A 47500-nucleotide genomic window follows, 5' to 3' on the forward strand; every position below is an offset into this window, starting at 1 on the left:
AGCCGTAAGGCGAAGTATAGGGGGTGACACCTGCCCGGTGCTGGAAGGTTAAGGAGAGGGGTTAGCGTAAGCGAAGCTCTGAACTGAAGCCCCAGTAAACGGCGGCCGTAACTATAACGGTCCTAAGGTAGCGAAATTCCTTGTCGGGTAAGTTCCGACCCGCACGAAAGGTGTAACGATTTGGGCACTGTCTCAACCAGAGACTCGGTGAAATTATAGTACCTGTGAAGATGCAGGTTACCCGCGACAGGACGGAAAGACCCCGTGGAGCTTTACTGTAGCCTGATATTGAATTTTGGTACAGTTTGTACAGGATAGGCGGGAGCCATTGAAACCGGAGCGCTAGCTTCGGTGGAGGCGCTGGTGGGATACCGCCCTGACTGTATTGAAATTCTAACCTACGGGTCTTATCGACCCGGGAGACAGTGTCAGGTGGGCAGTTTGACTGGGGCGGTCGCCTCCTAAAGTGTAACGGAGGCGCCCAAAGGTTCCCTCAGAATGGTTGGAAATCATTCGTAGAGTGCAAAGGCATAAGGGAGCTTGACTGCGAGACCTACAAGTCGAGCAGGGACGAAAGTCGGGCTTAGTGATCCGGTGGTTCCGCATGGAAGGGCCATCGCTCAACGGATAAAAGCTACCCCGGGGATAACAGGCTTATCTCCCCCAAGAGTCCACATCGACGGGGAGGTTTGGCACCTCGATGTCGGCTCATCGCATCCTGGGGCTGTAGTCGGTCCCAAGGGTTGGGCTGTTCGCCCATTAAAGCGGTACGCGAGCTGGGTTCAGAACGTCGTGAGACAGTTCGGTCCCTATCCGTCGTGGGCGTAGGAAATTTGAGAGGAGCTGTCCTTAGTACGAGAGGACCGGGATGGACGCACCGCTGGTGTACCAGTTGTTCTGCCAAGGGCATAGCTGGGTAGCTATGTGCGGAAGGGATAAGTGCTGAAAGCATCTAAGCATGAAGCCCCCCTCAAGATGAGATTTCCCATAGCGTAAGCTAGTAAGATCCCTGAAAGATGATCAGGTTGATAGGTTCGAGGTGGAAGCATGGTGACATGTGGAGCTGACGAATACTAATAGATCGAGGACTTAACCATATAATATGTAGCAAATGTTATCTAGTTTTGAAGGAATATGCCTTCATAGTTTGGTGATGATGGCAGAGAGGTCACACCCGTTCCCATACCGAACACGGAAGTTAAGCTCTCTAGCGCCGATGGTAGTTGGGACCTTGTCCCTGTGAGAGTAGGACGTCGCCAAGCAACTAAAAACACAAGTCATTTGACTTGTGTTTTTTTGTATTGTTAAAAAGAATGGGAAAGAAGTAATGGAAATACAAACACGTTGCCCAAGAGTTAATCATATTATATAAAAGATGGGTGTATATTTTTCTGTAAATTGTTAAGGATTAGAAGTATAAAATAGGTTCACTTAAATAGGGAGGGAAGATTATGAAATTACAAAGTGAAGTTTGTATTGTTTGTGAGACAAAAAGAAAAGAAGGTATATATGTTTATAATAATTTAATATGCCATGAATGTGAAAAGGATATGGTGAATACAGAGACAGATGATCCGAAATATATATATTATTTAAAGCAGCTTCGAAAATTAGAAGTATCATATTTTTAAATAGGCATATGCCTATTATTTTTTTTGTTCTGTATAATAGATAGAGAATGAATAATAAGGAAGAGATGTAGATGAATCAAAATCGTATGCCTTTATATGAGGCGTTAATAGAGTTTAAAGAAAGAGGGCCGTTATCCTTTCATGTTCCTGGTCATAAGAATGGTTTAAACTTCCCTCAGGAGGTAATAAGAGAGTTTAAAGGTATTCTATCTATTGATGTAACTGAATTAGCAGGACTAGATGATTTGCATAGTCCGTTTGAATGTATAGATGAGGCACAACAATTATTGGCTGAAGTTTATAATACAAAGAGAAGTTATTTTTTAATTAATGGTTCAACAGTCGGGAACTTAGCAATGATTTTGTCTTGTTGCGGGGAACATGATATTGTTCTTGTACAAAGAAATTGTCATAAATCAATTATTAATGGTTTAAAACTTGCGGGAGCAAATCCCATTTTTTTAGATCCATGGATTGATGAAGCTTATAACGTACCAGTGGGAGTTCGTAATGAAATTATTAAGAACGCAATTGGAAAGTATCCAAATGCGAAAGCACTTATTTTAACGCATCCTAATTATTATGGTATGGGGATGGATTTAGAGGCAAGCATCGCTTTTGCACATGCACATAAAATCCCTGTTTTGGTAGATGAGGCACATGGGGCACATCTATGTTTGGGAGAACCATTTCCGAAGTCAGCATTAACATATGGTGCAGATATTGTAGTTCATTCTGCACATAAAACATTACCCGCAATGACAATGGGTTCCTATTTACATATAAATAGTCATTTAGTAGACGAAGATAAGGTTACTACTTATTTAAGTATGCTACAATCTAGTAGTCCATCGTATCCAATTATGGCTTCCTTGGATATAGCACGCTTTACAATGGCGCGTATAAAAGAAGAAGGTCACAGTGAAATTGTTGAGTTTTTACGAAGATTTAAGGAACAATTACGTTCTATTCCCCAAATCGCCATTTTAGAATATCCGTTGCAAGATGAGTTAAAGGTCACCGTACAAACTCGTTGTCAGTTATCAGGGTACGAATTACAGTCTGTATTTGAAAAGGTCGGTATATATACAGAGATGGCTGATCCGTACAATGTCCTATTTATTTTACCCTTACAAGTAAATGAGGGATATATGAAGGTTATAGAGATGATCCGAGTAGCATTGCAACATTATGAGGTGAAAGACAAGAGGGAATCTATTCGTTATACTTATAATGGTGAATTCTCTCTTTTACCGTATACGTATAAACAACTAGACGGATATGAAACAAAGATAGTATCTATAGAAGAGGCTGTTGGAATGATTGCGGCGGAAATGGTGATTCCGTATCCACCTGGAATTCCATTAATTATGTATGGAGAGAGAATTACTTCAGAGCATAAAGAGCAAATTATGTATTTAGAAAGAGCAGGAGCTCGTTTTCAAGGTAATACGAAATATATGAAAGTGTATGATATAGAAAGTAGGTTTTAGGATGAAGGGATTATTTGTAACAATTGAGGGCCCAGAAGGTTCAGGTAAAACAACGTTAATTAAAAGCTTATTGCCATATTTTGAACAAAAAGCACAGAAGGTAATGGCGACAAGGGAACCAGGCGGTATTGCAATTTCTGAGGACATTAGGACGATTTTACATAAACAAGAATATACGATGATGGAAGCACGTACAGAAGCGCTTCTTTATGCTGCTGCGCGCAGACAACATTTAGTAGAAAAAGTTATGCCAGCACTTAATGAGAACTACCTCGTGTTATGTGATCGTTTTATAGATAGCTCTTTAGCATACCAAGGCTATGCAAGAGGATTGGGTATGGATAAGGTATTTGAAATAAATCGTTTCGCAACAGAGGACTGTATGCCTAGTTTAACAATTTATCTAGACATTGAGCCTGAGGTTGGTTTGGCTCGGATTGAAAAAGATGCAGGACGTGAAGTAAATCGACTAGATATGGAAGATATCTCTTTCCATAAAAGTGTGCGCGAAGGGTATTTACAAGTTGTAGAACGTTTCTCGGATCGTATTGTATTGGTAAATGCTGATCAACCGATGGAAAAACTTATAGAAGAAGTTGTTCAGATTATAGAAGATAAATTGTTATAATAGAAGGAAAGAATGAAATAAGTGAGGTATGCATTATGACGAAGACGTGGGAGCAGCTTTCTGCTATACAACCCATCGGTGTAAAAATGTTGATGAATAGCATTGCAAAAGAGCGTATATCCCACGCTTACTTGTTAGAGGGAGGGAAAGGGACAGGAAAGTTTGCGACAGCAATTCAAATGGCAAAGAGTTTCCTCTGTTCTGAGCGGAATGGAGTAGAGCCCTGCCATGTATGTACAAACTGTAAGCGAATTGATTCAGGTAACCACCCTAACTTACATATTGTAAAACCAGACGGATTATCTATTAAGAAGCAGCAAATTCATGATTTACAAGAAGAGTTTTCCAAAACAGGATTAGAGGCAAATAAAAAAATATATATTATTGAGCACGCAGATCGTATGACAGCAAATGCGGCAAATACACTTTTGAAATTTTTAGAAGAACCAAGTAGTGATACAACTGCTATTTTACTTACTGAACAAAGTCATCAAATTTTAAATACGATTTTATCTCGCTGCCAAGTTGTTACGTTTAGACCGTTACCTACGGAATCTTTAATTAGAAGATTACAGGATGAAGGGATTACAGCATCTTTATCGACACTTGCTGCTCAACTTACAAATAGTTTTGATGAAGCTTTAGCTTTATGTAGTGATGAATGGTTTGCACAAGCACGAGCTTTAGTGATAAAATTATGTGAAGCGCTCGAAAAAGATAAAACCTCTATTTTTTTTGTACAAGAAAAATGGGGAAAACACTTTGGAGAGAAAGAACAATTACAGCAAGGTTTAGATATGTTACTCCTTATTTATAAGGATTTATTATATGTTCAACTTGGAGAAGAAGATCGTCTTGTTTTTCATGAGCAGAAAGAGATGTTTGAATCGTTTTCCTATGCTCAGAAGCGCATTGTATCAGCTCTCTTTAATATATTAGAGGCAAAAAATAGAATCAACGCTAATGTAAATGCGCAGCTTGTGTTCGAACAGTTAGTGTTGCGGTTGCAGGAGGGATGACCGTTTTGTATGATGTAGTAGGTGTTCGCTTTAAGAAGGCCGGAAAGGTATATTACTTTGATCCAAACCAGTTCGATATCTCTGAAAATGAGTTTGTCATTGTAGAAACGGTAAGAGGTATTGAATACGGAAAAGTAGTTATTACCAAAAAACAAGTTGATGAAAACGACGTTGTATTACCGCTAAAAAAGGTTATTCGTATTGCAAATGAAAATGATCGTACCATTGTTGAAGAGAACAAACATGCTGCCAAAGAAGCATATCAAGTCTGTCAACAAAAGGTAGTAGAGCATAATCTTGATATGAAACTTGTAGATGTAGAGTATACATTCGATCGTAATAAGATTATTTTCTATTTTACTGCGGATGGTCGGATCGATTTCCGCGAACTAGTGAAGGACTTAGCCGCAATTTTTAGAACAAGAATTGAACTAAGACAAATTGGTGTTCGTGATGAAGCGAAGATGCTAGGTGGTATTGGTCCATGTGGTCGTATGCTTTGTTGTTCTACTTTTTTAGGGGATTTTGAACCTGTATCCATTAAAATGGCAAAGGATCAAAATTTATCATTAAATCCTGCAAAAATCTCTGGTTTATGTGGTCGCTTAATGTGTTGCTTAAAATATGAGAATGATGAATATGAGGCAGCAAAGGAACAACTTCCTGATTTAGATCAACGTATACAAACCCCGCATGGTACTGGCCGTGTTATCGGATTAAATATTTTAGAAAGATTAATTCAAGTGGAACTAGTAGACAAGGAACGGATAGTAGAATATACGTTAGATGAGTTAGTGAATAAAGGGGTCGTTTCGAGTCAAACCACAGATTAATGAGGTGGGTGCTTGTGGAGAAAAAAGATATTTTTGAATCGGTTTCTAGTATGGAAGAGCAAATTGGACATTTATATAAACAGTTGGGAGAGTTAAAACAGCATCTTGCAGAGTTGTTGGAAGAAAACCAGCATATAAAAATGGAAAATAACAATTTGCGACACCGTTTTGAAGAAGTGCAGAATAAAGAAAAACAAAAAACTCAAAAACGTAAAGAAGTGAAGCCGAAAACAGATATTGGTGAAGGCTATGACAATTTAGCGAGACTATATCAAGAAGGTTTTCATATTTGCAATCTACATTATGGAAGTGTACGTAAAGAGGGAGATTGTTTGTTCTGTCTTTCATTCTTAAATAAAAAGTGAAATTACCTTTCCAATTATAATTGGAAAGGTAATTTTTTATACATGAAATAGGGTAGGTTAAGGGTAAGAAAAGGAGCAGTATATGAATTTATATGAAGATGAACGTTTAGATTACTTATTAGCACAAGACATGAAGATTATACAAAGCCCATCAGTATTTAATTTTTCTTTAGATGCCGTTTTACTTGCAGATTTTGCATGGGTACCAATTCAAAAGGGGAATTTACTTGATTTGTGTACAGGTAACGCTGTTGTTCCCCTTCTATTAAGTACAAGAACAAAAGGAAATATTACTGGTGTGGAAATTCAAGAACGCTTATATGATATGGGAGTAAGAAGTGTTCAATACAATGGGTTGGAAGAAAGAATTCACCTCATACATGGAGATTTGAAAGATATGCCAGAGAAACTTGGACGTCATCAATATGATGTTGTTACATGTAATCCACCATATTTTCAAACACCTCAAACTTCAGAGAAAAATATGAATGAACATTTAGCGATAGCTCGTCATGAAATTATGTGTACATTAGAAGATGTTGTATCTGCAAGTAGTCAGTTAGTAAAACAAGGTGGGAAAGTAGCGTTTGTACATCGTCCAGGGCGATTACTAGACATTGTCACATTAATGCGTAAATATAAAATTGAACCAAAGCGTGTGCAATTTGTTTATCCTAAGGTTGGAAAAGAAGCAAATACATTGTTAATTGAAGGAATTAAGGATGGAAATGCAGATTTGAAAATTTTACCACCTCTCGTTGTATATGAGAACAATAACGAATATACAAAGGAGCTACGTTCAATTTTATATGGAGAAGAATAAGCACTTTTTTTATGTGGTAGAGTGCTCTGATGGAAGTTATTATGCTGGATATACAAACCATATAGAAAAGAGAATTCAGACTCATAATAGCGGCAAAGGGGCTAAGTATACACGCGTCAGGCTTCCTGTCGTTTTAAAATATGTAGAGACCCACGATGATAAGCGTACAGCTATGCAAGCGGAGTATTACTTTAAGCAATTAACGAGAAAACAAAAAGAGGCATATATGCAAAAAGGAGAACGCTATGTGGCAACAAAAAAGCTTTCAACAAAATGAAAAGGGAGTTTTATATTTAGTACCAACTCCTATTGGAAATCTAGAAGATATGACATTTCGTGCAATCCGAATTTTAAAAGAAGTTGATTTAATTGCTGCTGAAGATACGAGACAAACGAAAAAACTTTGTAATTATTTTGAAATTGAAACACCTGTCACGAGTTATCATGAGCACAATAAAGAAGTAAGTGGGAAGAAACTATTAGAGAAATTAGAGGATGGAAAGAATGTAGCACTTGTTAGTGACGCTGGTATGCCGTGTATTTCTGATCCAGGTTACGATATTGTCGTTGAGGCAGTAGCTGAGCAATATCATGTAATTCCGCTTCCTGGAGCAAATGCAGCCCTTACAGCATTAATTGCATCCGGTCTTGAAACAAAGCAGTTTTATTTCTATGGTTTCTTGCAGAGAAACAAAAAGGAACGGAAGATGGAGTTAGAAAAGCTTCGTTATGTACAAATTACAATGATGTTTTATGAAGCACCTCATCGTTTAGATGATACTTTAATTTCGATGCAGGAAGTGTTGGGAAATAGAGAGATTGTATTATGTCGAGAGTTAACGAAAAAATTTGAGGAATTTATTCGAGGAACAATCGAAGAAGCAATTGAGTGGACGAAGCAAAATGAAGTACGTGGTGAGTTTTGTATTTTAGTAGCTGGTTCAACAGAAGAACCTGCTCCAGAAGAACAATGGTGGGAATCTCTTTCGGTATATGATCATATTGAATATTATATAAATGAAAAAAGTATGAATTCAAAAGAAGCGATTAAAACAGTCGCTAAAGATCGAGATTTGTCGAAAAGAGATGTATATCAAATCTATCATGTCGATAAAAAATAAGCTTCTCATAATTGAGAAGCTTATTTTGCTGTTTCGATATAATCTTGAAGTTCGTTTAAGATTTGCTCAGCGCCTTCTTTGCTTAAGATGATTTTACCTTCAGCTAAAGAAAGGTTACCGTCAGATACTTCACCAGTTACTTGGCAAGTCATGTTTGGTTTATATTTCTTTAAGATGATTTTTTCGTCATCAACATAGATTTCAAGAGCGTCCTTTTCTGCAATACCTAAAGTACGGCGTAATTCGATTGGAATTACTACACGACCTAATTCATCAACTTTACGAACAATACCAGTAGATTTCATAATTTTTTTCCTCCTAAATAAATAGTTTATAAGTTTCGAGTCTATTTTTAGATTCGTCATTTTTCGACAAAATACCCTATGGACATATGATACCAATCATTTACATTTCCGTCAATTCTTAAATTCTATATTTTTTAAAAAGATTTATAGATTTCTTATTTCTTATATATAATAGATTGAGAGGAAATTCCACAATTATTTGCATTATTTTCTGAAAAAATAATAAATTAAAAGTGGATATTGTATATTTTTTTGAAATATGAGCAATAGATGATAAAGATATTGAGCATTAAGATCTAAATTGAAAATTAGGTTGGCGTAAAGAAGATAAGTTAGATTTGGGCTGCTCGTAAAAGCCCAATTAACGTAGGCTAATAATTAGTGGGGAGGAACAAAAACCCTACTGATTAAAGTTTCACTTTATATATGAGTTTTTGATATACTGTTTATAAATACATATGAGGTTATTCGGGAGGTCCAAAACAATGACAGAGGAAAATAAGTCCTTTTATATTACTACCCCAATTTATTATCCAAGTGGAAAATTACACATTGGACATGCTTATACGACAGTAGCAGGAGATGCGATGGCACGATATAAGCGTATGCAAGGTTATAATGTGCATTATTTAACAGGAACTGATGAACATGGACAGAAGATCCAAAAGAAAGCAGAAGAGTTAAATATTACGCCACAGGCATATGTTGATAACATTGTTGCAGGAATTAAAGAGCTTTGGGAGAAGATGGATATTTCTTATGATGATTTTATTCGTACAACTGAAGATCGTCATAAAGATGTTGTCGAAAAAATCTTTAAACAATTAGTAGATCAAGGTGACATTTATCTTGATGAATATGAAGGTTGGTATTCTGTACAAGATGAGACGTTCTATACAGAGCATCAATTAGTAGAGCCAATTATGGAAGGCGACAAAGTAGTTGGAGGAAAAAGCCCAGATAGTGGTCATGATGTAGAACTTGTTCGTGAAGAATCTTATTTCTTTAGAATGGGTAAATATGTCGACAGACTATTAAAGTTCTATGAAGATAATCCACATTTCATTCAGCCGGAGTCTCGTAAAAATGAAATGATTAATAATTTTATTAAACCGGGATTAGAAGATTTAGCAGTTTCTCGTACTTCATTTGACTGGGGAGTTCGTGTTCCTGGTAACCCAAAACACGTTATTTACGTATGGGTTGACGCATTATCTAACTATATTACGGCGTTAGGTTATGGAACAGCAAATGAAGAGAAATATAAAAAATTCTGGCCTGCAGATGTGCATTTAGTTGGGAAAGAAATTGTTCGTTTCCATACAATTTATTGGCCGATAATTTTAATGGCATTAGATTTACCTCTTCCGAAGAAAGTCTTTGCTCATGGCTGGATTTTAATGAAGGATGGAAAGATGAGTAAGTCAAAAGGAAACGTAGTAGATCCAGTTACATTAATCGATCGTTACGGATTAGATGCATTACGTTATTACCTACTTCGTGAAGTTCCATTTGGATCTGATGGCGTATTTACACCAGAAGGATTTGTGGAGCGTATTAATTTCGACTTAGCAAATGACTTAGGTAATTTATTAAATCGTACAGTAGCTATGATTGATAAGTACTTTAACGGAGAAATCCCTGCATTTAAAGCAAATGTGACGGAATTTGATGAAACGTTAGTAGCGTTTGCACAAGATACTTTGAAAAAAGTAGAAGAAGCAATGGAGAATATGGAGTTCTCTGTAGCGTTAGGATCTATTTGGCAACTAGTTAGTCGTACGAATAAATATATTGATGAAACACAACCATGGGTATTAGCAAAAGATGAGAATGATCGTGAAAAGTTAGCCTCTGTAATGGCTCATTTAGCAGAAGTACTTCGTCAAACAGGTATTATGCTTATGCCATTCTTAACAGTAGCACCAAGCAAGATGTTTGCTCAGCTTGGCCTTACTGATGAAGCTCATAAATCTTGGGAAAGTCTATCTACAATTGGCTGCATTCCAGCTGGAACAAAAGTAGAAAAAGGAAACCCAATTTTCCCTCGTTTAGAAATGGAAGTGGAAGTAGAGTACATTAAAGAACAAATGAAAAGCTCTGCTCCTAAAGTAGAAGAGAAAAAAGAAGAAGAACCGAAGGCAGAAGAAATTACAATTGATGATTTCTTTAAAGTAGAATTACGCGTAGCTGAAGTACTATCTGCTGAACCTGTGAAAAAAGCAGACAAGCTGTTAAAAATTCAACTAGACTTAGGTACAGAAAAGCGTCAAGTTGTTTCTGGAATTGCAAAATTCTATTCGCCGGAAGACTTAAAAGGTAAAAAGGTTATTTGTGTAACAAACTTAAAACCTGTAAAATTACGCGGTGAATTATCGCAAGGTATGATTTTAGCGGGTGAAGAGAATGGCGTATTGTCATTAGCATCAATTGATCAAAATCTACCAAATGGTACAAAAATCAAGTAATTAAGACAAGAAAAGAGATGTTTCACGTGTAACATGTGTGAAGCGTCTTTTTTCTTTTTACACTCTCTATTTTTGCATTAAGATTGTAGTATTGTTATCGTTAAGTTATTAAAGAACTTATTTTTGTAGAATAAACTTGATTTCAATATAAAAGGAGTTATGTATTATGTTGTTTGATACACATTCACATTTGAATGCAGAGCAATTCGAAGGAGATTTGCAAGAGGTTATTGCCCGAATGAAAGAAGCGGGAGTTACTTATACAGTTGTTGTTGGTTTTGATGAAGTAACGATAAAAAAGGCGATGGAATTAGCTGAAGCCTATGATTTTATTTACGCTGCGGTTGGGTGGCACCCAGTTGATGCAATCGACATGACAGAAGAACATTTAGCTTGGTTAGAAGAACTTGCTTCTCATCCTAAAGTCGTTGCACTTGGAGAAATGGGCTTAGATTATCACTGGGATAAGTCTCCAAAAGAAATACAGAAAGAAGTATTCCGTAAACAAATTGCATTAGCGAAAAAAGTAAAATTGCCGATTATTATACATAACCGCGATGCAACTCAAGATATTGTTGATATTCTAGAAGAAGAGAATGCAGCTGAAGTAGGAGGCATTATGCATTGCTTTAGCGGCAGCGTAGAGGTAGCAGAGCGATGTGTTGATATGAACTTTTTAATTTCGTTAGGTGGACCAGTTACATTTAAAAACGCTAAGAAGCCGAAAGAGGTTGCTACGGAGATTCCATTAGAGAAATTGTTAATAGAGACGGATTGTCCGTATTTAACACCGCATCCATTTCGAGGGAAACGAAATGAACCGAGTTATGTAAAACTCGTGGCAGAAGAAATTGCGAATTTAAAAGGAATTTCTTATGAGGAAGTAGCAGAAATGACAACTAAAAATGCAAAAGTTTTATTTGGTGTTGAATAAAAAAGAATGGGGAAACCTGTTCTTTTTTATTTTGAGAAAAACTAGTAGAAGTGATGAAGAAAATAAATGTGAATGATGAAGTGTTACAATAAGGACAGAGAACAAAGATTTTTCTATTCTATTTTTTAAAATATAAGAATGGGGAAAATAATAATGGAAAAGTCGTCATTTTTTTGTTTTACTAAGTAGAGACGAAATGAGTGTGGAGGCAAGCATGAAAATAAAAGAGATTATCGTTGTAGAAGGTAAAGATGATACAGTTGCGATTAAGCGTGCTGTTGATGCGGATACAATTGAAACGAACGGTTCAGCAATCGGTGATCATGTTATTGAGCAAGTTAAATTAGCGCAGCAAAAAAGGGGCGTTATTATTTTCACAGATCCGGATTATCCTGGAGAGCGTATTCGAAAAATTATTTCTGACAAGGTTCCTGGCTGTAAGCATGCCTTTTTACCGAAGGAAGAAGCGCTTGCTAAAAGGAAAAAGGGTGTTGGGATCGAACACGCTTCTAATGAGTCGATTCGCCGCGCTCTAGAGAATATACATGAAGAAATGGAAGCTTACACAAGTGAAATTAGTTGGAGTGATTTAGTCGATGCAGGCTTAGTGGGCGGAGAAATGGCAAAGAGCCGCAGAGAAAGAATGGGTAAGCTATTAAAGATTGGTTATACAAATGCAAAACAGTTACATAAACGATTACAGATGTTTCAAGTTTCAAAGGAATCATTTGCAGAAGCTTATAAGCAAGTAATACAGGAGGAAAAAAAATGAAGGATATCGCAACGCCAAATCGTACAAAAGACATTGTTGAAAAGTATGGATTTTCATTCAAAAAAAGTTTAGGACAAAACTTTTTAATTGATACAAATGTATTAAATCGTATTGTCGATCATGCAGAAATTGGTTCAGAAAGTGGTGCAATTGAAATTGGACCAGGTATTGGTGCATTAACAGAGCAATTAGCAAAGCGTGCTAAAAAAGTAGTGGCTTTTGAAATTGATCAAAGACTATTACCAATTTTAGATGAGACGTTAGCGCCATATGGTAACGTTACAGTTATTAATAAAGACGTACTAAAAGCAGATGTACATGAAGTATTTAATGAGCAATTTGAAGAAGGGCAAGATGTAATGGTAGTAGCTAACTTACCATACTATATTACAACGCCAATTTTATTTAAATTGCTTGAAGAAAAGTTACCAGTTCGTGGATTTGTTGTTATGATGCAAAAAGAAGTTGGAGATCGTTTAGCTGCTAAACCTGGAACGAAAGAGTATGGTTCTTTATCGATTGCTATTCAGTATTATACAGAAGTTGAAACAGTTATGACTGTACCGCGTACAGTGTTTGTACCACAGCCAAATGTTGATTCTGCAATTATTCGCCTTCTAAAGCGTCCGAAACCGGTTGTAGAGGTGACAGATGAAACATTCTTCTTTGAAGTAGTACGAGCAAGTTTCGCACAGCGCCGTAAAACTTTGATGAATAATTTATCAAATAATTTAAATGGTTTCCCGAAAGATAAGGAATTATTGGATCGAATTTTAACAGAAGTAGGAATTGATCCAAAGCGAAGAGGCGAAACGCTATCTATTGAAGAGTTTGCAACATTAAGTAATGCATTAGTTCTTCATAAATTATCATAAGAATATGAAAGGGACAGTTCAAGTTGAACTGTCCCTTTTGTCACCTTTCTCTCTTTAAATTCATACTTTAAAAACAGGTAAGATGGCCTAATGAGTTTGGAGGTAGGAGAATGGTTTTACATGTTGGAGAATTAGTGGAACGATATTCTCATAAGAGGGATATTCTTTTTCGTATTATAGAAATAAAAGGCGAGATAGCTATATTGTTTGGAGAGGAAATTAGACTGGTGGCGGATGCGCCACTTGAAGATTTAATTAGTATAGATCAAAGAGAACATAAAAAAAGGGTGAAGCGTGAGAAAGAAACAATGGAGCGCACGTATCGTTTGTTTCAACAAGATTATGTACTGATGAAACAAAGGCATGAACATACTTCAACTGGTGGATACACAAGTGAGGTGAATTATTTTCAAATGCCGGGACGTGTATTGCATATAGATGGAGACCCTTTATATTTGCGCAAGTGCTTAGATTTATATAATAAAATTGGCGTTCCTGTTCAAGGTATTCATTGTAAAGAAACGGAGATGCATGAAAAAGTAGTAGACTTAATAGATCACTTTCGCCCAGACATTCTCGTTATTACAGGGCATGATGCATATACAAAATCAAAAGGAGTGAAGGGAGATTTAGCGGCATATAGGCATTCAAGACATTTTGTACAGGCTGTTCGTGAAGTGCGAAAAAAATATCCATCATTGGATCAACTTGTTATTTTTGCTGGGGCATGTCAATCACATTTTGAGGCACTAATTCGTGCAGGGGCCAATTTCGCTAGTTCACCATCTAGAATTAATATTCATGCACTAGATCCTGTATATGTAGTTGGTAAAATTAGTTTTACTTCATTTATGGAGAGAGTCAATGTATGGGATGTCGTACGTAATACAATTACTGGTGAAAAGGGACTAGGTGGAATTGAAACGAGAGGGATTTTACGAACGGGATTACCTTTTCAACATTACGAAGAGTAAGCAGGATACATATGTATCTTGCTTTTTTGTATGGAAGGATTTAAATGAATTTGGATAAAAAGAGGTAAGAACGTGCAGACTACGTAATGATACTTTTACAATATAGTATTTCTTCTATCTATTCAAACGCAGGATGATATTAGCTGTGAATCGCGGTTAATAATTAGGATAGATATATCGTGCTTTAAGTGTTCAATCTAAATTACAGCGAGGTGTAGCGAAGTATATGTCAAAACGTTTAGATGAAATTAAAAGCGAATTAGATCACCATCTTGGACAGCGACTTATGTTAAAAGCAAATAGTGGAAGAAGAAAAACTGTGGAGCAATCAGGTGTACTAGCAGAAACATACCGTTCCGTTTTTGTTGTACAATTAGATCAACAAGAAGATGCGTTGCAACGTGTATCTTATAGTTATGCAGATGTTTTAACAGAGACAGTAGAGTTAACATTTTATGGAGACCCTCATAATGAGGTCATTTTATAATTTGTATATCATTACATATATTCCCATAAATGAAAAGCTATATTATTTTGCATACTAACTATACCGTAGCAAAATAAGGAGGGACTCTGCATTGAGTAGACGAAGAGGTGTCATGTCAAACCAATTTAAAGAAGAGCTAGCAAAAGAGCTTGGCTTTTATGATGTTGTTCAGAAAGAAGGATGGGGCGGAATTCGTGCGAAAGATGCTGGTAACATGGTGAAACGTGCTATAGAAATTGCAGAACAGCAATTAATGAAACGAAACCAGTAGTTGTAAGATACTTTCTATGCTACGGTAGCCGAGGAGACATTCCTCGGCTTTTTGTAATCTAAAAGGTGCCATCATTTTACATAAGTAGTTTCATTCTGAATGCTTTTCGTTATAATTAGGGAAGTGTCATCGTCTTACTATAAATTTATGGTAAAATAAACGATAAAAGATTGAGTACATAGAGTGGGTGAATAGATTGAAGCTACTAGTGAAAGCACCAGCAAAGATTAATCTGTCGTTAGATGTACTGGGAAAAAGACAAGACGGATATCATGAAGTGAAAATGATTATGACAACCATTGATTTAGCAGATCGTCTAGAACTAACGGAATTAGCAGAAGACCGTATTGAAATTTTATCCCATAATCGGTATGTCCCAGACGACCAACGAAATTTAGCTTATCAGGCAGCGAAATTATTAAAAGAGAAGTTTAATGTAAAAAAAGGTGTATCTATTACTATTGAAAAAACGATTCCAGTAGCAGCTGGATTAGCAGGTGGAAGTAGTGATGCAGCAGCGACATTACGTGGTCTTAATAAATTATGGAATTTAGGGCTTACAATTGATGAGTTAGCAGAGCTTGGCGCAGAAATTGGATCAGATGTATCGTTCTGTGTATACGGAGGCACAGCAATTGCCACTGGAAGAGGAGAGAAAATTGAGCATATAAAGACTCCGCCTTCTTGTTGGGTTATTTTAGCGAAACCACATATAGGTGTATCTACTGCTGATGTGTATGGAAATTTAAAGTTAAATCGAGTTACACATCCGAATGTAGATAAAATGGTTGATGTCATAAATTCTGGTGATTATAAAGGAATTTGTGATACTGTTGGTAACGTTTTAGAAGATGTAACATTTGGAATGCATCCTGAAGTTGCCCGTATTAAATCACAGATGAAGCGATTTGGAGCGGATGCTGTATTAATGAGTGGAAGTGGTCCAACTGTATTTGGACTTGTACACCATGATTCACGAATGCATCGCATTTATAACGGATTAAAAGGATTTTGTGAACAAGTCTATGCGGTACGTTTATTAGGAGAGCGAGAAACGCTTGAATAAAGACGTATAATACGTTATGATTTGTTTAGAATATTCGTGATTTGAGGTGAGAGTATGAAAATTAGAAGAAGTACAAGATTAGTCGATATGACTTATTACTTGCTACAAAACCCTCGTCAGCTAGTATCTCTCACTTTTTTTGCTGAAAGGTATCAATCGGCTAAGTCTTCCATTAGTGAAGATTTAGTTATTATTAAGCAAACGTTTGAACAACAAGGGGTCGGCACATTGCAAACGATACCAGGAGCAGCAGGAGGAGTGAAATATATACCGTATATAAGTGAAGAAGAGGCAGATCTAATTATTGATGAGCTTTGTGGCTTATTTGAAAACCCAGATCGTATTTTGCCTGGCGGTTACTTATACATGACAGATTTATTGAGTAATCCTCGCCATATTAATGGCGCAGGTCGTTTGTTTGCTTCTGTTTTTGCTAGGCAACCAATTGATGCAGTTATGACGGTGGCAACGAAGGGGATTCCACTTGCTTATGCAGTGGCAAATTACTTAGATGTACCAGTTGTAATTGCAAGGAAAGATAATAAGGTAACAGAAGGTCCGACTGTTAGTATTAACTATGTGTCGGGTTCTTCTAAACGAATTCAAACAATGACGTTAGCAAAACGCAGTCTTCCAGAAGGGTCGAATGTTTTAATTATTGATGACTTCATGAAAGCTGGCGGAACAATTCAAGGTATGATGAGTATGTTAGAAGAGTTCAAGGCTAATGTTGTTGGTATTGGTGTATTAGTAGAATCCACAGATATTGAAGAACGACTAATTAATAATTTTGTATCATTAATTCGTCTATCGGAAGTTGATGTGAAAGAAAAAACGATTCAAGTGGAAAAAGGGAATTATTCTCTTGCGCCATTTGATGAAGGGCTTGTAGAGGCGGAATAAAAGATAGAGCAGATAGCTCTATCTTTTTTTATTTTATTTATAGATTATAAAATAGATGGACAAACTGCCTTTCGTACACTATTTTTAAAGAGTAAAATAAATAATAAAAGGGTGAAAAGTATGAAAGTTGTTCAAACAAGCAAGGCACCACAAGCAATTGGACCTTATTCACAGGGGATTATTGTAAATAACATGTTCTATAGCTCAGGACAAATTCCATTGACGGCAAATGGGGAGCTTGTAACAGGAGATGTAACAGTACAAACAGAACAAGTATTTCAAAATTTACAAGCGGTATTAGAGGAAGCAGGTGCTTCATTTGATACAGTCGTAAAAACAACAGTATTTTTAAAGGACATGGATGATTTTAATGCTGTGAATGAAGTGTATAGCTCTTATTTCTCTACTCATAAACCAGCTCGATCTTGTGTGCAAGTAGCAAAATTACCGAAAGATGTTTCCGTTGAAATTGAAGTAATCGCCCTAGTTAAGTAACCTTTTGTAAGCGATAACCTCCACTAATCTCTATATTCAACTACTTTAAAAATTTTTATCTTAAAAATTTTTAAAAAATTAAAGGGAAAATAGAAAATTTGTGGAATTTATACAAATATATCGCTTATTTAGAAAAGGGTGGTGAACACAAGATGGAAGTGACTGACGTAAGATTACGCCGCGTAAACACAGAAGGCCGCATGAGAGCAATTGCCTCTATTACTCTAGACCATGAATTTGTTGTTCATGATATTCGTGTAATTGATGGTAATAATGGATTATTTGTAGCAATGCCAAGTAAACGTACTCCAGATGGAGAGTTCCGTGACATTGCACATCCAATTAATTCTGGTACACGCTCTAAAATTCAAGATGCGGTTTTAACAGAGTATCATCGTTTAGGCGAGTTAGAAGAGGTTGAGTTTGAAGAAGCGGGTGCTTCGTAAAATTCGAATGAAAAGGGCTTTTGACAAAAAGCCTTATAATTTTGTAGCAAACTCCTGTAAGCATTTACAGGGGTTTGTTTTTTTTGCTTTATATTTGGAAACTGCATAATTTATTAACATAAAAAGAAGAAACTACTAATTTTTTCAAAATCATTTTAAATAGTATAGCTTATTTCTTAAAAAAGATACTAAAGAGTAAAACATCTTATAAGAATTATGGTAAAATTTAATAGTTAAAATGTGTTTCTTGAAATATATGATGATTTAGGATAATATCTTTAATGGATAAATAGGTTGCGATGGAGGGTCTATATGTCAAACAGATTTGCAGTGATTCTAGCTGCAGGTAAAGGCACACGTATGAAGTCTAAGCTATACAAAGTGCTGCATCCTGTATGTGGAAAACCTATGGTACAACACGTAGTCGATCAAGTATCTCAATTAGGATTGCAGAAACTTGTAACGGTTGTTGGACATGGTGCTGAAATGGTACAAGAACAGCTAGGGAACGTAAGTGAATTTGCATTACAAGCAGAACAACTTGGTACAGCACATGCTGTAGATCAAGCTGCAAGTGTACTTGCAAATGAAGAAGGAACAACTTTAGTTATTTGTGGTGATACGCCTCTAATAACTGCTGAAACAATGGAAGCATTACTTCAGCAACATAAAGAAGCAGGAGCAATGGCGACGGTGCTAACAGCATACATAGAAGAGCCTGCTGGATATGGCCGTATTGTTCGTAATGAGAATGGTCATGTTGAAAAGATTGTTGAGCATAAAGATGCAAATGAGAAAGAATTAGCTATTAAAGAAATCAATACAGGTACGTATTGTTTTGATAATAAGGCTTTATTTGCTTCACTTTCTAAAGTTTCAAATGATAACGTGCAAGGTGAATATTACCTTCCAGATGTTATTGAGATTTTAAAAAATGAAGGTCATATCGTATCAGCTTATCAAACAGAGCAGTTCGACGAAACGTTAGGTGTTAACGACAGAGTCGCTCTATCGCAAGCGGAAATTATTATGAAAAACCGTATCAACCGAAAGAACATGGTAAACGGTGTTACAATTATTGATCCAAGTAACACTTATATTTCTGCTGATGCAGTTATCGGTAGTGATACAGTTCTTCATCCAGGAACAATTATTGAGGGGAACACTGTAATTGGCTCTGATTGTGAAATTGGACCGCATACAGTAATTCGCGATAGTGAAATTGGAGATCGTACGACAATTCGACAATCTACTGTACATGATAGTAAGCTTGGTACAGAAGTATCGGTTGGTCCATTTGCACATATTCGCCCAGATTCAGTTATTGGAGACGAAGTACGCGTTGGAAACTTCGTGGAAATCAAAAAAACTGTCTTTGGTAATAGAAGTAAAGCTTCACACTTGAGTTATATCGGGGATGCACAAGTTGGAGAAGACGTGAATCTTGGTTGTGGTTCAATTACGGTGAACTATGACGGTAAGAATAAATTCAAAACTGTGATTGGTAATGGGGTATTTATTGGATGTAATTCAAACCTTGTTGCTCCAGTAACAGTTGAAGATGGTGCTTATGTGGCAGCAGGCTCTACAATTACAGAGAATGTTCCATCAAAAGCATTATCGGTAGCACGTGCACGTCAAGTTAACAAAGAAGACTATGTTGATCAATTGCTGAATAAGAAAAAATCATAATGTGGAGGGTTAATCTAGATGTCGACTCAATATCTAAATTCTAATTTGAAAGTATTCTCTTTAAACTCTAATAAGGAACTTGCTGAGCAGATTGCAAAGCATATTGGAGTAGGGCTAGGAAAATGTTCTGTTGATCGTTTTAGTGATGGAGAAGTTCAAATTAACATTGAAGAAAGTATCCGTGGTTGCGATGTATTCATTATTCAATCTACAAGCTTCCCAGTAAACGAACATATCATGGAATTACTTATTATGATTGATGCATTAAAACGTGCATCTGCGAAAACAATTAATATTGTTATTCCTTACTATGGTTATGCGCGTCAAGACCGTAAAGCGCGTTCTCGTGAACCAATTACATCGAAACTTGTAGCAAACTTGCTTGAAACAGCAGGTGCAACTCGTGTAATCACTCTAGATTTACATGCTCCACAAATTCAAGGGTTCTTTGATATCCCAATCGACCACTTAATGGGTGTACCGATTCTTTCAGATTACTTTGAAACAAAAGGTCTTAAAGATATCGTAATCGTGTCTCCTGACCATGGTGGTGTAACTCGTGCAAGAAAAATGGCAGATCGTCTAAAAGCGCCAATCGCTATTATTGATAAGCGTCGTCCTCGCCCGAACGTATCAGAGGTAATGAACATTATCGGTAATATTGAAGGTAAAACAGCGATTTTAATTGATGACATCATTGATACAGCTGGTACAATTACATTAGCAGCAAACGCTCTTGTTGAGAACGGTGCTTCTGAAGTATATGCTTGCTGTACACACCCAGTATTATCTGGTCCAGCAATTGAGCGTATTCAAAATTCAAATATTAAAGAGTTAGTTGTAACGAACTCTATCGTATTACCAGAAGAGAAGAAAATCGACAAAGTACATGAACTTTCAGTTGCTCCATTAATCGGAGAAGCAATCATTCGTGTATACGAAGAAGAATCTGTGAGTGTATTATTCAATTAATTGGATAGAATGAGACGTAACCAAAATTGGTTACGTCTTTTCGTATCGAAAAAAGAAAGTAGTGGTACAAGAATGAAATTGATAGTAGGACTTGGGAACCCAGGTAGAGAATATGAATTAACAAGGCATAATATTGGATTTATGGCCATTGATGAACTTGCGAAGCGTTGGAACATTTCTTTGAATGAACAAAAATTTAAAGGTGTATTTGGTGCAGGGTTTGTTAATGGAGAAAAGGTAATCTTATTAAAGCCGCTAACATACATGAACTTATCTGGGGAAAGTATTCGTCCACTCATGGATTATTATAAAATTGATGTTGAGGACTTCGTTGTTATGTACGACGATTTGGACATTCCTGTAGGTAAATTGCGTCTTCGCATGAAAGGTAGTGCTGGTGGACATAATGGTGTAAAGTCAACGATTTCGCACCTAGGAACACAAGAATTTCAACGTATCCGTATGGGAATCGATCGCCCGAAAAATGGAATGAAGGTAGTCGATTATGTATTAGGACGCTTTACATCTGAAGAGATTCCGGATGTTAACCATTCTATTGAAAAAGCAGCGGATGCATGTGAAGAGTGGCTAAATAAGCCTTTTCTCCAAATCATGAATACTTTCAATAGTTAAAAATGAGATTGGGAATATTTCTCTTTTGTTTTACCCATACTAGTAGTAATTGAATTTTTAGGAGGCTAGTATGGAAGGGTATTATTATTGCAGACACTGCGGAGGTAATGTAGGCTCCATTAACGCAGAAAAAGTATATAGCGACGTTTTATTTCAACTAACAGAGCAAGAAGTAGTAGAAATGATTCATTTTCATGAGAATGGAAATATATATATAAAAACGATTTGTGAATCGTGTCAAGAAACGCTCGCATCTTATCCTGAGTATTATGAGTATGAAAAATTTCTGCAATAAAATGTTGTCGCTTTGGCATGTCCAAAGCATTTTTCTGTTTTCCTTTTCCAAAATATTTGCATAAAATAGAATGACTTGCTCTTTATGTTGAGAGGAGTTTTAAAAATGATAGGTTTATTAGAGCAATTTTATAAAAATGAAGAGATACAATCGGTTATTAATGGATTAGAAGATGGGTTAAAAGAACAACTTATATCAGGGATGGCAACGTCTTCTCGTTCGTTATTAATGGCGGCTTTATATAAAAAAACAAAAAAATCACAATTAATCGTGACACATAACTTATACCAAGCACAAAAAGTACATGAAGATTTAGTGGCATTACTTGGTGAAAAAGATGTGTGGCTATATCCAGTGAATGAACTGATAGCATCGGAAATTGGGGTTGCAAGTCCAGAATTGAAGGCGCAACGTATAGAAGTGTTAAATCGCTTGGCTGCGGGAGAGAATGGAATCATTGTAGCGCCAGTGGCAGGATTGCGTAGATTTTTACCAATAAAAGAATTGTGGAAGCAAAAGCAAGTTGAAATCAATCTAGGGCAAGAGATTGATTTAGATGCGCTCTTGCATACTTTACATCATATTGGCTATGAACGTAAGTCGATGGTAGAAGCTCCAGGGGAGTTCAGTTTGCGTGGGGGAATATTAGATATTTATCCTTTAACTGAAGAACTACCATTTCGTATTGAATTCTTTGATACAGAAGTCGATTCTATTCGATTATTTGATGTGGATGAACAGCGTTCTCAAGGTAAAAAAGAAAGCGTTAGGTTTGGTCCGGCAACAGAGTTTTTATTTTCACAGGAAGAATTAAAATCAGGAATTCAGCATCTTGAAGAAGGTTTAACTAAGACGATGCAAAAACTTTCTGATGATAAACTAAAGACTACAGTGCTTGAGACGGTAAGTCATGAAATTGAGATGTTGAAAAACGGGCAAAGTATAGAACAGATGTTTAAATACTTATCTATTTTCTATAAAGAACCTGCTAGTCTGATAGATTATTTACCAGAAGACGGTGTTGTAATTTTAGACGAGATTTCCCGTATTCAAGAAACAGCATCGCATCTTGAAACAGAAGAGGCGGAATGGTATATATCACTTCTTGGTGAAGGAACAATTATTCAAGATTTATCTTTCTCTCACCCATTCGAGGGGTTTCTTCATCATAAAAAAAGAAGTTTTGTATATTTAACGTTATTCTTGCGTCATATCGCACACACACATCCGCAAAATATTGTTAATGTAACATGTAAAACAATGCAAGATTTCCATGGACAGATGAATTTGTTAAAAACAGAAATTGATAGATGGAATGAAGGGCATTTTACGACTGTTGTACTTGGAACAGATGATGAACGTGTGAAAAAATTACAACATATTTTAAGTGATTATGATATTGAGGCAGATATTGTAGAAGGTACAGATATCTTATTGCCTGGAAGGTTACAAATTGCTGTAGGTGATTTACATGCAGGATTTGAAATGCCGATGCAAAAGCTTGTTGTCATTACTGAAAAGGAGCTTTTTCATAAGAAAGTTAAAAAATCACAACGTAAACAAAAGTTATCGAATGCTGAACGTATTAAAAGTTATTCGGAATTAAAAGTTGGAGATTATGTAGTTCACGTAAATCATGGTATAGGTAAATTTTTAGGTATTGAGACATTAGAGATTAATGGTGTTCACAAAGATTATTTAAATATTAAATATCAAGGTAATGATAAGCTATACGTTCCAATTGAACAAATTGATCAAGTCCAAAAATATGTAGGATCTGAAGGTAAGGATCCGAAAGTTTATAAATTAGGCGGTAATGATTGGAAAAAGGTTAAAACGAAAGTTGAAAAATCTGTACAAGACATTGCGGATGACCTAATTAAACTATATGCTGAGCGCGAAGCTTCAAAAGGCTATGCATATACGCCAGATACGGCAGAACAACAAGAGTTCGAATCCTCTTTCCCATATCAAGAGACAGAGGATCAGTTACGTTCTATTGACGAGATTAAAAAAGATATGGAACGCGGACGCCCGATGGATAGGCTCCTTTGTGGTGACGTAGGGTATGGAAAGACTGAAGTGGCTATTCGTGCGGCATTTAAAGCAATTATGGATGAAAAACAAGTTGCAATTTTAGTACCGACAACGATTCTTGCGCAGCAACACTATGAAACAATTCGAGAGCGTTTTCAAGATTATCCGATCAATATAGGCTTATTAAGTAGATTCCGTACGAGAAAACAACAAAATGAAACAATTAAGGGCTTAAAGGATGGAACAGTAGATATCGTAATCGGAACACATCGTATTTTATCTAAAGATGTTACGTATAAAGATTTAGGGCTTCTTATTATTGATGAAGAACAAAGATTTGGTGTAACACATAAAGAAAAAATTAAACAATTGAAGGCAAATGTTGACGTATTAACATTAACGGCAACTCCGATTCCGCGGACGCTTCATATGTCTATGCTTGGTGTGCGCGACTTATCTGTTATTGAGACACCACCAGAAAATCGTTTCCCAGTCCAAACGTATGTAGTCGAGTATAATCCAGCGTTAATGCGAGAGGCAATAGAGCGAGAGCTTGCAAGAGGTGGTCAAGTTTACTTCCTATATAACCGTGTAGAGGATATTGAAAGAAAAGCAGATGAAATTTCGATGTTAGTTCCAGATGCCCGCGTAACGTACGCACATGGGAAAATGAACGAAAGCGAATTAGAGTCTGTTATGCTATCATTTTTAGAAGGACAGCATGATGTTCTTGTAAGTACAACAATTATTGAGACGGGTGTAGATATTCCGAATGTAAATACGTTAATTGTATTTGATGCAGATCGTATGGGATTATCACAGTTGTATCAGCTTCGTGGGCGTGTTGGACGTTCTAATCGTGTTGCGTATGCATACTTTGCATATAAACGTGACAAAGTGCTGTCAGAGGTTGCAGAGAAGCGTCTACAAGCAATTAAAGAGTTCACGGAACTTGGATCTGGTTTCAAAATTGCGATGAGAGATTTATCTATTCGTGGAGCAGGTAATTTGTTAGGGGCAGAACAGCATGGATTTATTGATTCTGTCGGATTTGATCTATATTCGCAAATGTTAAAAGATGCAATTGAACAGCGTAGAGGAACAGATGGGGCTGAAAATATAGTTAATGTTGAAATTGACTTAGAGGTAGATGCATATTTACCAGATGCTTATATTTCAGATAGTAAGCAAAAAATTATGATGTATAAACAATTTAGAGGTGTTTCTGCAATTGAGGATATTGAAGAATTGCAGGAAGAAATGATCGATAGATTTGGCGATTATCCACAAGAAGTTGGTTATTTATTACAAATTGCAAATATTAAAGTGTTGGCAATGAAAGAACAAATTGAATTAATTAAGCAGAATAAATTTGAAGTAACATTCCTGTTTTCTGAACAAGCAAGTCAAAATATTGATGGTGGAAAATTATTCATGCTCGGAAATAGTTTTGGACGTATGATCGGTTTAGGAATGGAAGGATCACAATTGAAAATTGTTATGAAAACAAATGGCTTAGAGACATCGAAGTGGTTAACAATTGCTGAAAATTTATTAAAAGGCTTACCAGATGTAAAAAAAGAAGTAATAAATGCCTAAAATAAGATAAAAAAATACAATTCGACGTGCATAGAAGAACTAATGTGTAAAATACTATGTCTAACAGTTGGTGATTTTTACATGAACAGGTAAATTCACCACTTTGATCATCAGTAGAAAGTGAGGCAGCATTAGAATGAAAGCAACTGGAATCGTACGTCGAATTGATGATTTAGGCAGGGTAGTAATCCCGAAGGAAATTCGTAGAACTTTACGTATTCGAGAAGGAGACCCACTAGAAATATTTGTTGATCGCGATGGAGAGGTAATTTTAAAGAAATATTCTCCAATTAGTGAGCTAGGTGATTTTGCAAAAGAATATGCTGATGCTTTATATGACAGCTTAGGACATAATGTGCTTGTGTGTGATCGAGATTCTATCATCGCAGTATCAGGCGTATCGAAAAAAGAATACTTAAATAAAAGTGTTGGCGATCTAATTGAAAAAACGATGGAAGAACGAAAGTCTGTTATTATGACGGATGAAAGTGATATTTCCATTATTGATGGTGTAACAGAAAAGGTTCATTCTTATACAGTTGGACCGATTGTTGCAAACGGAGATCCGATTGGAGCCGTCATTATTTTTTCAAAAGAAGCCATTATAAGCGAGATCGAGCATAAAGCGGTTAATACTGCTGCCAGTTTCTTAGCGAAACAAATGGAACAGTAAGGGTATATTGATTTTAGAAGTAGCAATCTTTCCTAATTATGATCTTTCTTTTTGAGAAATCAATTATTTGGAGATATATGTATATTGAATGAAGGTAGCACTTTGCTACCTTTTTTCGTTGAATATTTTTAACATTTAGGAACTCATTATTACCCGTGTTGGTAAGGGAGGTTGTTCTTTTCTTTATGATATAATACGAGAGGTGAGAATAGAAAAAGGAGTTTTCTTGTATGGAAGCGAAGAAGTATCAAGCCTTTTGGCGTGGGGCTATTATATTAACGATTGCAAGTTTCGTTACAAAAGTATTAAGCGCTTTTTACCGTATTCCATATCAAAATATAGCGGGGGATATTGGGTTTTATATTTACCAACAAATTTACCCGTTTTATGGATTTTGTTTAATTTTAGCTACTTATGGATTTCCTGTTATCATTTCGAAAATGGTTGCAGAACGACTAGAGCGGGGAAAACAAAAAGAAGCAGAAGAAATTATTTGTGTATCTTTTTGGTTCTTATTAGGGATTGGTTTTATAGGCTTCTTTACACTGTTTTTTGGGGCCGAAACAATTGCGGTAGCTATGGGCGATATACACTTAGATAAGTTACTACGTGTTATTTCATTTTCATTCTTATTGATGCCATTTTTGTCTGTAGCAAGAGGGTATTTTCAAGGATTCAATAATATGATGCCAACGGCTGTTTCGCAAGTAATAGAACAAACAATTCGAGTTTCTATTATTGTATTTTTATCGCTATTCCTAATTGCTCACGGATTTGATTTATATACAGTTGGTGCAGGGGCTATGTTAGGCTCAATTGCGGGTGGACTTATTGGGATTATTGTACTTATATTGTATATGCGTCAAGATTTTCGTTCTATATTCTTCAAAAGTGCAGCGAGAATTAAGGGTAAAAGGAAGATAGTTAAAATCCTTTTTTGGCAGGGGTTAGCGATTTGTGTTAGTAATTTAGTGCTTATTTTTATACAGATGGCTGATTCAGTGTCCTTTTACAGCTTACTTATTGGTGCGGGAGAACAGGTTGAAAATGCAAAGGTATTAAAGGGTGTTTATGATAGAAGTATTCCGCTAATGCAATTAGGTACTGTTGTGACGACTTCTTTCTCGTTGTCACTTATTCCGATTATTACAGCGGCGAAGGAAAGAGGAGATCTTTCCTTTATTCAAGAAAAGGTAAAGTTAGCAATGAAAATAACATTTGTTATTGGACTTGCAGCAGCTATTGGACTAACTTGTATTATTCAACCTACCAATATTATGTTGTTTGAAAACAGTGATGGATCAGATGTTTTATCTATTTTATCGTTATCTATTTTATTTAGTTCATTGTCAATTACGACAGCTTCTATTTTACAAGGATTAGGGCAAACGTTTAAGCCAGCGTTATTTGTTGTATTTGGAGGTTGCTTAAAGTTAGCGTTAAATTATATATTCATGCCTTATTTTGGTGTGAAAGGTGCAGCTTTTGCGACTTTATGTGCGTTAATTATAATCTCTGGATTAAATAGTTTGTTGCTTACGAGAGCTGTATCAGGGTCACTTATCAATAAGCGAAATATGTTAGGGATAGTAATTAGTGGTATCTGTATGGGGTTTGTATTAATGATGTTCACACGTGTGTTACAGATGTCTGGATTAGTAATTAATACGGAACATAGAGGAAGCGCGACGCTTGAAGCGTTGTTAGGTGTAGCCATCGGCGGATTGACATATATGTTTTTTATTTTGAAATTACGTGTATTTACAAAAAAAGAATTAGGAACCGTTATGAAACAAGAGAAAAAAGAAGGTTCATTGAAGAAGAGTGGATAGAGGTGACTGGTTGTGAGTGGAATCATTACTATTTTAGGTTTAGGAGCTGGTGAATTAGATCAGCTAACGATGGGTGTATATCGAAAAATAAAAGAAGCAGACCATCTGTTTGTTAGAACGAAGGAACATCCAGTTATAGAAGAATTGGAGAAAGAAGGCGTACAATATACGTCTTTTGATGCTGTATATGAAGCGCATGATACGTTTGAAATTGTATATGAAACAATTGCGAATAAATTGCTAGAACAAGCTGAAGGTACAGAAATTATCTATGCTGTTCCCGGGCATCCACTTGTAGCAGAAAGAACAGTTCAGCTACTGTTAGAAAAAGGAGAAGTTTCAAATGTTGAAGTGCGAATTGAGGGTGGACAAAGTTTCCTTGATCCTATGTTTGCAAGTCTAAAGATTGATCCGATTGAAGGATTCCAATTACTTGATGCTACATCATTTGAAAGAGGGCAATTAGAACTGCGTCAACATTTAATCTTTTGCCAAGTATATGATGCATTCGTTGCATCTGATGTGAAATTAACATTAATGGAGATGTTACCAGATGATTATGAAGTGTATATCGTAACAGCTGCAGGAACTTCATTTGAACAAGTAAAGAAGGTACCGTTGTACATGTTAGATCATGAAACGGAATTGAATAATTTAACGAGTGTGTACGTGCCGCCAGTTCAGGAGCGTGCGTCCTTGTATCAACAGTTTGATGTTCTTAGAGAAATTATTGCGGAACTTCGTGGTCCAAATGGTTGTCCGTGGGATAAAAAGCAAACACATCAATCATTAAAGAAATATTTAATTGAGGAAGCTTATGAAGTGTTGGAAGCAATCGATGAAGAGGATGATGATCACTTAGTAGAAGAATTAGGTGATATATTATTACAAGTTATGCTTCATGCTCAAATCGGAGAAGATGAAGGTTGGTTCTCTATAGATGATATCATTCGAACTCTATCTGAGAAAATGGTTCGTCGCCATCCGCATGTGTTTGGAAATACGGATGTAAACAGCGCTGATGAAGTGATTGCAAATTGGGAAGAAATTAAAAAACAAGAAAAAGGATTCGTGAAAGAATCTGTTTTAAATGGCGTTCCAAAAAGTTTGCCGCAGTTACTACGCGCCTATGAAATTCAGAAGAAAGCTGGTAAGGTTGGATTTGATTGGGTTGATGTGCAACCGATGATAGAGAAAGCTTTGGAAGAATGGCAAGAGTTCCAACAAGAGGTTACAAATATGGATGAGGAAAAGATGCTGGGTGAGTTTGGTGATTTACTATTTGCATTTGTTAATATAGCTCGTCATTACAAAATAGATCCAGAAGAGGCGTTACGTTCAACTAATGAGAAATTTACTGGTCGTTTTTTATACATGGAGGCAAAAGTAGCTGAAATGAATAAAGAGATGAAAGATTTATCATTAGAACAGTTAGATGTTTTATGGGAAGAAGCGAAACAAACAGAGCGTTAATAGGGGGATTTGATATGCGTCTAGATAAGTTTTTAAAAGTATCACGTTTAATTAAAAGAAGAACATTAGCGAAAGAAGTAGCTGATCAAGGAAGAATATCTATTAATGGTCAAGTGGCAAAAGCGAGTTCTGATGTGAAAGTAGCTGATGAATTAACAATTCGTTTTGGTCAAAAAATAGTGACTGTGAAAATAAATGAATTAAAAGAAACAACTAAAAAAGAAGATGCAGCAAATATGTATAGCTTAGTTCGTGAAGAAAAAGTAAAAGCGGAAGAAGGCTTGTTCTAAAATCATGTATCCCCTCATACATTACTATTAGCTAGTAAAAACCTATGGGGGGATTTACGTGAATAATGGTTACTCACCTACGTCTTCTAATCAACAAAATGTTTCTGTAGAGCATGACATTATTATGCGTGGCAGGCGTATAATCGATATTACCGGTGTGAAGCAGGTAGAGAGTTTTGATAGCGAAGAGTTTTTACTAGAGACCGTAATGGGTTTTTTAACGATTCGTGGTCAAAATTTACAAATGAAAAATTTAGATGTGGAAAAAGGTATTGTGTCGATTAAAGGGAAAGTTAATGAGATGCTGTATATTGATGAAAATCAAGGGGAAAAAACTAAAGGTTTCTTTAGTAAGTTGTTTAAATGAGCTTAACAATTCAGTTGTATACAATGCTTTCAATGATTGGGATGGGTGCTTGGATTGGAGCGTCTTTAGATACATATCAACGTTTTTTAAAGCGCCAAGAACGTAAACGTTGGCTTGTATTTATACATGATATATTATTTTGGATTGTCCAAGCATTATTCGTCTTTTATGTATTGCTTCTCGTAAATGAAGCTGAGCTACGTATATATGTGTTTTTGGCATTATTATGTGGTTTTGCGGCATATCAAAGCTTATTGAAGGCACTATACATGAAGCTGTTAAATTTTCTCATCTATATTTTTATGCAAACAACATATTTTTTTGTTCGAATTATACAGCTACTCATGATAAAACCTGTTATTATTATAGCGCAGCTATTTATTGCATTTATATTATTCTTATTTCGTATACTGCTTTCAATTGGACATGTGTTATGGAAAATGGTGATTTGGATATTACTTTTCATATGGAAAGTTTTTTTCTGGCCTGTTCGATTTATTGCTTCGCTCATATGGAAACTTCTCCCTAATCGTGTTAAACTTTTTATAGTGAAACATATAGGGTTCCTGCAATATATAGCAAAATTGAAGGGACATATCTTCCAACTATGGGAGCATATAAAAAAGAAGTTAGGGGGACCTCGGAAATGAGGGAACTGAGACAAAGAACAATCGAAAAACAGAGTCCAAATCCTGTTAAAGAGCATATAATACAAACGGATGAGAACAGGAAGCGACTTTATCGCCGTTTAGCGGTTTTTCTTGTCTTTACTTTTACAATTATTGCGAGTATTAGTGTAACGTTTTATCAACAAAACAGTTCCATTAAAGCAAAAGAAGCAAAAGTTAAGGACATGAAAAAAGAACTGGATTCATTAACGAATAAAGAAAAAAGTCTAAAAGACGAAGTTCAAAAGTTAAATGATGAAGAGTACGTATTAAAGATTGCTAGAAGGGATTATTTCTTCTCTGGTAAAGGGGAGATAATTTTTCCTGTTTCTAAGTAGAGTATGTCTTATTGACACTATATTTTAGGATTATATATAATAAAGTAAAATTTGACTTTTTAACCACTAAGGAGGAGCATTTTTTTTATGTCAATCGAGGTAGGCAGCAAGTTACAGGGTAAAGTAACAGGTATTACAAATTTTGGGGCTTTTGTGGAGCTGCCAGAGGGCTTAACGGGTCTTGTTCATATTAGTGAAGTTGCTGATAACTATGTAAAAGATATTAACGATCACTTAAAAGTGGGCGACCAAGTAGAAGTAAAAGTTATTAATGTTGAAAAAGATGGAAAGATTGGTTTATCTATCAAAAAAGCGAAAGAACGTGAAAAAACAGAAGGAGATCGTCCACGTGGTGAATACCAACGCGGTGGTGATCAACAACGTTCTGGACGTCCACAACGTAATAATCGCTCTTTCAACAGAGATAATCGCGGTGGCGGTAACGACCGAGCTCCGAAAGAAACATTTGAGCAAAAGATGGCACGCTTCTTAAAAGATAGCGAAGATCGTTTAACTTCTTTAAAGCGTAACACAGAGTCTAAACGTGGTGGCCGTGGCGCGCGTCGCGGATAATAAGGACGTTTAGTTTTTAACATATAGAGAGGTACCCAGAGTAATGTCTCAGGGTGCTTTTTTATATGTAAAAAATATTTTCAAAAAAGTTTTTGAGATGTGTTGACTTTAATTAGTATCTGATGTAAGATACTAATTGTCCGTTAAATAAGACGACATGGCGGTGTAGCTCAGCTGGCTAGAGCGTACGGTTCATACCCGTGAGGTCGGGGGTTCGATCCCCTCCGCCGCTATATTTAATTTAACGGCCCGTTGGTCAAGTGGTTAAGACACCGCCCTTTCACGGCGGTAACACGGGTTCGAATCCCGTACGGGTCATCTAAAAAGATCATGCAAATTTGCATGATCTTTTTTTGTTAAATAAATTAAGATATACAACACTTCTACAAAATCACCCTATATTTTCTGAATGTTTAATTAAAATCTCGAAAATAACTTACATACCCTGTATATCTGTAGAGTTATTTCGAATAAAAAGTCGAACGATTATAAAAGTGAAAACTGTTGTTTTGACAAAAAAACCAACAATCATCTTTTATAATGACAGTAATTAAACTATGCAGGTGGTGTTAAAAATATGCCTAAAGCAGGAAGGAATACTATGAATACAAGTGCATTGGCAATGAATGAGAGTCAGCTTGATGGAATAAAGTGGACGAGTAAGTTGCGAATAAAATTTGAGCAAGTTTTCTTTAGATGGGGATTTATTATTGTTGTTATTGGTTTTCTTTTGGGACGAGCATATATATTAACAAATATTTTACCGTTTGCACTGCCATTTTTTGCTGCTGTTTATGTTATGAAGCGGGATAAGATGCCGCTAGCATTTTTAGCTCTAATGGGAGGAGCTCTTTCAGTATCGATAGATAATTTGTTTTTTACCTTTGCATCTATCTTTACCTTCTTCATTTATAATATCTTCTTTAGTCGATTTACACGTAAAACTGTTGGACTTGTTCCATTTCAAGTATTTATCTCCGCATTAACCGCACATTTAGTTGTTGTATATTTTGCACAACAAACTGTCACCATGTACGATTTACTCGTTAGTACCATTGAGGCTGGGCTTAGTTTTGTATTAACTATGATATTTTTACAAAGTGTCCCACTTTTAGTGGAAAGGAAAGGAAAACAACAGGCATTAGAGACGGAAGAAATTGTTTGTTTGATTATATTACTAGCATCTGTTTTAACGGGTACAACAGATTGGTTTGTATATGATGCTTCTATTCAACATATTTTTACAAGGTATTTAGTGCTAGTATTTGCATTTATTGCGGGTGCTGCCACAGGGTCTACAGTGGGGGTTGTAACAGGACTAATATTAAGTTTAGCAAATGTGTCTAGCTTGTCTCAGCTTAGCCTTCTTGCTTTTTCTGGATTGCTTGGTGGATTGTTAAAAGAAGGAAAGCGTTTAGGTGTTAGTTTAGGTTTATTAATTGGGACAAGCTTAATTACATTATATGTAGACAAACAGACAAATATTGTAACAACTTTAATTGAGTCAGGTGTAGCGATTGTTATCTTCTTATTAACACCGAAGCTTGTTTTGGATCGTATTGCTAAATTTATGCCAGGTACACAAGAGCATTCGCAAGATCAACAACAATATTTAAGAAGGATGCGTGATGTTACAGCAAATAAAATCAACCAATTTGCAAATGTATTTGCTGCTTTATCTAATAGCTTTTCTGCATATGGGTATGTAGAGGAAGAAGATAAAGAGACAGAAGCAGATTTGTTTTTGAGTACAATTACTGCGAAAACATGTCAAACATGCTTTAAAAAGGATCAATGCTGGGTAGTGAATTTTGATAAAACGTACGATTATATGAAACAAATAATGAATGAAACGGAAGGAGGAACCCTGCAACATAATCGTAAATTAGTTCGTGAGTGGGACAAGCATTGTGTGAGAGGGAAAAAAGTGACGGATTTAGTAGCCGGTGAATTAGATCACTTCTATGAGGGACAAAAATTACGAAAACAAATGAAGGAAAATCGTAGAATAGTAGCGGAGCAACTATTAGGTGTATCAAAGGTTATGGAGGATTTTGCTAAGGAGATACAACGAGAGCGTGAAAATCATCAAGTGCAGGAAGAACAGATTATGCAAGCGTTCCGAGATTTTGGTGTCGAAGTAGAGCATGTTGATATTTATTGTTTAGATAGAGGAAGTATTGATATTGAAATGTTAATTCCAGTTGCATCTAATGAACATGGTGAGTGTGAAAAGTTAGTTGCACCGATGCTTTCAGATATCCTTAAAGAAAATATTGTCGTTAAACATGAAGAAAAGTCTTCTTATCCAAATGGCCATAGTTTAATATCATTTGGTTCGGCGAAGACGTATTCTCTTGATACAGGATTGGCTACAGCTGCAAAAGGCGGTGGATTTGTTTCGGGTGACTCTTATGCGATGATGGATTTAAGTGTTGGTAAATATGCACTTGCGATTAGTGATGGTATGGGTAATGGGCAAAGAGCTCATATGGAAAGTAAGGAAACGGTGAAATTATTACAAAAAATACTCCAATCAGGCATTGATGAAGAAATAGCAATTAAGTCTATCAATTCAATTCTTTCTTTGAGAACGACAGAAGAAATGTTTACGACATTAGATTTAGCTATGGTAGATTTGCGGGATGCGAGTGCAAGGTTTTTAAAGATTGGATCAACGCCGAGTTTTGTTAAACGCGCAAATAATATTTTGAAAATTGAAGCAAGTAATTTGCCGATGGGAATCATCGAAGATGTTGAAGTTGATGTGGTGGGTGAACAATTAAAAACGGGCGATATTCTTATTATGATGAGTGATGGGATTTTTGAAGGAGCACAGCATGTGGAGAATCATGAATTGTGGATGAAACGAAAAATTAAAGAATTGCAAACCGAAGACCCGCAAGAAATTGCTGATATCATTATGGAAGAAGTGATTCGCTCTTGTGATGGTTATATAAATGATGATATGACTATTGTAGTGGCAAAAGTGAAGAAAAATATGCCGAAGTGGGCTACGATTCCGATTGTAGGAATGCAAGCGCAGTAAAATGTAAGTGGAATGTTTATCTATAATTTGATTTTAAAAACCTAGGTGAATACCTAGGTTTTTTTGTGGGAAAAGGTAATGTTATTAATTTTGTGAATATACACGGAGGATGTAAGATAAAAATGTAATTTTTGTATATCTTTTTTTTGCACAATGTTTGTAAAAGTTGTACCATTGTAGACAAGGTGACTAAGGTTGCTGTTCTTGTTTAATGAAAGGTGATTGCGAAGTTGAAAGATACATTTGTTGAAAAAGTAGATGACTTTGTAAAGCAGCATGATGTATTAAAGAATGATTCAACAATTGTTGTGGGAGTTTCTGGTGGTCCTGACTCGTTAGCGCTTTTATATTATTTATTAGAAAAAAGAGCGGAAAAACAGTTGGAAATTGTAGTTGCTCATGTGGATCATATGTTTAGAGGTGATGAATCTTATGAGGATTTACAGTTTGTGCAGGGCCTTTGTGAAGAACTGGGAATTATTTGTGAAACGATAAGGATTAATGTATCACAATATCAACAGCAATACGGAATGAATGCACAGGTTGCTGCGAGAGAATGCAGATATGCATTTTTGGAAAGAATAATGAAGAAATATGATGCAAGATATGTTGCTCTTGGACATCATGGAGATGATCAAGTCGAGACAATTTTAATGCGTCTTGTAAGAGGGAGTACTCCGAAAGGATATGCAGGAATTGCAGTGAAGCGTCCTTTTCATAATGGATATTTAATTAGGCCGTTACTTGGCGTAACGAAGGAAGAAATTGTTGATTACTGTAATAAGCTAAATTTAATGCCACGTATAGATCCGAGTAATAAAAAGGAAGTATATACAAGGAATCGATTACGTAAATATGTCCTTCCTCATTTGAAAGAAGAAAATCCACAAATGCATGAGAAATTCCAAAAATTTAGCGTGCAGATGCAAGAGGATGAGGCTTATTTGCAGGAATTAGCTTTTGAGAAAATGAATAAAGTAATTACAAAAAAAAGTGATAAACAAATTAGCTTATCAATTCCTGCCTTTGAATCCATGTCTATGCCTTTACAAAGAAGAGGGATTCAACTAATATTAAACTATCTTTATGAATATAAGATTCCATCTTCTCTTTCTTCTATACATATTGACAAGTTGATTGAGTTTTTTAAGCGGACACAACCTTCAGGTTCACTTGATTTTCCGGGTGATTTGAAAATTGTTCGTTCATACGAGGAGTGTAGCTTTAGATTTAAACAAGAAATTGTCTCTCCTTTTTCACAAGATTTATTAGTACCCGGGACCATTACGCTATTGAACGGGGATAAATTTGTAACAGAGGTGAGCGAAGATATACCAAGTAACATGAATGAAACAGTATTTGTTGCTAAGTATAATGATATATCATATCCACTTCGTATTCGTTCTAGAGAAAATGGAGATCGCATGTCAATACAAGGTATGAATGGCACGAAAAAGATAAAAGCTATTTTTATCGAAGCGAAAGTACCGAAAGAAAAAAGAGAAGAATGGCCGGTCGTTTGTGATGCAAGTGGGACTATTATTTGGGTACCCTTGTTGAAACGATCTGCATTTGCAATTTCGAAAGAGATGGCAAAGAAGGATAAATATATGATTATTCACTACAAAAGCAAGGAGTCTTCCGGGAGGATAATGAAATGATGAATCAAGATATCGAAAAAGTATTAATTTCTGAAGAGCAAATACAAGAAAAGGTGCGCGAACTAGGTGCAATTATTGCAGAGGATTATAAAAACACAGTACCTCTTGCAATTGGTGTATTAAAAGGCGCAATGCCATTCATGGCAGATTTATTAAAGAGAACAGATACATATCTTGAAATGGATTTTATGGCTGTATCTAGTTACGGTCACTCTACAGTTTCAACAGGCGAAGTGAAAATTTTAAAAGATCTTGATACTTCTGTAGAAGGTCGCGATATTTTAATCGTCGAAGATATTATTGATAGTGGTCTTACACTAAGCTACTTAGTAGACTTATTCAAATATCGTAAAGCGAAGTCTGTAAAAATTGTTACATTATTAGATAAGCCAACAGGCCGTAAGGTTGATCTGAAAGCGGATTATGTTGGATTTACTGTTCCACATGAATTTGTAGTAGGATATGGATTAGATTATAAAGAGCAATACCGTAATCTTCCTTATGTAGGCGTATTAAAACCAAGCGTTTACTCAAATTAATTAAATATAGGCTTCACAATTGTATAGGAAAGTTTTTCTATGTTACGATTTACTATAGTGTTTATGCCGTGAGAGGAGGTTAGGAATGAATCGTATCTTCCGTAATACCATCTTTTATTTACTGATATTCTTAGTAGTAATTGGAATCGTGAGCTATTTTAATGGTTCGACACAAAAAACGACATCAGTTAGCTACGACAAATTCATTACTAAACTAGAAAGCGGTGAAGTGCGTAATGTGCAACTTCAACCGAAAAATGGTGTATTTGAGGTAAAAGGACAATTTAATAACTCTAGCCAAGGAGAACAATTTGTTACTTATGCACCAAATACTGAGGAATTACAAAAGAAAATTAATGATAAAGCGAAAGGTGCCGAAGTTAAGTATCAACCAGCAGAAGAAACAAGTGCTTGGGTAACATTCTTTACTTCAATCATTCCATTTGTCATCATCTTCATTTTATTCTTCTTCTTATTAAACCAAGCTCAAGGCGGCGGTAGCCGTGTTATGAACTTCGGGAAAAGTAAGGCGAAGTTATATAATGATGAAAAGAAAAAAGTTCGTTTCAGAGATGTTGCTGGTGCGGATGAAGAGAAACAAGAACTTGTTGAGGTAGTTGAATTCTTGAAAGACCCTCGTAAGTTCTCTGAAGTTGGTGCTCGTATTCCAAAGGGTGTCCTATTAGTTGGACCTCCAGGTACAGGTAAAACTTTATTAGCACGTGCTGTTGCAGGTGAGGCTGGCGTTCCATTCTTCTCTATCAGTGGTTCTGACTTCGTAGAGATGTTTGTCGGTGTCGGTGCATCACGTGTACGTGATTTATTTGAAAATGCAAAGAAAAATGCTCCTTGTATCATTTTCATTGATGAAATTGATGCAGTAGGTCGTCAACGTGGCGCAGGTCTTGGTGGTGGTCATGATGAGCGTGAGCAAACATTGAACCAATTACTTGTTGAAATGGATGGATTCGGTGCAAACGAAGGTATTATTATCGTTGCTGCGACAAACCGTCCAGACATTCTTGACCCAGCGTTATTACGTCCAGGTCGTTTTGACCGTCAAATTACAGTAGATCGTCCAGATGTAAATGGCCGTGAAGCTGTACTGAAAGTACATGCGCGTAATAAACCACTTGATGAGCATATTAATTTAAGAGCAATTGCGACTCGTACACCAGGATTCTCTGGTGCGGATCTTGAAAACTTATTAAACGAAGCTGCTTTAGTAGCTGCACGTCAAGATAAGAAGAAAATTGATATGAGTGATATCGATGAAGCGACGGATCGTGTTATTGCAGGTCCAGCTAAGAAAAGTCGTGTTATCTCTGAAAAAGAACGTAATATCGTTGCTTTCCATGAAGCAGGTCATACTGTAATTGGTGTTGTTCTTGATGAAGCAGATGTCGTTCATAAAGTAACAATTGTCCCTCGTGGTCAGGCTGGTGGATATGCGGTAATGCTTCCGAAAGAAGATCGTTACTTCATGACGAAACCAGAGTTACTTGATAAAATCACTGGTTTACTTGGTGGCCGAGTAGCTGAGGAGATTGTATTTGGTGAAGTGAGTACAGGTGCTCATAATGACTTCCAACGTGCGACTGGTATTGCAAGACGTATGGTTACGGAATTTGGTATGAGTGACAAACTTGGACCGATGCAATTTGGTAGCTCGCAAGGTGGTCAAGTGTTCTTAGGAAGAGACTTCCACTCAGAACAAAATTATAGTGATGCGATTGCACATGAAATCGATATGGAAATGCAATCAATTATGAAAGAATGTTATGCTCGTGCAAAACAAATTCTTACTGAAAACCGTGATAAACTAGATATTATCGCACAAACGTTACTTGAAGTAGAAACGTTAGATGCAGAGCAAATCAATCATTTATGTGATTACGGCAGATTGCCAGAACGTCCAACATCTTCAGATGATGTGAAAGTAAACATCAACATGAAGAAAGACGATGAAGATAAAGAAGATAAGTAAGAAGTGAAGGAGTGACTATCGTCACTCCTTTTTTGTTTGTTAAAATCTTTGTTAATTACTATTGAGAACTTAGTGGATAAAGTAATTTAAGTAAAACTAGTATTAAAAATTGAAATAGAGAGCAATCTTTTTGTAAAATGATGAGGATAGGAAAGCTGATTATATAAGTATGTGTGATATGATGTTTTTATAAGTTTTATACATACTGCACAAATATAGATTAAATAAGATAAGTGGTGAGAATATGATTTTTGTATTGGATGTAGGGAACACAAATGCTGTACTAGGTGTGTTTGAAGAAGGGGAACTTCGTCAGCATTGGCGCATGGAAACAGATCGTCATAAGACAGAAGATGAATATGGAATGCTTGTAAAGCAATTGCTTGAGCATGAGGGTCTTTCGTTTGAAGATGTGAAAGGTATTATTGTGTCTTCAGTCGTACCACCAATTATGTTTGCTTTAGAGCGCATGTGTGAAAAATATTTTAAAATTAAACCGCTTGTAGTAGGGCCTGGGATAAAAACAGGACTAAATATTAAATATGAAAATCCGCGTGAAGTAGGCGCAGACCGAATTGTAAATGCAGTAGCAGGAATCCACTTATATGGAAGTCCGCTCATTATTGTTGATTTTGGTACGGCTACTACATATTGTTATATTAACGAAGAAAAACATTATATGGGTGGAGTTATTACGCCAGGAATTATGATTTCAGCAGAGGCTTTATATAGCAGAGCAGCAAAACTTCCTCGTATCGAAATTACAAAACCAAGCAGTGTTGTTGGGAAAAATACAGTAAGTGCGATGCAATCTGGTATTCTTTATGGTTATGTTGGACAAGTGGAAGGTATTGTTAAGCGTATGAAAGAAGAAGCTAGACAAGAACCTAAAGTTATTGCAACAGGTGGATTGGCAAAATTAATTTCCGAAGAATCGAATGTAATTGATATTGTAGATCCGTTTTTAACGTTAAAAGGTTTGTATATGTTATATGAACGTAATGCAAATTTACAGCATGAGAAAGGTGAATAAATACGTATGAAAGATTATTTAGTAAAAGCGTTAGCATTTGATGGAGAAGTGCGTGCGTATAGTGTACGTACAACAAATACAGTAAGTGAGGCGCAAAGACGTCATGATACATGGAGAACAGCTTCAGCGGCACTAGGGCGTTCTTTGACTGCGGGTACAATGATGGGCGCAATGTTAAAGGGTGAGCAAAAGTTAACGATTAAGGTAGAAGGTAACGGTCCAATTGGCCCTATCTTAGTAGATGCTCATGCAAATGGAGATGTACGTGGTTATGTAACGAATCCGCATGTTGATTTTGAAGGAACAGAACAAGGGAAGTTACGTGTATATCAAGCGGTAGGTACAGAGGGGTTTGTAACTGTAATTAAAGATATTGGAATGCGTGAGCCGTTTATTGGTCAATCTCCAATCGTTTCAGGAGAATTAGGAGAAGACTTTACGTATTATTTTGCAGTTTCTGAACAAACGCCTTCTTCTGTAGGTGTTGGTGTTCTTGTAAATGGAGATGATAGCATATTAGCGGCAGGTGGATTCATCCTTCAAATTATGCCGGGTGCGCAAGATGAAACGATTTCATTTATTGAAGACCGTTTACAAAAGATTCCACCTGTATCAACGTTGATTGAACAAGGTCTTTCTCCGGAAGAGCTACTATATGCAGTTCTTGGAGAAGATAAAGTAAAAGTATTAGAAACAATGGATGTTCAATTTAATTGCACATGCTCACGCGAGCGTATTGAGAGTGTATTAATTAGTTTAGGTAAAACAGAGTTAGAGCAAGTTCGTGAAGAAGAGGAAGAGACAGAAGTTCACTGTCATTTCTGTAATGAACGATACAAGTTCTCTAAAGAAGATATTACAAATTTAATCGAGAATTTGTAATAAGGGAATTAAGAGGAGCAATCCTCCAAATGAATTGACAAACAGGGAATTTTCTGACAAAATCTAAATATAGATAAAACCAATAAAAATACTCGGTGTTAGGAGTGACAGGAATGCGAGTGGCACAATCAGTTTCAGAATTAATCGGGAAAACGCCGATCGTTAAGTTGAACCGCATCGTAGAATCAGACAGCGCAGATATATACTTAAAATTAGAATTTATGAATCCGGGGAGTAGTGTTAAAGATCGTATCGCATTAGCTATGATTGAAGATGCTGAAAAAAAGGGATTATTAAAAGAGGGCGATACAATCATTGAGCCGACAAGTGGTAACACAGGAATTGGTTTAGCGATGGTAGCGGCTGCTAAAGGATATAATGCAATCTTAGTAATGCCAGAAACAATGAGTGTTGAGCGTCGTAATTTATTACGTGCTTACGGTGCGGAATTAGTATTGACTCCAGGGCCTGAAGGAATGGGTGGAGCAATTCGTAAAGCGACTGAATTAGCAAAAGAACATGGCTACTTTATACCACAACAGTTCAAAAACCAATCGAATCCAGAAATTCACCGTTTAACAACAGGTCCAGAAATTATTGAACAAATGGGCGACCAATTAGATGCGTTTATTGCAGGTATTGGTACAGGTGGAACGATTACTGGTGCTGGTGAAGTACTGAAGAAAGCGTATAAAGATATTAAAATTTATGCAGTAGAACCTGCAGATTCACCAGTATTATCTGGTGGGAAGCCAGGTCCACATAAAATCCAAGGAATTGGGGCGGGATTTGTTCCGGAGACGTTGGATGTAGAAGTATATGATGAAATTATTCAAGTGAAAACAGAGCAAGCATTTGAATATGCGAGAAGAGTGGCTAAAGAGGAAGGTATTTTAGTTGGTATCTCTTCAGGCGCAGTTATTTATGCAGCAACAGAGGTTGCGAAAAAGTTAGGTAAAGGGAAAAAGGTACTTGTTATTATCCCGAGTAACGGTGAACGTTATTTAAGTACACCACTTTATCAATTTGAATCCTAATTAAACGCGATTGAAAAAGCATCCTTGAAAAAGGGTGCTTTTTCTTTTGGGATTGGAAATAGGAAAAGAGTGAATGACTAGAAAACTTCATGTAAAATAAGAGGTAGTATAATTAAATTATTTTCACTAGCCTTCGAGTATAATCAATCTCTATATAAATAACTTATGTAGTTTGAGCGGGTTTATCTAAGAGGGTGGGATAAAAGAAGACGGGGTGTTGATATGCAACGAAGAAAATCTTTAGCGCTTTCTATTCCATATCAGTTAGATTTCTTTAAGCAATATAAATTTCTTTCTCAGGGTAAATCGCAACATATTTTGTTAGAAAGCGGCCGTGGCGGTCGTTATAACATTGTAGGGCTGAACCCAGTAGCGGTAATCCGAGGGAAGGGTGAAACGTTACATATAAGTGAAAGTGGTAAGGAAACAATAAAACGAGGGAATCCGTTAGATTTAATGCAAGAATATATGGAACAATGGAAGACGGACTATAACCCAGAGTATCCGCCTTTTCAAGGTGGTGCAATTGGCTATTTCAGTTATGACTGTATCCGTTATATTGAAAAGCTGCCTTCTCTTGCGGAAGATGATATTGATATACCTGACATCTTCTTTTTATTATTTGATGACGTATTTGTCTATGATCAAAAAGAACAAGTGTTATGGGTTATTACGCATTATGTAGATAAATATGAAGAGGCGAAAGAACGGCTAAATGAGTGGAAGAGTCTTTGGATGACAGAAGCGCCTGAAGTGACCGTGCCCTTTGAAAGTCCTGAAAAGAAAAGTGAAGCAGTTGCTTTTACTGAAGCTGGCTTTATGAAGGCAGTTGAATGTATTCAAGAATATATTGGAGCGGGTGATGTGTTCCAAGTAAACTTGTCGACGAGACAAGAAAGAACGTTACAGACACACCCACTAGAAATTTATACAAGTCTTCGTGAAATTAATCCATCTCCATATATGGGTTACCTGGAGCTTGGGGATTTTCAAATCGTTAGTGGATCGCCAGAGTTGTTAATTAAGAAACAAGGAACTGAAGTAAGTACAAGACCAATTGCTGGAACGAGATCTAGAGGCGCGGATGAGCAAGAGGATGAAGAATTAGCAAGAGAATTAATTGAGAACGAAAAAGAAAGAGCAGAGCATGTAATGCTTGTGGATTTAGAAAGAAATGATTTAGGACGTGTTTGTAAATATGGCACTGTAGAAGTAGATGAATTTATGGTAATTGAGAAATACTCACATGTTATGCATATTGTTTCTAATGTGCGTGGTGAAGTGGAAGAAGATAAAGATGCTTTTGATTTAGTGAAGGCTGTATTCCCTGGGGGAACAATTACTGGTGCCCCAAAAATACGTACGATGGAAATTATTGAGGAATTAGAACCTGTTCGAAGAGGGATTTATACAGGTTCAATCGGTTGGATTGGTTATTCTGGAGATACAGAATTGAATATTGTAATTAGAACACTTCTTGCTAAAGATGGAAAAGCTCATGTACAAGCAGGGGCGGGAATTGTAATTGATTCAAATCCGGAAAATGAATATAAAGAGTCGTTAAAAAAGGCGATTGCTTTATGGCGTGCAAAAGAACGTAGTGAAGAAACGGTTAGGTGAGAGAAATGATATTAATGATTGATAATTATGATTCTTTTACATTTAATTTAGTGCAGTTTCTTGGAGAACTTGGACAAGAGCTCGTTGTTAAACGTAACGATGAAGTGACTATTTCAGATATTGAGAATATGAAACCAGATTTTCTAATGATTTCTCCAGGTCCGTGCAGTCCTAATGAAGCTGGGATTAGTATGGAAGTTATTAAATACTTTGCTGGAAAGATTCCGATTTTTGGTGTTTGTCTAGGGCATCAATCCATTGCACAAGTGTTTGGTGGAGAGGTTGTCCGTGCAGACCGATTAATGCATGGAAAAACGTCGCTTATGCATCATGATGGAAAGACGATTTTTTCGGATATTCCTAATCCGTTTACTGCGACGCGCTATCATTCCCTTATTGTTAAGAAAGAGACGTTACCCGATTGCTTAGAGGTAACATCTTGGACAGAGGAAGGGGAAATTATGGCACTTCGTCATAAGATATTACCGATAGAGGGTGTGCAATTCCATCCAGAATCTATTATGACTTCTCATGGGAAAGAGCTGTTGCAGAATTTCATTCGTAAATACAGTCCAAGTGTGACATTATGTTAATTTACGTAAATGGTCAGTATGTAGAAGCAAGTGAAGCGAGAATTTCTCCTTATGATCATGGTTATTTATATGGTCTTGGAGTTTTTGAAACGTTTCGTATTTATAATGGTCATCCTTTCTTATTGGATGATCATTATAACCGTTTAATAGAGGCGCTGGATACATTGCAAATTAAATGGACAATGACAAAAAATGATGTGATGCTTATTTTGAAAGATTTACTCGCTAAGAATGAATTGAAGCATGCATATGTACGTTTTAATGTATCGGCGGGTATAGATGAAATAGGATTACAAACGGAAATGTATGAAGAGCCTTCTGTTATTGTTTTTATAAAACCTTTAACAGCTCCAGGGGATGTAGTGGAAAAAGAAGGCGTTATTCTAAAACAAGTGCGAAATACACCGGAAGGGACATTTCGCCTGAAGTCTCATCACTATTTAAATAATATTTTAGGGAAGCGTGAAATTGGAAATGTTGTGAGTAAGGAAGGTATTTTCCTCACTGAAGCAGGTTATGTTGCAGAGGGCATTGTTTCGAATCTATTTTTTGTGAAAGGTGATGTTTTATATACACCTTCGTTAGAGACAGGGATTTTAAATGGTATCACTCGTGCGTTTATTATAAAGAGTGCTGAAGAATTAAATATAGAAGTAAAGGAAGGTTTCTTTACAAAAGATGAGCTACTTTCAGCGGATGAAGTCTTCGTAACAAACTCCATTCAAGAAATTGTTCCGCTTTATCGTATAGAAGCGCAGGATTTCCCGGGTAAAGTAGGAGTGGTTACAAAAAGTTTAATGTACCTTTATGGAATGCAAAGAGAGAAATTATGGAGCAGAAATGAATTACGAAGAGGAGATGTGTAGTTTGAAGTGGGATTATGATTTGCGCTGCGGCGAATATACATTGAATTTAAATGAAAAAACATTAATTATGGGGATTTTAAATGTAACACCAGATTCGTTTTCTGATGGAGGGAGTTACAACGAGGTAGATGCTGCGGTACGTCACGCAAAAGAAATGCAAGGTCAAGGTGCTCATATTATTGATATTGGTGGCGAATCTACTCGCCCAGGTTTTGCTAAAGTATCAGTAGAAGAAGAAATAAAGCGAGTTGTCCCGATGATTCAAGCAGTTTCAAAAGAAGTAAAATTGCCTATATCTATCGATACATATAAAGCTGAAGTTGCAAAGCAAGCAATTGAGGCTGGTGCTCATATTATTAATGATATTTGGGGAGCGAAGGCGGAGCCAAAAATTGCTGAAGTCGCAGCTCATTATGATGTACCCATCATTTTAATGCATAACCGCGATAATATGAATTATCGTAATTTAATGGCGGATATGATTGCTGATTTGTATGACAGTATTAAAATTGCTAAAAATGCTGGTGTGCCAGATGAGAATATTATTTTAGATCCAGGTATCGGTTTTGCTAAAACACCTGAGCAGAACTTAGAGGCGATGCGTAATTTAGAACAGTTAAATGTGCTAGGTTATCCAGTTCTCTTAGGTACTTCGAGAAAGTCCTTTATTGGGCACGTATTAGATTTGCCAGTGGAGGAACGCCTTGAGGGAACAGGAGCTACCGTTTGTCTTGGTATTGAAAAGGGCTGTGAGTTTGTTCGTGTCCATGATGTGAAAGAAATGGCGCGTATGGCTAAAATGATGGATGCGATGATTGGTAAGGGGGTAAGGTAATTGGATAAAATTTATATCCATGATATGGAGTTTTATGGTTATCATGGTGTGTTCCCAGAGGAGAATAAATTAGGTCAGAGATTTAAAGTTGACTTAACGGTGGAGTTGGATTTAAAGCGTGCAGGGGAAAGTGATGACTTAGAGCATTCGGTCAATTATGGAGAGCTTTTCGAATTATGTAGAAAAGTTGTTGAGGATAGAAAGTATAAGCTTGTGGAGAGTATCGCTGAAAATATTGCTGCAGATATATTAAAACAATATGAAAGTATTTCACGCTGTACAATTAAGGTAATTAAGCCGGATCCACCGATACCGGGTCATTATCGTGCTGTAGCAGTAGAAATTACGAGAGAACGTCCATGAACAATATAGCTTACATTGCATTAGGGTCAAATATTGGAGAGCGTTATACGTATCTAACTGAAGCGATTCAGTTTTTAAATAAAAATCCTTATATTCAGGTTGATGATATTTCATCTGTATATGAAACTGAGCCAGTTGGCTATACTGACCAAAGTTGCTTTTTAAATTTAGTTATAAAAATTTCTACCAATTTATCACCACAAGAGTTATTGAAAGTAACACAAAAAGTAGAAAATGACCTAGGAAGAAAAAGGGAAATTAGGTGGGGGCCGAGGACTATCGACCTTGACATTTTACTTTATAATCAAGAGAATATTGAAGCAGAGAATCTTATTGTTCCGCATCCGCGGATGTTTGAAAGAGCTTTTGTTATCGTTCCGTTGTTAGAGATTAATCAAGACATAAAACAAAACATTTCATGTTCACAAGTAGAAGAAATGAAAAGGCGAGAGGGAGTAACGGTATGGAAGCAGAAAAATGGGGAAGACGCATTCGTGCTTTTCGAAAGCTAAAAGGCTATACACAAGAAGGTTTTGCTAAAGAACTAGGGGTATCTGTATCTGTTTTAGGTGAAGTTGAGAGAGGGAATAGATCGCCTTCTCAAGATTTTGTAGTAGAAGTTGCTAAGGCATTAAATGTTTCGATAGAGGAATTAATGCCAAAGTGATTGTACAGGAAGGAGTAGGTTGATTGTTAAAGATTGCAAATATCGAGATGAAAAATCCGGTTGTACTAGCACCGATGGCGGGAGTGTGTAACTCTGCATTCCGTTTAACAGTAAAAGAATTTGGTGCCGGCTTAGTTTGTGCTGAAATGGTAAGTGATAAGGCAATATTACTTAATAATAAAAGAACTTTAGATATGTTATATATCGACGAGAGAGAAAAGCCATTAAGTTTACAAATTTTTGGTGGAGAGAAAGAAACTCTTGTAGATGCTGCGAAATATGTAGATAAATATACGACAGCAGACATAATTGATATTAATATGGGTTGTCCAGTGCCGAAAATCGTTAAATGTGATGCGGGGGCAAGGTGGCTTTTAGATCCGAATAAAATATATGAAATGGTAGCAGCGGTTGTAGATGCTGTAGAAAAGCCGGTTACAGTTAAAATGCGTATCGGTTGGGATGAAGAACATATTTTCGCAATAGAAAATGCTAGGGCTGTTGAGCGTGCTGGTGGCCAAGCTGTGGCGGTTCACGGACGTACACGAGTGCAAATGTATGAAGGAAAAGCGGATTGGGATATTATTAAACAAGTAAAACAATCTGTAAATATCCCGGTTATCGGAAATGGTGATGTCGCAACGCCGCAAGATGCAAAGCGTATGCTTGATGAAATTGGTGTAGATGGTGTTATGATTGGTCGTGCGGCTCTTGGAGATCCGTGGATGATTTATCGTACGGTAAAGTATTTGGAGACAGGTGAATTAATGCCGGAACCAACAGTGCGCGAGAAAATTGATGTATGTATGTTACATCTAGATCGTCTTATTGACTTAAAGAACGAAAGTGTCGCTGTAAGAGAGATGAGAAAACATGCAGCTTGGTATTTAAAAGGTGTTCGTGGTAATGCGAGTGTACGTAATGGTATTAATGCTTGTAACACACGGGAAGACCTTGCGAATGTGTTAGGTACATTTGTAGAAGAAGTGGAAGCGAAACAACAAACAATTTACGTTG

The 47500-nt window shown here is 36.4% G+C and carries 49 protein-coding genes, 2 tRNA genes and 2 rRNA genes (2 of these 53 cut by a window edge); 52 read left to right on the top strand and 1 reads right to left on the bottom strand.

Features of this window, described 5'->3' with window-relative positions; translation table 11 throughout:
* The 11 genes from C3Y97_RS00170 to rsmI form a co-directional block, all read left to right on the top strand.
* Window positions 1-1097: ribosomal RNA gene (locus tag C3Y97_RS00170) — 23S ribosomal RNA — on the top strand (it extends 1825 nt beyond the left edge of the window).
* 49 nt (window positions 1098-1146) lie between these two features.
* A 5S ribosomal RNA gene (gene rrf / locus C3Y97_RS00175) occupies window positions 1147-1262 on the top strand.
* A gap of 189 nt (window positions 1263-1451) precedes the next feature.
* Window positions 1452-1631 carry a sigma factor G inhibitor Gin gene (locus C3Y97_RS00180; RefSeq protein ID WP_000776278.1) on the top strand — a complete coding sequence of 60 codons (180 nt, stop codon included), beginning with the start codon at window positions 1452-1454 and terminating at the stop codon, window positions 1629-1631.
* 71 nt (window positions 1632-1702) lie between these two features.
* A complete protein-coding gene (locus C3Y97_RS00185) occupies window positions 1703-3124 on the top strand; it encodes an aminotransferase class I/II-fold pyridoxal phosphate-dependent enzyme (protein ID WP_001075304.1) in 1422 nt (473 codons plus the stop codon).
* A 1-nt stretch (window position 3125) separates the two neighbouring features.
* A complete protein-coding gene (tmk, locus tag C3Y97_RS00190; protein WP_000677221.1) occupies window positions 3126-3752 on the top strand; it encodes a dTMP kinase in 627 nt (208 codons plus the stop codon).
* Window positions 3753-3787: 35 nt separating this feature from the next.
* A complete protein-coding gene (holB, locus tag C3Y97_RS00195) occupies window positions 3788-4771 on the top strand; it encodes a DNA polymerase III subunit delta' (RefSeq protein WP_000169561.1) in 984 nt (327 codons plus the stop codon).
* A gap of 5 nt (window positions 4772-4776) precedes the next feature.
* Entirely contained in the window at window positions 4777-5604 is an 828-nt protein-coding gene (locus C3Y97_RS00200) for a PSP1 domain-containing protein (protein WP_000272429.1), read from the top strand.
* A 14-nt stretch (window positions 5605-5618) separates the two neighbouring features.
* Window positions 5619-5969, top strand: coding sequence for a DNA replication initiation control protein YabA (gene yabA, locus C3Y97_RS00205; RefSeq protein WP_000412063.1), 351 nt, complete (start codon window positions 5619-5621; stop codon window positions 5967-5969).
* Between the two features lie 82 nt (window positions 5970-6051).
* A complete protein-coding gene (locus C3Y97_RS00210; protein WP_001055366.1) occupies window positions 6052-6792 on the top strand; it encodes a tRNA1(Val) (adenine(37)-N6)-methyltransferase in 741 nt (246 codons plus the stop codon).
* Window positions 6779-7069, top strand: coding sequence for a GIY-YIG nuclease family protein (locus tag C3Y97_RS00215; RefSeq protein WP_000414350.1), 291 nt, complete (start codon window positions 6779-6781; stop codon window positions 7067-7069). Before C3Y97_RS00210 ends, C3Y97_RS00215 begins: the two co-directional genes overlap by 14 nt.
* Window positions 7038-7913 carry a 16S rRNA (cytidine(1402)-2'-O)-methyltransferase gene (gene rsmI, locus C3Y97_RS00220; RefSeq protein ID WP_074553640.1) on the top strand — a complete coding sequence of 292 codons (876 nt, stop codon included), beginning with the start codon at window positions 7038-7040 and terminating at the stop codon, window positions 7911-7913. The genes C3Y97_RS00215 and rsmI overlap by 32 nt, the downstream gene beginning before the upstream one ends.
* Window positions 7914-7933: 20 nt before the next feature.
* Here rsmI and C3Y97_RS00225 read toward each other — a convergent pair whose 3' ends face one another.
* Complete coding sequence (locus tag C3Y97_RS00225; RefSeq protein ID WP_000843036.1) at window positions 7934-8218, bottom strand: transition state genes transcriptional regulator AbrB; 285 nt, start codon at window positions 8216-8218, stop codon at window positions 7934-7936.
* 485 nt (window positions 8219-8703) lie between these two features.
* Here C3Y97_RS00225 and metG point away from each other — a divergent pair, with 485 nt between their 5' ends.
* The 41 genes from metG to dusB form a co-directional block, all read left to right on the top strand.
* A complete protein-coding gene (gene metG / locus C3Y97_RS00230; RefSeq protein ID WP_000134140.1) occupies window positions 8704-10686 on the top strand; it encodes a methionine--tRNA ligase in 1983 nt (660 codons plus the stop codon).
* Between the two features lie 166 nt (window positions 10687-10852).
* A complete protein-coding gene (locus C3Y97_RS00235; RefSeq protein WP_000895851.1) occupies window positions 10853-11620 on the top strand; it encodes a TatD family hydrolase in 768 nt (255 codons plus the stop codon).
* 214 nt (window positions 11621-11834) lie between these two features.
* Complete coding sequence (gene rnmV, locus C3Y97_RS00240; protein ID WP_000692835.1) at window positions 11835-12392, top strand: ribonuclease M5; 558 nt, start codon at window positions 11835-11837, stop codon at window positions 12390-12392.
* Window positions 12389-13267 carry a 16S rRNA (adenine(1518)-N(6)/adenine(1519)-N(6))-dimethyltransferase RsmA gene (rsmA, locus tag C3Y97_RS00245; protein ID WP_000651548.1) on the top strand — a complete coding sequence of 293 codons (879 nt, stop codon included), beginning with the start codon at window positions 12389-12391 and terminating at the stop codon, window positions 13265-13267. Before rnmV ends, rsmA begins: the two co-directional genes overlap by 4 nt.
* A 110-nt stretch (window positions 13268-13377) precedes the next feature.
* On the top strand, window positions 13378-14241 hold the full coding sequence (yabG, locus tag C3Y97_RS00250; RefSeq protein ID WP_000242868.1) for a sporulation peptidase YabG: 864 nt from the start codon (window positions 13378-13380) through the stop codon (window positions 14239-14241).
* A 226-nt stretch (window positions 14242-14467) separates the two neighbouring features.
* Window positions 14468-14728, top strand: coding sequence for a biofilm formation stimulator Veg (veg, locus tag C3Y97_RS00255; RefSeq protein WP_000044347.1), 261 nt, complete (start codon window positions 14468-14470; stop codon window positions 14726-14728).
* A gap of 91 nt (window positions 14729-14819) precedes the next feature.
* Window positions 14820-14999, top strand: a complete 180-nt coding sequence (gene sspF / locus C3Y97_RS00260; protein ID WP_002094215.1) for an acid-soluble spore protein SspF — start codon at window positions 14820-14822, stop codon at window positions 14997-14999.
* 196 nt (window positions 15000-15195) lie between these two features.
* Window positions 15196-16065, top strand: a complete 870-nt coding sequence (gene ispE, locus C3Y97_RS00265) for a 4-(cytidine 5'-diphospho)-2-C-methyl-D-erythritol kinase (protein WP_000772104.1) — start codon at window positions 15196-15198, stop codon at window positions 16063-16065.
* A gap of 54 nt (window positions 16066-16119) precedes the next feature.
* Window positions 16120-16968: a pur operon repressor gene (purR, locus tag C3Y97_RS00270; RefSeq protein ID WP_000702466.1), complete on the top strand. Its 849-nt coding sequence runs from the start codon at window positions 16120-16122 to the stop codon at window positions 16966-16968.
* Between the two features lie 120 nt (window positions 16969-17088).
* Window positions 17089-17463 carry a RidA family protein gene (locus tag C3Y97_RS00275; RefSeq protein WP_000869815.1) on the top strand — a complete coding sequence of 125 codons (375 nt, stop codon included), beginning with the start codon at window positions 17089-17091 and terminating at the stop codon, window positions 17461-17463.
* Window positions 17464-17615: 152 nt separating this feature from the next.
* The gene (spoVG, locus tag C3Y97_RS00280) at window positions 17616-17909 is read left to right on the top strand and encodes a septation regulator SpoVG (protein ID WP_000454041.1); all 294 of its coding nucleotides are present in this window, start codon (window positions 17616-17618) and stop codon (window positions 17907-17909) included.
* A 312-nt stretch (window positions 17910-18221) separates the two neighbouring features.
* Complete coding sequence (glmU, locus tag C3Y97_RS00285; RefSeq protein WP_000071041.1) at window positions 18222-19601, top strand: bifunctional UDP-N-acetylglucosamine diphosphorylase/glucosamine-1-phosphate N-acetyltransferase GlmU; 1380 nt, start codon at window positions 18222-18224, stop codon at window positions 19599-19601.
* Between the two features lie 18 nt (window positions 19602-19619).
* The gene (locus C3Y97_RS00290; RefSeq protein ID WP_000107420.1) at window positions 19620-20573 is read left to right on the top strand and encodes a ribose-phosphate diphosphokinase; all 954 of its coding nucleotides are present in this window, start codon (window positions 19620-19622) and stop codon (window positions 20571-20573) included.
* 72 nt (window positions 20574-20645) lie between these two features.
* Window positions 20646-21206: an aminoacyl-tRNA hydrolase gene (gene pth / locus C3Y97_RS00295; RefSeq protein ID WP_000767702.1), complete on the top strand. Its 561-nt coding sequence runs from the start codon at window positions 20646-20648 to the stop codon at window positions 21204-21206.
* Window positions 21207-21276: 70 nt separating this feature from the next.
* Window positions 21277-21501: an anti-sigma-F factor Fin family protein gene (locus C3Y97_RS00300; protein ID WP_000399438.1), complete on the top strand. Its 225-nt coding sequence runs from the start codon at window positions 21277-21279 to the stop codon at window positions 21499-21501.
* A gap of 105 nt (window positions 21502-21606) precedes the next feature.
* Window positions 21607-25137, top strand: coding sequence for a transcription-repair coupling factor (gene mfd / locus C3Y97_RS00305; protein ID WP_000579688.1), 3531 nt, complete (start codon window positions 21607-21609; stop codon window positions 25135-25137).
* Window positions 25138-25273: 136 nt separating this feature from the next.
* The gene (gene spoVT, locus C3Y97_RS00310) at window positions 25274-25810 is read left to right on the top strand and encodes a stage V sporulation protein T (RefSeq protein WP_000648302.1); all 537 of its coding nucleotides are present in this window, start codon (window positions 25274-25276) and stop codon (window positions 25808-25810) included.
* 230 nt (window positions 25811-26040) lie between these two features.
* Window positions 26041-27642, top strand: coding sequence for a putative polysaccharide biosynthesis protein (locus C3Y97_RS00315; RefSeq protein WP_000387591.1), 1602 nt, complete (start codon window positions 26041-26043; stop codon window positions 27640-27642).
* A 12-nt stretch (window positions 27643-27654) separates the two neighbouring features.
* A complete protein-coding gene (yabN, locus tag C3Y97_RS00320; RefSeq protein WP_000014239.1) occupies window positions 27655-29115 on the top strand; it encodes a bifunctional methyltransferase/pyrophosphohydrolase YabN in 1461 nt (486 codons plus the stop codon).
* Between the two features lie 14 nt (window positions 29116-29129).
* Window positions 29130-29405, top strand: coding sequence for an RNA-binding S4 domain-containing protein (locus tag C3Y97_RS00325; protein ID WP_001234876.1), 276 nt, complete (start codon window positions 29130-29132; stop codon window positions 29403-29405).
* A gap of 58 nt (window positions 29406-29463) precedes the next feature.
* Window positions 29464-29772: a sporulation protein YabP gene (yabP, locus tag C3Y97_RS00330; RefSeq protein ID WP_001059104.1), complete on the top strand. Its 309-nt coding sequence runs from the start codon at window positions 29464-29466 to the stop codon at window positions 29770-29772.
* Window positions 29769-30422 carry a spore cortex biosynthesis protein YabQ gene (yabQ, locus tag C3Y97_RS00335; protein ID WP_000059772.1) on the top strand — a complete coding sequence of 218 codons (654 nt, stop codon included), beginning with the start codon at window positions 29769-29771 and terminating at the stop codon, window positions 30420-30422. Before yabP ends, yabQ begins: the two co-directional genes overlap by 4 nt.
* The gene (gene divIC, locus C3Y97_RS00340; RefSeq protein ID WP_001208739.1) at window positions 30419-30778 is read left to right on the top strand and encodes a cell division protein DivIC; all 360 of its coding nucleotides are present in this window, start codon (window positions 30419-30421) and stop codon (window positions 30776-30778) included. Before yabQ ends, divIC begins: the two co-directional genes overlap by 4 nt.
* An 87-nt stretch (window positions 30779-30865) precedes the next feature.
* A complete protein-coding gene (locus C3Y97_RS00345; protein WP_000021451.1) occupies window positions 30866-31351 on the top strand; it encodes a S1 domain-containing RNA-binding protein in 486 nt (161 codons plus the stop codon).
* A 159-nt stretch (window positions 31352-31510) separates the two neighbouring features.
* Window positions 31511-31584 (top strand) — tRNA-Met (locus C3Y97_RS00350).
* A 13-nt stretch (window positions 31585-31597) separates the two neighbouring features.
* A tRNA-Glu gene (locus C3Y97_RS00355) sits at window positions 31598-31669 on the top strand.
* A 259-nt stretch (window positions 31670-31928) separates the two neighbouring features.
* Window positions 31929-34400, top strand: coding sequence for a stage II sporulation protein E (spoIIE, locus tag C3Y97_RS00360; RefSeq protein ID WP_136362958.1), 2472 nt, complete (start codon window positions 31929-31931; stop codon window positions 34398-34400).
* A 230-nt stretch (window positions 34401-34630) separates the two neighbouring features.
* Window positions 34631-36061, top strand: a complete 1431-nt coding sequence (gene tilS / locus C3Y97_RS00365) for a tRNA lysidine(34) synthetase TilS (protein WP_000655465.1) — start codon at window positions 34631-34633, stop codon at window positions 36059-36061.
* Window positions 36058-36600 carry a hypoxanthine phosphoribosyltransferase gene (gene hpt / locus C3Y97_RS00370; RefSeq protein WP_000981842.1) on the top strand — a complete coding sequence of 181 codons (543 nt, stop codon included), beginning with the start codon at window positions 36058-36060 and terminating at the stop codon, window positions 36598-36600. Before tilS ends, hpt begins: the two co-directional genes overlap by 4 nt.
* 85 nt (window positions 36601-36685) lie before the next feature.
* A complete protein-coding gene (gene ftsH / locus C3Y97_RS00375; RefSeq protein ID WP_001079674.1) occupies window positions 36686-38587 on the top strand; it encodes an ATP-dependent zinc metalloprotease FtsH in 1902 nt (633 codons plus the stop codon).
* Window positions 38588-38831: 244 nt separating this feature from the next.
* Complete coding sequence (locus C3Y97_RS00380) at window positions 38832-39620, top strand: type III pantothenate kinase (protein WP_000578368.1); 789 nt, start codon at window positions 38832-38834, stop codon at window positions 39618-39620.
* A 6-nt stretch (window positions 39621-39626) separates the two neighbouring features.
* Window positions 39627-40502, top strand: coding sequence for a redox-regulated molecular chaperone HslO (gene hslO, locus C3Y97_RS00385; RefSeq protein WP_000656372.1), 876 nt, complete (start codon window positions 39627-39629; stop codon window positions 40500-40502).
* A gap of 113 nt (window positions 40503-40615) precedes the next feature.
* Complete coding sequence (gene cysK, locus C3Y97_RS00390) at window positions 40616-41539, top strand: cysteine synthase A (protein WP_136362960.1); 924 nt, start codon at window positions 40616-40618, stop codon at window positions 41537-41539.
* A gap of 222 nt (window positions 41540-41761) precedes the next feature.
* Window positions 41762-43159, top strand: coding sequence for an aminodeoxychorismate synthase component I (gene pabB, locus C3Y97_RS00395; RefSeq protein WP_001189728.1), 1398 nt, complete (start codon window positions 41762-41764; stop codon window positions 43157-43159).
* Window positions 43160-43164: 5 nt separating this feature from the next.
* Window positions 43165-43752 carry an aminodeoxychorismate/anthranilate synthase component II gene (pabA, locus tag C3Y97_RS00400; RefSeq protein WP_000602292.1) on the top strand — a complete coding sequence of 196 codons (588 nt, stop codon included), beginning with the start codon at window positions 43165-43167 and terminating at the stop codon, window positions 43750-43752.
* Window positions 43746-44618 carry an aminodeoxychorismate lyase gene (gene pabC / locus C3Y97_RS00405; protein ID WP_000909884.1) on the top strand — a complete coding sequence of 291 codons (873 nt, stop codon included), beginning with the start codon at window positions 43746-43748 and terminating at the stop codon, window positions 44616-44618. Before pabA ends, pabC begins: the two co-directional genes overlap by 7 nt.
* Window positions 44593-45453: a dihydropteroate synthase gene (gene folP, locus C3Y97_RS00410; RefSeq protein WP_002164656.1), complete on the top strand. Its 861-nt coding sequence runs from the start codon at window positions 44593-44595 to the stop codon at window positions 45451-45453. Before pabC ends, folP begins: the two co-directional genes overlap by 26 nt.
* Window positions 45454-45816 (top strand): dihydroneopterin aldolase, encoded by a 363-nt coding sequence (folB, locus tag C3Y97_RS00415; protein ID WP_000358062.1) that lies wholly within the window; start codon window positions 45454-45456, stop codon window positions 45814-45816.
* Window positions 45813-46328, top strand: a complete 516-nt coding sequence (gene folK, locus C3Y97_RS00420) for a 2-amino-4-hydroxy-6-hydroxymethyldihydropteridine diphosphokinase (protein ID WP_001059447.1) — start codon at window positions 45813-45815, stop codon at window positions 46326-46328. The genes folB and folK overlap by 4 nt, the downstream gene beginning before the upstream one ends.
* Window positions 46280-46483: a helix-turn-helix domain-containing protein gene (locus tag C3Y97_RS00425; protein WP_000387031.1), complete on the top strand. Its 204-nt coding sequence runs from the start codon at window positions 46280-46282 to the stop codon at window positions 46481-46483. Before folK ends, C3Y97_RS00425 begins: the two co-directional genes overlap by 49 nt.
* Window positions 46484-46506: 23 nt before the next feature.
* On the top strand, window positions 46507-47500 hold the 5' portion of the coding sequence (dusB, locus tag C3Y97_RS00430) for a tRNA dihydrouridine synthase DusB (RefSeq protein ID WP_000912251.1). The gene runs 5 nt beyond the window's last position; the window shows 994 of its 999 coding nt (coding positions 1-994); it begins with the start codon at window positions 46507-46509; its stop codon lies beyond the right edge, outside the window.

The sequence above is a fragment of the Bacillus sp. DU-106 genome (genome assembly GCF_004799705.1).
GTDB classification, from domain to species: domain Bacteria; phylum Bacillota; class Bacilli; order Bacillales; family Bacillaceae_G; genus Bacillus_A; species Bacillus_A cereus.

What these genes read in the sequence shown, in the direction of transcription:
- C3Y97_RS00180 (WP_000776278.1), top strand. Translation starts at nt 1,452, where the DNA reads ATGAAATTACAAAGTGAAGTTTGTATTGTTTGTGAGACAAAAAGAAAA.
- C3Y97_RS00185 (WP_001075304.1), top strand. Translation starts at nt 1,703, where the DNA reads ATGAATCAAAATCGTATGCCTTTATATGAGGCGTTAATAGAGTTTAAA.
- tmk (WP_000677221.1), top strand. Translation starts at nt 3,126, where the DNA reads ATGAAGGGATTATTTGTAACAATTGAGGGCCCAGAAGGTTCAGGTAAA.
- holB (WP_000169561.1), top strand. Translation starts at nt 3,788, where the DNA reads ATGACGAAGACGTGGGAGCAGCTTTCTGCTATACAACCCATCGGTGTA.
- C3Y97_RS00210 (WP_001055366.1), top strand. Translation starts at nt 6,052, where the DNA reads ATGAATTTATATGAAGATGAACGTTTAGATTACTTATTAGCACAAGAC.
- C3Y97_RS00215 (WP_000414350.1), top strand. Translation starts at nt 6,779, where the DNA reads ATGGAGAAGAATAAGCACTTTTTTTATGTGGTAGAGTGCTCTGATGGA.
- rsmI (WP_074553640.1), top strand. Translation starts at nt 7,038, where the DNA reads ATGTGGCAACAAAAAAGCTTTCAACAAAATGAAAAGGGAGTTTTATAT.
- C3Y97_RS00225 (WP_000843036.1), bottom strand. Translation starts at nt 8,218, where the DNA reads ATGAAATCTACTGGTATTGTTCGTAAAGTTGATGAATTAGGTCGTGTA.
- metG (WP_000134140.1), top strand. Translation starts at nt 8,704, where the DNA reads ATGACAGAGGAAAATAAGTCCTTTTATATTACTACCCCAATTTATTAT.
- C3Y97_RS00235 (WP_000895851.1), top strand. Translation starts at nt 10,853, where the DNA reads ATGTTGTTTGATACACATTCACATTTGAATGCAGAGCAATTCGAAGGA.
- rnmV (WP_000692835.1), top strand. Translation starts at nt 11,835, where the DNA reads ATGAAAATAAAAGAGATTATCGTTGTAGAAGGTAAAGATGATACAGTT.
- rsmA (WP_000651548.1), top strand. Translation starts at nt 12,389, where the DNA reads ATGAAGGATATCGCAACGCCAAATCGTACAAAAGACATTGTTGAAAAG.
- yabG (WP_000242868.1), top strand. Translation starts at nt 13,378, where the DNA reads ATGGTTTTACATGTTGGAGAATTAGTGGAACGATATTCTCATAAGAGG.
- veg (WP_000044347.1), top strand. Translation starts at nt 14,468, where the DNA reads ATGTCAAAACGTTTAGATGAAATTAAAAGCGAATTAGATCACCATCTT.
- purR (WP_000702466.1), top strand. Translation starts at nt 16,120, where the DNA reads ATGAAAATTAGAAGAAGTACAAGATTAGTCGATATGACTTATTACTTG.
- C3Y97_RS00275 (WP_000869815.1), top strand. Translation starts at nt 17,089, where the DNA reads ATGAAAGTTGTTCAAACAAGCAAGGCACCACAAGCAATTGGACCTTAT.
- spoVG (WP_000454041.1), top strand. Translation starts at nt 17,616, where the DNA reads ATGGAAGTGACTGACGTAAGATTACGCCGCGTAAACACAGAAGGCCGC.
- glmU (WP_000071041.1), top strand. Translation starts at nt 18,222, where the DNA reads ATGTCAAACAGATTTGCAGTGATTCTAGCTGCAGGTAAAGGCACACGT.
- C3Y97_RS00290 (WP_000107420.1), top strand. Translation starts at nt 19,620, where the DNA reads ATGTCGACTCAATATCTAAATTCTAATTTGAAAGTATTCTCTTTAAAC.
- pth (WP_000767702.1), top strand. Translation starts at nt 20,646, where the DNA reads ATGAAATTGATAGTAGGACTTGGGAACCCAGGTAGAGAATATGAATTA.
- C3Y97_RS00300 (WP_000399438.1), top strand. Translation starts at nt 21,277, where the DNA reads ATGGAAGGGTATTATTATTGCAGACACTGCGGAGGTAATGTAGGCTCC.
- mfd (WP_000579688.1), top strand. Translation starts at nt 21,607, where the DNA reads ATGATAGGTTTATTAGAGCAATTTTATAAAAATGAAGAGATACAATCG.
- spoVT (WP_000648302.1), top strand. Translation starts at nt 25,274, where the DNA reads ATGAAAGCAACTGGAATCGTACGTCGAATTGATGATTTAGGCAGGGTA.
- C3Y97_RS00315 (WP_000387591.1), top strand. Translation starts at nt 26,041, where the DNA reads ATGGAAGCGAAGAAGTATCAAGCCTTTTGGCGTGGGGCTATTATATTA.
- C3Y97_RS00325 (WP_001234876.1), top strand. Translation starts at nt 29,130, where the DNA reads ATGCGTCTAGATAAGTTTTTAAAAGTATCACGTTTAATTAAAAGAAGA.
- yabQ (WP_000059772.1), top strand. Translation starts at nt 29,769, where the DNA reads ATGAGCTTAACAATTCAGTTGTATACAATGCTTTCAATGATTGGGATG.
- divIC (WP_001208739.1), top strand. Translation starts at nt 30,419, where the DNA reads ATGAGGGAACTGAGACAAAGAACAATCGAAAAACAGAGTCCAAATCCT.
- C3Y97_RS00345 (WP_000021451.1), top strand. Translation starts at nt 30,866, where the DNA reads ATGTCAATCGAGGTAGGCAGCAAGTTACAGGGTAAAGTAACAGGTATT.
- spoIIE (WP_136362958.1), top strand. Translation starts at nt 31,929, where the DNA reads ATGCCTAAAGCAGGAAGGAATACTATGAATACAAGTGCATTGGCAATG.
- hpt (WP_000981842.1), top strand. Translation starts at nt 36,058, where the DNA reads ATGATGAATCAAGATATCGAAAAAGTATTAATTTCTGAAGAGCAAATA.
- ftsH (WP_001079674.1), top strand. Translation starts at nt 36,686, where the DNA reads ATGAATCGTATCTTCCGTAATACCATCTTTTATTTACTGATATTCTTA.
- C3Y97_RS00380 (WP_000578368.1), top strand. Translation starts at nt 38,832, where the DNA reads ATGATTTTTGTATTGGATGTAGGGAACACAAATGCTGTACTAGGTGTG.
- hslO (WP_000656372.1), top strand. Translation starts at nt 39,627, where the DNA reads ATGAAAGATTATTTAGTAAAAGCGTTAGCATTTGATGGAGAAGTGCGT.
- cysK (WP_136362960.1), top strand. Translation starts at nt 40,616, where the DNA reads ATGCGAGTGGCACAATCAGTTTCAGAATTAATCGGGAAAACGCCGATC.
- pabB (WP_001189728.1), top strand. Translation starts at nt 41,762, where the DNA reads ATGCAACGAAGAAAATCTTTAGCGCTTTCTATTCCATATCAGTTAGAT.
- pabA (WP_000602292.1), top strand. Translation starts at nt 43,165, where the DNA reads ATGATATTAATGATTGATAATTATGATTCTTTTACATTTAATTTAGTG.
- pabC (WP_000909884.1), top strand. Translation starts at nt 43,746, where the DNA reads ATGTTAATTTACGTAAATGGTCAGTATGTAGAAGCAAGTGAAGCGAGA.
- folP (WP_002164656.1), top strand. Translation starts at nt 44,593, where the DNA reads ATGAATTACGAAGAGGAGATGTGTAGTTTGAAGTGGGATTATGATTTG.
- folK (WP_001059447.1), top strand. Translation starts at nt 45,813, where the DNA reads ATGAACAATATAGCTTACATTGCATTAGGGTCAAATATTGGAGAGCGT.
- C3Y97_RS00425 (WP_000387031.1), top strand. Translation starts at nt 46,280, where the DNA reads ATGGAAGCAGAAAAATGGGGAAGACGCATTCGTGCTTTTCGAAAGCTA.